At 45.0% G+C, this 57,671-nt stretch carries 32 protein-coding genes (1 of these 32 running past the window's edge); 9 read left to right on the top strand and 23 right to left on the bottom strand.

All coding sequences use genetic code 11. The annotated features are described in order from the left end of the window. The 14 genes from OQJ86_RS07975 to pstS all read right to left on the bottom strand — a co-directional run. Positions 1 to 565, bottom strand: the 5' end (the start) of a protein-coding gene (locus tag OQJ86_RS07975) for an EAL domain-containing protein (RefSeq protein ID WP_265987423.1). It extends 1,478 nt beyond the left edge of the window; the window shows 565 of its 2,043 coding nt (coding positions 1-565); the start codon lies at positions 563 to 565; the stop codon falls past the left edge of the window. A gap of 272 nt (positions 566 to 837) precedes the next feature. Next, a complete protein-coding gene (locus OQJ86_RS07970; RefSeq protein ID WP_265987422.1) occupies positions 838 to 1,686 on the bottom strand; it encodes a mechanosensitive ion channel family protein in 849 nt (282 codons plus the stop codon). 96 nt (positions 1,687 to 1,782) lie between these two features. After that, on the bottom strand, positions 1,783 to 2,688 hold the full coding sequence (locus OQJ86_RS07965; RefSeq protein WP_265987421.1) for an OmpA family protein: 906 nt from the start codon (positions 2,686 to 2,688) through the stop codon (positions 1,783 to 1,785). A gap of 9 nt (positions 2,689 to 2,697) precedes the next feature. After that, the gene (locus tag OQJ86_RS07960; RefSeq protein ID WP_265987420.1) at positions 2,698 to 6,213 is read right to left on the bottom strand and encodes a hypothetical protein; all 3,516 of its coding nucleotides are present in this window, start codon (positions 6,211 to 6,213) and stop codon (positions 2,698 to 2,700) included. 68 nt (positions 6,214 to 6,281) lie between these two features. Then, on the bottom strand, positions 6,282 to 17,600 hold the full coding sequence (locus tag OQJ86_RS07955) for a hypothetical protein (RefSeq protein WP_416236448.1): 11,319 nt from the start codon (positions 17,598 to 17,600) through the stop codon (positions 6,282 to 6,284). Between the two features lie 142 nt (positions 17,601 to 17,742). Next, the gene (locus OQJ86_RS07950) at positions 17,743 to 18,234 is read right to left on the bottom strand and encodes a DM13 domain-containing protein (RefSeq protein ID WP_038870374.1); all 492 of its coding nucleotides are present in this window, start codon (positions 18,232 to 18,234) and stop codon (positions 17,743 to 17,745) included. A 359-nt stretch (positions 18,235 to 18,593) separates the two neighbouring features. Then, positions 18,594 to 19,511: an OmpA family protein gene (locus OQJ86_RS07945; protein ID WP_248874606.1), complete on the bottom strand. Its 918-nt coding sequence runs from the start codon at positions 19,509 to 19,511 to the stop codon at positions 18,594 to 18,596. A 29-nt stretch (positions 19,512 to 19,540) separates the two neighbouring features. Then, complete coding sequence (locus tag OQJ86_RS07940; RefSeq protein ID WP_265987419.1) at positions 19,541 to 23,056, bottom strand: hypothetical protein; 3,516 nt, start codon at positions 23,054 to 23,056, stop codon at positions 19,541 to 19,543. A 30-nt stretch (positions 23,057 to 23,086) separates the two neighbouring features. Further along, positions 23,087 to 33,550, bottom strand: a complete 10,464-nt coding sequence (locus tag OQJ86_RS07935; RefSeq protein ID WP_416236449.1) for a hypothetical protein — start codon at positions 33,548 to 33,550, stop codon at positions 23,087 to 23,089. Positions 33,551 to 33,989: 439 nt separating this feature from the next. Then, positions 33,990 to 34,715 carry an SDR family NAD(P)-dependent oxidoreductase gene (locus OQJ86_RS07930; protein WP_104047251.1) on the bottom strand — a complete coding sequence of 242 codons (726 nt, stop codon included), beginning with the start codon at positions 34,713 to 34,715 and terminating at the stop codon, positions 33,990 to 33,992. A gap of 125 nt (positions 34,716 to 34,840) precedes the next feature. Next, the gene (gene pstB / locus OQJ86_RS07925) at positions 34,841 to 35,701 is read right to left on the bottom strand and encodes a phosphate ABC transporter ATP-binding protein PstB (RefSeq protein ID WP_173399958.1); all 861 of its coding nucleotides are present in this window, start codon (positions 35,699 to 35,701) and stop codon (positions 34,841 to 34,843) included. Next, the gene (gene pstA / locus OQJ86_RS07920; protein WP_265987417.1) at positions 35,698 to 36,534 is read right to left on the bottom strand and encodes a phosphate ABC transporter permease PstA; all 837 of its coding nucleotides are present in this window, start codon (positions 36,532 to 36,534) and stop codon (positions 35,698 to 35,700) included. The genes pstB and pstA overlap by 4 nt, the downstream gene beginning before the upstream one ends. Beyond that, entirely contained in the window at positions 36,531 to 37,460 is a 930-nt protein-coding gene (gene pstC / locus OQJ86_RS07915) for a phosphate ABC transporter permease subunit PstC (RefSeq protein ID WP_038881017.1), read from the bottom strand. Before pstC ends, pstA begins: the two co-directional genes overlap by 4 nt. Before the next feature lie 51 nt (positions 37,461 to 37,511). Further along, complete coding sequence (gene pstS, locus OQJ86_RS07910) at positions 37,512 to 38,546, bottom strand: phosphate ABC transporter substrate-binding protein PstS (RefSeq protein WP_265987416.1); 1,035 nt, start codon at positions 38,544 to 38,546, stop codon at positions 37,512 to 37,514. 370 nt (positions 38,547 to 38,916) lie between these two features. Between pstS and OQJ86_RS07905 the strand changes: the two genes are divergently transcribed. Together OQJ86_RS07905 and OQJ86_RS07900 are read left to right on the top strand one after the other, a co-directional pair. Beyond that, the gene (locus OQJ86_RS07905) at positions 38,917 to 40,311 is read left to right on the top strand and encodes a sensor histidine kinase (RefSeq protein ID WP_038870368.1); all 1,395 of its coding nucleotides are present in this window, start codon (positions 38,917 to 38,919) and stop codon (positions 40,309 to 40,311) included. Further along, positions 40,308 to 40,937 (top strand): response regulator, encoded by a 630-nt coding sequence (locus OQJ86_RS07900; protein ID WP_038870366.1) that lies wholly within the window; start codon positions 40,308 to 40,310, stop codon positions 40,935 to 40,937. The genes OQJ86_RS07905 and OQJ86_RS07900 overlap by 4 nt, the downstream gene beginning before the upstream one ends. Before the next feature lie 88 nt (positions 40,938 to 41,025). On the opposite strand, the gene OQJ86_RS07895 is transcribed toward OQJ86_RS07900, so the two are convergent. From OQJ86_RS07895 to OQJ86_RS07855, 9 genes are all read right to left on the bottom strand, one after another. Next, positions 41,026 to 41,586 carry a sugar O-acetyltransferase gene (locus OQJ86_RS07895; protein WP_045404794.1) on the bottom strand — a complete coding sequence of 187 codons (561 nt, stop codon included), beginning with the start codon at positions 41,584 to 41,586 and terminating at the stop codon, positions 41,026 to 41,028. A 125-nt stretch (positions 41,587 to 41,711) separates the two neighbouring features. Beyond that, a complete protein-coding gene (locus OQJ86_RS07890; RefSeq protein WP_038870363.1) occupies positions 41,712 to 43,052 on the bottom strand; it encodes an HlyD family type I secretion periplasmic adaptor subunit in 1,341 nt (446 codons plus the stop codon). Further along, entirely contained in the window at positions 43,027 to 44,745 is a 1,719-nt protein-coding gene (locus OQJ86_RS07885) for a type I secretion system permease/ATPase (RefSeq protein WP_038881108.1), read from the bottom strand. The genes OQJ86_RS07890 and OQJ86_RS07885 overlap by 26 nt, the downstream gene beginning before the upstream one ends. A gap of 64 nt (positions 44,746 to 44,809) precedes the next feature. Next, positions 44,810 to 45,394, bottom strand: a complete 585-nt coding sequence (locus OQJ86_RS07880) for a calcium-binding protein (protein WP_038870360.1) — start codon at positions 45,392 to 45,394, stop codon at positions 44,810 to 44,812. 201 nt (positions 45,395 to 45,595) lie between these two features. Next, a complete protein-coding gene (locus tag OQJ86_RS07875; RefSeq protein ID WP_038870359.1) occupies positions 45,596 to 46,252 on the bottom strand; it encodes a LuxR C-terminal-related transcriptional regulator in 657 nt (218 codons plus the stop codon). A 230-nt stretch (positions 46,253 to 46,482) separates the two neighbouring features. Continuing rightward, on the bottom strand, positions 46,483 to 47,151 hold the full coding sequence (locus tag OQJ86_RS07870) for a LuxR C-terminal-related transcriptional regulator (protein ID WP_038870357.1): 669 nt from the start codon (positions 47,149 to 47,151) through the stop codon (positions 46,483 to 46,485). A 178-nt stretch (positions 47,152 to 47,329) separates the two neighbouring features. Beyond that, entirely contained in the window at positions 47,330 to 47,530 is a 201-nt protein-coding gene (locus OQJ86_RS07865; RefSeq protein WP_038870355.1) for a restriction endonuclease subunit S, read from the bottom strand. Positions 47,531 to 47,588: 58 nt separating this feature from the next. Beyond that, a complete protein-coding gene (locus OQJ86_RS07860; protein ID WP_042605878.1) occupies positions 47,589 to 49,505 on the bottom strand; it encodes a methyl-accepting chemotaxis protein in 1,917 nt (638 codons plus the stop codon). 188 nt (positions 49,506 to 49,693) lie between these two features. Beyond that, positions 49,694 to 50,437, bottom strand: a complete 744-nt coding sequence (locus tag OQJ86_RS07855) for a Crp/Fnr family transcriptional regulator (protein ID WP_265987415.1) — start codon at positions 50,435 to 50,437, stop codon at positions 49,694 to 49,696. Positions 50,438 to 50,548: 111 nt separating this feature from the next. On the opposite strand from OQJ86_RS07855, the gene OQJ86_RS07850 reads away from it, so the two are divergent. The 7 genes from OQJ86_RS07850 to OQJ86_RS07820 all read left to right on the top strand — a co-directional run. After that, positions 50,549 to 51,925 carry a hypothetical protein gene (locus OQJ86_RS07850; protein ID WP_265987414.1) on the top strand — a complete coding sequence of 459 codons (1,377 nt, stop codon included), beginning with the start codon at positions 50,549 to 50,551 and terminating at the stop codon, positions 51,923 to 51,925. A 19-nt stretch (positions 51,926 to 51,944) separates the two neighbouring features. After that, complete coding sequence (locus OQJ86_RS07845; protein WP_265987413.1) at positions 51,945 to 52,670, top strand: hypothetical protein; 726 nt, start codon at positions 51,945 to 51,947, stop codon at positions 52,668 to 52,670. 178 nt (positions 52,671 to 52,848) lie between these two features. Then, on the top strand, positions 52,849 to 53,805 hold the full coding sequence (locus OQJ86_RS07840) for an AAA family ATPase (protein ID WP_061034454.1): 957 nt from the start codon (positions 52,849 to 52,851) through the stop codon (positions 53,803 to 53,805). Between the two features lie 14 nt (positions 53,806 to 53,819). After that, positions 53,820 to 54,746: a DUF58 domain-containing protein gene (locus OQJ86_RS07835; RefSeq protein ID WP_265987412.1), complete on the top strand. Its 927-nt coding sequence runs from the start codon at positions 53,820 to 53,822 to the stop codon at positions 54,744 to 54,746. Positions 54,747 to 54,786: 40 nt separating this feature from the next. After that, a complete protein-coding gene (locus tag OQJ86_RS07830; protein ID WP_038881008.1) occupies positions 54,787 to 55,263 on the top strand; it encodes a DUF4381 domain-containing protein in 477 nt (158 codons plus the stop codon). Next, positions 55,256 to 56,260 (top strand): vWA domain-containing protein, encoded by a 1,005-nt coding sequence (locus OQJ86_RS07825; protein WP_042605882.1) that lies wholly within the window; start codon positions 55,256 to 55,258, stop codon positions 56,258 to 56,260. Before OQJ86_RS07830 ends, OQJ86_RS07825 begins: the two co-directional genes overlap by 8 nt. Next, positions 56,253 to 57,671, top strand: a 1,419-nt coding sequence (locus OQJ86_RS07820; protein WP_265987411.1) for a vWA domain-containing protein, incomplete at its 3' end; no start/stop codon positions are given. The genes OQJ86_RS07825 and OQJ86_RS07820, both read left to right, overlap by 8 nt.

The following is a 57,671-nucleotide window of genomic DNA, read 5'->3' as shown; positions in this document are numbered from 1 at the left end:
TAATGAAAGCGGTTAGTCGTGATACTGCCAAAGCAATCAACACAAACAGAAAGAAGTGAACAACATGCTTAAGCAGACGAGATGAGAAATCCAGCGCTTGTGGCTCTAGCAAGCGTATTTTGAAAACGCAGCAATAGACATACGTCATCATCGCACTAAACAATGCCAGTAGTGGGTTGTTTGGCAGCATATAAGTCGCAGACAAACTGCCGTTTTCTATCGAGATCAAGTAGAACATGATCAACGAGTAAATGATGAAGACGGCACTCGACACATTGGTTTTATGTGACAGGTAATAACCCGCTACTACACAAAATGCGCTTGGGTACAGATTGATGAGGATATCTGACAGATGAAATAACATCTGTGATAATTCTACCCATCCTGAGAGACGGAACGCGTGACCTAAAAAAATGGCAAGTGCATTTGATAGAGTCAGGGGTAACAACAAGAGCGCAATAGAGGCCAAATCTGTTAGGTAAGATTTGGACCCTGCACGCCATTGCCCTGTAAGCGCCGATAAACGTTGAAAAGGCGCAAAAGTAAAGTTTAAGCAAGTTTGCATGGAGCATCTTATAGTAAAACGGGGGGGTAACTGTTGTGTAAACAGTCGTGAGTGCAAGCGCAGCCAAAGAAATCGACTATCTGTGTAGTCTTGGGGGGTGTTTTATTTGTAAATCCATCAACAAACGAAGTTACGTTGCGGGCGTAATTTAGCGATTATATGCCCTTCGATCCATTAAGATTATTTGTCGTTTCGATAAGCAATATACAAATATAACCCTCAGTGTTGACTAGTGAGGGTTAATATTTGCTAGATGATTATTGAGCGCGAACTTAATGCTCAGGATTCATTGGAAATCGCTGCTCATAAAGCTCCATAAAGTCTTTACGAATCAGATGCTCTAAGTGGTTTGCTTTATCTGTCGGGCAGAAAATTATGATATGCAGGATTTGCTCACCATTAATGTTACTTGAGATGTGGATGTGCGGCTCAGCGCCCGGCAGATCAACACCAGCGTGCTTCTCAATCATCGCGTTGTAACGGTGAGCGACGTCGGCGAAGTAGCTGCAATGCTCATCAATCTTATCGGTCAACAAAGGCAAAAGTGGGTAGAGATTGACGAAATCTTTCACCACAACAGAAAAGTCATGGTACACGTAACGCTTCATGAAATTGAGGTTCTTCACTGGGTAGGTGAAAAACATACTGTTAGGCAGCGTCGCAGTTTTCCCCGTGAAGTGGTATTGACCATGATGCAGATCGATTTCTTGAATCACTGTCGCCATCATGTTGTGTTCAATGACCTCACCACATAGCTTTCCGACTTCAATCCAGTCACCAATGCGAAACGACCGAGAACTTGCACGCTGGATTGACCCCGTAAAACACAAGATGATCTCTTTAGATGCCACCACAATTGCGACAGCAATCGCCGTAACACTTAGAGCGAACTCGCTGATTTCTGACTGCCATAAAATGAACAACAGAATCAAAGTGATAGCAAATGTGCCGTTTTTGGTTCTCGACATCCAACTGCGTTGTTCTTCTGTAATAAAGGCATCGTCGCCACGGATTCGAGACAGAATCAAACGACGTAAAAGAATGATGAACAACAGAATTAATACGGAAAATAAAATTTTATGAGTGAGAAGAAAATCGACGACTAACTGCACTTTCTCCATTACCCGACTCCCTGTTTGGTTTAGAAGGTTGACCTTTCATGCTAGCTATCACTAAGAAAACAGATAGATAGCTTGCGAAAGGACAACCTTACCAAATTATTCAGTCGGTTGTCCCAATTCGCTTTCTTTAAATACGATAAACGCTCGGCGGTTTAAAGTATTGGCTTCCGGAGATTCTTCATTGATCACAGGTTGAAGTTCACCAAAGGCTTTTACTTCCCAAACAAACTGTGATGGGTCAAGTTTCGTCTTCAGGTATTCCACTACAGCCTGAGCACGACGCTCTGCAAGTGCTTCATTGTATGAGCGAGCACCGACTTGGTCAGTATGACCAGCGACCATAATGCTACCCTCTAAACCTTGCAGTTTTGCGATGAAGTCATCTAATTGTGAAAGGTCTTCCGGTTTTAATTCCGACTTATCGAAATCGAAGTGCGGTGTCATCGCCATGTAAACCTTACGCTCTGGTTTTGGCGGCTCACAGAAAGGCATTTCTTCATATTTCTTCGCCTCTTCAAACATCACGTAAGCGCGACGGTTTTCTGCCCGCGCTTGATCAGATTTACCCAGCGCCAGTGGCTGCGACTCACCAAAGTGTTTCACATCCCAATCGTATTGCTCTGGGTCGAGTTGTTGCTGTAGATACGCTTCTACCGATTCAGCGCGGCGCATAGACAGCTTCTCATTGTACTCGTCAGAGCCTTTAAAATCGGTATGACCGACAATCGTAATGCGTCCGCCTAAGCTTCGAATATCACGGATGAACGCGTCTAGGCTTGCAGCATCAGCTTCACGAATGATGGATTTATCGAAATCGAAATGTTCAGCAACAGCGATATGAATTTCTCGCTGCGGTGCTAAACACTCACTGATTAAAAATTTGGAGACATTCCAATCTGCAAATTTATCTCGGTTCTCTTGGCTAACATAAGCATCTGCTGCACAGCCACCTAATAATGCTGCGGCCATAATTCCGCTAACTAAACGCATCGTCGTTTTCATGTGACCCTCTTATAACTTACCAACTAGGTTAATGAACACGCCTGATGCATCGTAATCATCATCATTCGCTAGGTTACCGTCAAAGCTTGAGAAGTTGTAACCCACCCCAACTTTAAAGTTATCGCTTAAGTGTTTGTTCACCGAAACCAATGCACCCTGCTCTAGCTCATCATATGTGCTGTCGGTCTTCCAATGGTACTCACCCGTTACATCCCAATCTTTCATGACGCGGTAAGAGGCACTCAAGCCATAGAGAGAAATTTTACTGTCGACTGGAATGTCTTCGCCTGATTGACGAGTAAAAATTTCACTCTTATTTTTGAATGCGTATTTCGCACCTAAATCCCAGTTTGCATCCAACGAGTAGATACCTTCGATTTCGATGATGTGGCTTTCTTCATCTTTGTAATCAACATCTCGATTAAGTTGGTCGAAATCCACCAAGTAGGTGTAACGCGATAACACGTTCAAGCGGTCGTTGTAGATAGGGCGATATGCCAAACCTGCTGTCGACTCAATGAAGCGCGCTAACACTTTGTCACTCGATTTACTTTCAGAAAGCGAATAGTTGAACTTACCAAATAGGGTGTACTCCTCCGTTAGGTGATGTGTGTAACGGTTGGTGGTGACCCATTGATCAACACGTTTTTTATCTGGGTCTGTCGTTTCATCGGTTTTGTCGACACGGTATTCAACTTTGTTCTTGAAGACCACGTCATCTAGATCAATCGAAGTGCTCACACTCACGGCTTGCCGCTCGGTTGTGATTTTCTGGTCGTCCTCTATTTCCCCTTTTTGATAGCCGATACCCATGTCGATGTCATCATTCATGTCGTAACCAAAACCAAACGAGTCAATACGACCTTTGCCGTTGTTCTCATCAACAAATTGGTTTTCTTGGTAGAAATCGACGGTAGAAGTCAGGTCTGCACGTTGACCGACAATCACGTTGTTTTTGCCTTCGTAAGTATCATCTACGTAGGTTAAGTACGTGCTGTAATCTTCGGTTACGTCGTAGGTCACACTCGCTTCAGCAGCATCACCGCGATCACCGGAGGTGTATTCTGCGCCAACCACGAAGTCTTCCAAAATACGGGTTTCACCACCCAGAGTAACGCTATCGTTCTCATCGTACTCATCTGTCTTACCGACGGTTTTTTGGCCTTTAACATAAACATTATTGTCGCTGTCCCAAATGTAATCGGCACGAAGACCCGCTAAGGTGCCTTGGCCTTTTTCATTTTCGTTATTCAGTTCATCAACTTGCTTACCTGCTGCGGAGATCTTAATGTTTTTGGTGACTTTAACCTGTGCTTCCAGCTCCGCTTGTTGGGTATCTGTTCTTAGATCGCCATCGGATTCGCGCTCTTCAATCGAGGTAAAGCGTGTTTTCACAGCAACACGATCGGTCGCTTGGAAGCGAATTTCAGTGCCGTAAGATTCTTGTTCTAAATCGTCATCTTGGTTTGCGTAGCTGTATCCCGCATCTTTAGATTTATACCAGCCCTTAACATCGTTACCCACCGCAGAGAAGATATTCGGCGCAATATCATAAAGGTTCATCACGCCTTTCACCTGATAGATGTCACCTTCTCTATCTTCACCGACAGTACCAATCGGCTCAAAAGTTAAACCGCCGTCTAATGAGACAAAGTTTGAATCGGTTTGACGGCCTTTACTATGGCCAAATTCCGCCTTCAAATACGTACCTTCAGAGGCGCGTAATGTCAGATCTGTTCCGTACGCTTCGTAATCTTGGTTGTCTTTTTCTTCGGTTTGATAATTGGCACCAACACCAATGTAATCATTCACCCATCCTTTAACACGACCACCAGCAGTCAATGCATCCAAAGCATCACTGCCCTGAGGTACATATTCATAGTCCACCGCTAGATAGTTGTCATAACCAGACGATGGTTGGTCGTTGATGACGGTGCCGAAGTTATCTGAAATGATGTTGTTCAGCGGTCTGGTCAGAATAATACGACCTTGATACGGGTCAATTTCATAGTCTCGTCCCGATTGCAGTGGCATTTCCTGAACCGTGATGCTGCTGTCAGGGTCAACAACTTTCACCATCACCTTGTCGCTGCCCGGAACCACTTCACCATGACGCAAGAAGTACAGCGAACCGCCAGTCCCTAGGAATTCATCGTGAGCAAAGAGTGAATCAGATTCAGCAGCAAAACCAACAATGTTCAAACGGTCTTCACCAAACTTAGTGGTTGAACGGGTACGGTAATCGCCTTTGAAACCATACAAGCTACGGTTGTAGTCGTTGTTGTCGGTGCCAGTAATACCAGTGTTGTAGTTACCCCACAAAACATTGGATTTATCGTACTCAACGTTGAGGTAAACTTTACCTTTGGTATTCACCACTTTGTAGATGTTGGAGCTGTCACCATAGTTGCCATAATACATCTCATCGTCGTCTTCCAGAATGTCGAATACGCTGGAGGAGTCAGAGGCAAACGGGTGCTTAAACATGTCTCGCACGTCGCTTTCTTTGGTATCAAAGTGGGTAGTAATTCTGAGTTTGTCACCAAACTTACCTTGGCCAAAGTACGCTAGGCGGCCTTGATTGTAGATATCATCTTGGTATTGGTCATCGACTGCCAATGCAGCGGAGTTGCCCGTCACCTTATTTTTACCGATATAGAAATCGGCAAGACCGGCTTGTACCCAGTATTCATCTGGAATACGTACATACAATTGGTAGCGACGCTCTTCTCCATTGTCGAATACTACGCGCGTCGGGAACAAGTACGCATCCGCGGGTAGATATTGCTCTGCGTACAACTCACCTTCTTCAACATCAAATTCGTCTTCGCCGATAATGACCTTATCAACGCCTTTTAGTCCCGTACCGATGAAACGTGCCAGCCCTGCTGAGGTCGGAATGTTATGGCGCATCAACTGTGCTTTACCAAGTTTACGGCTTTGTTCTTCTTCGCCGTCGTTCTTGTCGATGTCGACTTCAGAATCTGGCTCAACTAGGTTAATCACGCCGACCGTCGTCACGTCCATATTGCCGTCTTTATCGAACGCCTTTAAGCGAAACAACAACTGTTCATTCGATTCGAATTGGTAATCTTGCTCGGTTTGACCATCCCAAACTATATTGAAGTCGTTGGCGAACTGTTGCCCTTCCACGATCGCAAGTGGTGCGACTAAACCCCGGTCACCCCCGCGATAAACTTCCAACTGATAATGGTCTACGTAATAGCTGAAGTTGGTGGTAATCGCGAAACTCATTTCTTGTAATGGCTTACCGTCACGAACTTCAATGTCACTGCTGATACTTAGATCTAACACAGGGTCAAAACGCATAATGTCACGGCTTGCCCAGATCGCACCTTGTTCTAAATAAATACGCGAATTATCGATTTGCTCATGCGCTTTAACTTCAATACCCAGTGAGTCACTGTCAAGTTTCTCCAATTGACTGGTGTCTTTCGCGAACGAAAGTATCGGCAACCCAGCCGCGATACACATTGTCAGTTTTGATGGTCTCAATCTAATCATAAATAATCCTGCTTAACCGCTTAAGTGGTCGGCTGGGCGCACCCAGCCTGCATCTGTGCTGCTAACGGTTAATCATCCCCACTGCTTTTGATGCTGAAGTTAAATTTCGTCAGTTTGTTTGGTGTGATTCGGCGCACTTTTGGGTTTTCACTGATTACCTTCATGCCTGTTGGTAGCGAGTCAGTGTCGACTTTGACCAAGAACTGCTTACCTTTTTTATTCAACACCCACTGATCTGGTACATGGTATCGACCATACTGGTCTGTCTCGATGATAATGCCTTCGACAGTCAATAAGCGAACCCCAGGAATACCGTCTTCGTAGATCCCTTTGTTCTCTACGACGATCTCCCAAAGGTAATCATCACCATCTCGATAGAGGTTTCGTATCACATCAATATTTTCTGCCGACAATCCTTTCTTCTTATCTCCTTTGTGCTTAGTCGTAACGTTACCTTGCATGTCAAATTCGATGTAAGTGCCATTATCGGTCGTCACCTTGAATGGGAAGCCTTGGCGGGTCCGCGTCTTAAATTGGAAAGCCACTTTGTTGCTACCTTCAATGGTTCGGTTGCGAGATAAGCCATACAATTCATCGACTTCATATCCTTTATCCACACTCGACATCACAACGTCTTGTCCTTTCAATTTCACGTTCGCATCTCTCAACTGAGTCTCTACGCCATCTTGAGTAATGAACGTGGAATTCGGAATGTAATCCTCCTCAGCAAGGTCAACATCGATGTAGATATCATCGGCAGTGGCATCAGCTTGGAAGCCATCACCATTGTGATCTTCAAACACCTTACCGATGATGGATGCAGTATCGAACACCTTGTCTGGCATAACTTCAACCGTTGCACTGGCGAGGTTCGACTTCACAACGTAGTTGGTCGTGGTGTTTTGTGCGGAGAAGCTTTCTGCCGGTGGCGCTTCTGCCCATGCGGTGTTGGTGTAAACGCCAAAGGTAGCACCAACACTCACACGCATTAGGTAACGAATTCGAATTGCGTCTGCAGTTTGCGAGTCACCGTTGCCATAGATATTCATATCTCCGACTTCGAAGAACAACTGATTGGTCTTAGTTGGCTCTACGGTAATTTGGATGTCGTCTGCGGTATCGAACACTCCATCTGGTCCACTGTTCACCATCTCGGTAGAGTCAGGGATGTAAGCGAAGCCCCCTGGGTAGCGGTCAACCAACCGAACCCCTGTAAATGGGTTGTCGTTTTCGTTGGTGATCGTCACTTCATATTCCACAACTTCACCGACACTCGCTTCTGACTTGCTAGCAACCTTAGTTACTTTCAGCATGCCTTCGTTGTACGCTTGCTTCTTGACCTTAATGGTCACATTGGCGGAAGCGGTTTCACCTGTCGATGCGGCGGCGGTGAATACGTTTGTGAAGTTGTCATCGATACCTCGGTTGATTTCACCCTTCACCACGATTTCGTATTCATTACCTTGATACGCCTTCATGGTGTGGTTTGAATCGACATTGCTGTCTGAATCAACAGAAACCACAACACCAGACTTGAGCTCGGTGATGGTCGCTTTCCATGTGGTGAACAATGGATTGCCGTTGTTACCAATGAGCTTATCGATTTCGTCCAACAAGTTGACGCTTTCTGCATCGGCAGAACCTCGGTTGGTCGCGGTCATTGTGAAGGTAATTTCATCGTCGTCGTTGGTGTATTCCGCTTTATCCGCCACCTTGGTCACCGACAAAATGATCGGCAGTGGTTTGATGGTTGCGAAATCGTCAGCAAGGACATCACTTTCTGACTTGTCATAGGCATACGCGTGATTGGTGATTTCTCCCATCGCATCCGCGTTGACGACACCCGTGATTTCAATGTCCAACTTATCGTTTGGCGCAATAATCACGCGGCTATTCACATCCAGGTTGTCGCCCTGAATTTGTGGCAACACGATGGTGCGGTCGTCATTATATGAGCTTGTCATACTCCAGCTGGTAAACGCTGGCGCTTCGGTGTCGTGAATCGTATTCACCTTCAACTCTGAGATAAGATCCTTAAGCACTATCTCTTCGGTAAACGAGCCAGATTCATTACTTAACACCACGTGGTAAGTGACGTTTTCACCCGGACGGTAGTACTCGTCATCCACGGTTTTCTCAAGTTTTACTGACTCTGGCATCGCTAAGAGCGTCGCTGTTGCGTCTTGAGTATCCCCCCGGAACGTCGCGCTTGCCGTGTTTTCAATCTCACCAATGGCGTATTGGTTTACGAGACCAGTAATCACAAACTCCACCTCATCATTTGCCGCAATGCTCAGCGTCGAATCAATGTCGGCATTCACACTTGGAATATTGGTGATGTCTGTTTCTGGGTTACCTTTGTTGATATCAATACGCCATGAATCAAACGCTTTCACGGTCGTCCCATCAAGTCGAACAACTTCAATATTGCTGATAGCATCTTTCACACCAACATCCGTTGCTGGCACAGTGCCTTCATTCTTCACCTTAACGCGGAATGTCGCTTCCGTGCCGGGAACATAGTATTCCGTGTCTGCGGTTTTCTCGATTGAGATACCTTGAGATTGAGGTTGGATGGTCGCACTTGATTGTTGCGTGGTGCCATTCAGATCCGCAGTGGCAATATTGGTAATTTCGCTCGCTGCCAATGGATTGGTTTTCACCGTAATGGTGAACTCGACAATATCATGTGGGGCAATATCAATAACTGAGCGAATATCTTGGTTATCGACTGGCATTGGTGTGATAGTCGTACGACTGTCACTCTTAGTCGTTTCGATAGTCCAACTCTCAAAAGCACGTTCATTTACACCGTAGATGTTGATCGCTTTAATGCCTGACAGAGTGTCGTCTAGCTCAATATCATTATCAAAGCCATCGGTCCCGTTGTAGACACGAACATGGAATACCGCTTCTTCACCCGGGATATAAATTGGCGATTCGGCCGTTTTCTCAATCCAAACTTCTTCAGGTAACGTTTCAAGCGTAGCCGTTGCATCGGTAGTCGCACCACCAAACTCAGCCGTCGCGGTGTTAACGATATTGGCCACTGCACTGCTGTTGATTGTACCTGTAATAGCAAATTCCACCGTGTCACCAGGTGCAATATCAAGGTTGGTAGAAATATCACCGTTTGGTCCCGGAACCGTATCTATGTTGGTACGTGGGTCCCCTTTAGTGGTCACGATCGTCCAATCGTTAAACGCAGGTTCTATCGCTCCACCAGAGGTTTCAACTTCAAGTGAAGAAATGATGTCCTCGACTTTTACATCTCCCGCAAAGCCGGAACCATTATTGGTCACTTTGACGCGGAATGTGGAGAACTCACCCGGTTGGTAGTAACGCTCATCGGTGGTTTTCTCCAGAACGATATCACCCGGACGTGGTTTCAACGTTGCTGTTTCCGTCACGTCTTTACTGTTGTGATTCAACGTTGCGGTGTTAACAATGTCGCCCGTTGCTTCCGGGTTCACTAAGCCAATAACGTAAAGAGTGATGGTGTCGTTCGGTGCGAGGTCGATGTTGTAATCAATATCCTTGTCAACCACAAGTGAGTTCGCATCGACGGTAGTCAGTGAACTGCCCGTAACATATTGAACCGCCCATTGTAGGAAAGCTTGGTTGGCCGAACCATCAATGGTATTCACGGTGAGCGCACCAATTTCATCTTTCAGGTTGATGTCATTCGCGTAGCTGTTACCTTCGTTGACAATTTTCAGGATGTAACCTGCCGCTTGGTTAGGGCTATAAAACTCCACCATTGGCTCTTTCGTAAAGGTTAAATCTGGGATCGTCGCTGTGCTGGTTGCTTCTGCAGTTTTAGTCGAACCATTGTAGGTCACTTCAACTTGGTTGGTGACATCGCCCACTACTTCTGGGTCAAGCTCCCCTTCTGCAGTAATGGTCACGACATCATTTGGACTGATGTCCAAGCTGCCATCTAAAAACTCACCCGTGGACGATGGGAACTTAGTGTCACCCGTCTGTGAAGACGCATTGAAGAAGATGGTGCCAGACTCAAACGCTTTTACTGTCGCGCCCGTAATACTGGTCGAAGTAATGTCGTTGACTAGATCCTTAATGGAAACATCACTTGCCCAGTTGGCTGTGGTGTTTTCAATTGTGATGGTATAAGTCAGCTTGTCACCTGATTCGTATTGGCTCTTATCAACCGTTTTATCGACCGTGAGATCAGCCGTTGCCGCCACATAAGTCGCATCCGCAGTTTGAGAGCCGCTTGAATCGCTCACTTCCACTACGTTAGTGATATCGCCAACAAGGTCCGCTTTTACAACACCTTCAACATGAAGTTTCACTGTGTGGTCTGGGTGAATGTTGTAGCGAATCTGATAACCATTGTCGCCAGTCACCTCAGAGCCTGCAATGGGCTGAGTCAATGTTGGATCAGTACCGTCAACACTCACTGACGTCGCTGACCAAGAATCAAACGCACGCACAGGTAATGTTGCGCCGGCTTTCTCAGCGCGAATCGTCTTCCAAAGGTCTGAAATCAGAACATCGGTCGCATAACCTGTACCTGTGTTTTTCACCTCGATATCGTAGCCAATGGTATCGCCCGGATGGTAAATCGCGGGGGTAATTGAAGTGACTTTCGAAACGGTAAGTGTTCCCGGTTCAGGGACGATAACTTTTTCTTTCAGGTTGTAGGTGAAGTAATTGGTTCCTGAATTTAGTTTGCCTTGTAGTTGGTTAGTAAACTCACCAACGGCATCATCGCGAGCATGACCAACGACTTCGATTAAGATTTCCGTATAAGTATCATCGGCCGCTTTACCACCCATCTGAACCGTCACATCAATATCCGTATTTGGAGCTACAGAGTTAAGGTTACTAATGTCTGTGTAAGCCGGATTACCATCAGTGATAATTTGAGCACTTACCGTCCAATCCTTTAAAGCAACTTGCTCTGTACCATCAGCGACTTCAACTTTGTAATTGCTAATAATGTCACGAATGTCAATCAACTCGTTATTTGCAGTCTCGTTGCGAACACGCATTTGATACCGAACTTCTGAGCCTGGAGTATAAGTTGGTGTATCCGTTGATTTTTGAGCAATCAGGCTCGACGTACCAGGATCTAGAACGACGGCATTACTATCAACGCCGTTGACTTTGGCCACATTGGTAATGGTCCCTGTGGCGTCCGCCGCTACTGTGCCGTCAATCTCAAACACAACGGTGTCGCCTGGCATCAAGTCGAACGCTGCATTCAGTGGTACAGTTCCTTGGTAGTTACCCGTAATTGAGAATCGGTCTGCATCAGGCGCACTCACGATTGCCACACTGTAGTCTTGGAATGCTGCCTTACCATCAGATGTATCAATGGTGTTTAGTTCATCAACGATAGTCGCGCCATTGGTAATGCTGTCGCCCACGTTGGTCACGCTAACTTGATATTGAACTTGACCGTTCGGGTTGTAGTGACAGCCTGTGCCAGTCGTTGATGGGAAAGTACATGTGCCACTGTCTGCGGTTGTACTCAGAACTGACTTCTCGAAGTTCAGTACAGGCACAACTGGTGGAATGACGTCCGTGGTATCACTTTGGTTCCCAGCCTTACCCGTGTTGCCATCGATATCACCAAGAGCGTCCGGGCGAACTTTTCCTTTAACCGTAAACTCAATGACTTCTTCCGGAGCGATATCGACTAGTAGGTCAAGATCATCAGTCGCATCATAAGACTCGATGTAAGTGTCTTGGGTTCCCGTTGTACCTGTTGAAGTGAAAGCATGAGATATATCCGTATCTGAGAACGCTGATTTCGTCGTCCCACCGATCACTTCAACGCGAACGTTAGAGACAATATCTTGGATAACGGTTTGGTCACGCCACACGGGCTCGGTGTTGGTCACCGTGAATTTGTAGATGACCTCATCTTCAGGTTTGTAGGTGTCACCGGATACATAAGATTTGCCATCGATTGAGACAATTTCTTTGCTCACCGACAGATTACTGCCCTCAGGCGTAACTTTTGCGGAATTGAAGTTACTGCCGTTGTATTTCGGTGTCGCAACAATCTGGTCGAGCGCATCTTGGCGGATCTGTGACTCCATGACAAAGTCAATCCAACCACCCGGCGCGATCGAAAGTACTGAAATATCGATATCTGCATTCGCACCACCAGTGTAGCCATCAATCAGAGTAGTCGCTTCACCGGATGTGGTAGCGGTGACTGTCCAACCATATTGATCAAATGCAGGTAGCGTTTGTGAGTCAGATTCACCAGCTGCATTCTGAGCAACACGTACTTTGACATTTGAGAACAACTCTTTCAGTGATTTGTTGTACTCCAAACCTTTACCATTGTTCTCAATACGCAAGTGGTAAACGATCTTTTCGCCGTCTGTCGTATGGTTGTATGTGGTCTTGTGTGTTGCCAATGATGTATCAGTGTACGCTTTATGCAACTTAACAATGTTCACCGGCAACATGTTCACCGGTTCTGACGGTAAGTTATGGCTCTTGTCGACCACTGCAACGTTAAGAATTTGACCTATCGCTTTCTCACTGATCTTCGCTTTGATGGTGTAAGTAACAAAGGTTCCGCCTGTTGCAAACTCATTAGCTGCTAGGTTGAACTTAGTATCGATATCACTGTTGTTACTGACAGAGCCCGCATCACTGATGCCACTCGAATCAACACTGGTAACAATGGTCCATGAATCAAATGCACGTCCTTTACCACTACCATCGAAGTAATCGGTCTGGATCTTGCCGATTTCATCCTTGATTGGCATCTCATTAATGTGAACATTATTTAAGTTCTTCAGTGAGATTTCATACTCGATGTAGCCACCCGGCGTATAACCACCACTTAACTCGGTAGTGCCATCCTGATCGTAGATTTTGGTAACATGTTTAGAAAAGTCGTACTTCTCAGCAGACGCTTTGGTCTCTGCGCTCACAGTATCGCCATCGACAGTAAGCAAGTTCAAAATCTCACCGACGGCGTTATTGTTCACCTTAGCCGTCACAACATATTCAATGATTGTGCCTTTGGGGATAGAGGCATGAGTATCGATATCTGCGTTATCAGCAATCTTGCCATCCAGATCGACAATGGCTTTTGAACTACCACTGACAATCCTTGGTACAACCGTCCAACCCGAGTCAAACGCTTTACCGCTTGTGCCATCAACAAGATCGACCATGATATTGGACAGTCGGTCGATAACAGGAATGTTGTATGCGTTACCCTTGCCATCGTTTTCGATTGTTAAACGGTAAACTAGAGGTTGTCCCGGCTCGTAGCTTGATTGATCAACCGTCTTACTGAACGCCAGATGATAGCTGTTCGGGATCACCGTGATGCCACCAATAGTGATTGTACCGGTCGCGTCTTCACGCACCACACCCACGACTTCAAAGGTAACGGAATCTTTGCCAGCCACATCGATCGTTGTGTTGATGTCTTTATTATCCGCAACAGTACCATCCAATGTGCCGTCGGTTGTGCCGTCGCCACCATTTGAATCATCTTTCGAAACATCAACGGTGAAACCTTTATCAAATGGCGTCGCTAAAGAGCCATCCAACAACTGAGTCGTCACACCAGTAATGTTTTCGCTTACAGCGTGGTCATTGACATAACCTGTTTGAGAAGAAACCGTCACTTGATAAGTTAAGGTATCACCTGGTGAATAGAAGCGAGACTCAACCCCATTAACCAGTAACTTCCTCACCACATCGCCGCCATTGTAAGCTCGCTCCATCTCGTGATGAGAAAGATGTGATTCTTCAGTAACTTGGCCAAAGTCACGGTATACGTAGGCGTCATTCTCAATTTTGTCGTTTAAGTTCCCCATTGAATCCTGAGAACCAATAACATTGTCTTTAACACGAGCTTTAATTCGGAAAGTACGCAATTCGCCCGCAGCAAGTGTCATCGTGTTCGATGCATCACCAGGTGGGTAGATAAAATCTTCGGTAGTTTGAGATTGAAAACCGCCGCCGTCATCGAAATCAAACTGCCAGTATTCAAACGGAGATTGGTTTGGGTAGTTTTCATATTGGTTGTCTTTGTCATTTGCCAAAACAGAACGAATGTCTGTCAGTAAATCAACGACCTTAAGACCGCTTTCGACATTCGCGCCATTGTTCAAAACACGAATTTCATAAGTGACATCATCGCCAGGAACAAAGCGAACTTTATCCGCTGTTTTCAGAATAGAAACGTTAAGAGAGTCCCCTGATGTACCACCAATCTCGGCAGAAGAGGATTGGTTTAAGTTCGTCGATGGATCGTAAATCTCTGCGGTATTAGCAATCTCATCTTCTATGTAATCGTCTTTAACTTTGCCTCTCACATTGTAAACAACGTAACCTTCGACACCGTTAATTTTAGGATCGATATCGATACGACTATCGATATTTCCATTATTTGGATACCCCGACTTTTCACCAGCATAACTGCCCGTTTTAAATGGTGAATTATTGGAATCTGTAGACGCCGTTATTTCCCATTCAGAGAACGCATTCAAGCCCTTAATATCATCTGTAACACGAACTTCGTTTGCATAACCTGGCCCAGTATTGACGATAGTAATCTTGAAGTTAACCCATTGGCCTGGAACAAACGAATCATCAGGTGTTGTTTTCGCAACAATCACTTTTGGATCATGAGGATAAACAATAACCGTATCCGATGCAGATGATTGAACTGTCGAGTCCGATGTTTTGATTTCTGCTGTGTTGTCAAATTGCGAGTATATAATCTCACTTTCATTTGAACGGTCGATTTGTGCCACGATGGTGTAAACCACTTCAACGTTCGGTGGGATTTGTGCCGTTGTATCTAGGTCCGTATTTGGCGCAAAAGTACCGACATCGGTATACGCTGGATTGCCATCCAATTGAGGATCATCCGAAATGATTTCAGCACTGATCGTCCACGACTTGAAGACTTGTTTTGACGTCGTATCTGGTTCCAATATCTTCGCGGTGATCGAAGATAAGGTGTCTTTTACCGCCACATTTGTCGCATAACCGTTTTCTTTGTCGTTCTTTAGGCTGATTTGGTACGTAACCTCAGTATCCAGCTTAGAGTAAGCCGTCTGCTCACCATGAAAACCTGAGTCAGTATTCGTCTTCACACGTTTGTTTAGCTCAATTGCAAAGTCACGAGGGTCAGAGCCTCGATCGGCATAGACGGAGCCATCAACAGTTACTTCATTAGATATATGACCATTCGCTAAAGGGTCAGTCTGGGCGGCAATGGTGTACTCAATGTAGGAGTGAGGTTGAAGCGTAGCAATGACATTCAAATTGTCAGGGTGTTTCACTTCTCCAGTGATACCAGTATTTGAAGCGTTCGCTGGTGTGCCATCGTCTTTAAACGCTTCGGCAGTGATCGTCCAATCCGAATAAGCATTGATTTCTTTGCCATTGATATCGGTTGTTTTCACTGAGTTAAGGTCGTCTAGTACCTGAACTTGGTTTGCAAAACCATCACCGTCGTTCGTCACGGTAATGGTGTAAGTCAGAGTCTGGCCAGAAGAATAAAAACGGCTATCTACGTCTTTACTCGCACGTAAGTTATCATCTGGAGTTTGAACACCCGAGCCTTCTTCGGTTACGTTATCATTAGAGCAACTTGGGTCGTCATCAAGAATGAGGCCTGTACTGGTATCATTCGTTTTGGCAGTCAGTTTGTACTTAATGGTTTTACCCGGTGCGATGTCCGGTGTCAGCGAGAGTGGAGTTGATGTCCAAGCTCCATAACTAAAAGAGCCAGGATCAGAACCAATCGAGTCTTCACCAGAAATCACTTCAACTTTCCATTTTTCGAAAGCCTGCCCGTCACCAGCGCCACCCGCTTGCTCGGTAACAACACACGTCAAGTTATCTTGAACTAACAGGTTATTGGCAAAGTATTTTGATGAGCCATTTGTAACGGTAATTTCGTACTCAATTTCACCACCTGGTACATATTCGGATGCAGAAGTGGTTTTAGAAATAGAGATATCAGAATCTGTCACACTCAGCACTTTTTCTGCGTCAACCGTATCGGAAATACTGGAGCTCTCGACTAGCGAACCAGACTCATCTGTCACCGAAGCAGTAAAGCCTTGCAAAGTACCAATCGTAATCGGTGTTAGTGTTGCTTTAATTTGGTAAGTAATCGACTCACCCGGATAAATAGAAACGGTATCGTCAAAGTCGACATCCGTTTGTGGACCGCCTTGGTAATCAGAAAGTGAATTACTGCCAATGCTTGAAACTGTAATATCCCATGTGGTGAAGGGATTTCCATCCACATCAGTGTTATCGTATGAAGGAGATAAATTGTTCGCTAAACCATTGCGGCTTACTAAGTCTTTAATATTCTGTTTTACATGGTAATTATGAGCAATCGCACCGCCGTTATTACTCACCTTCAATTCAAAATCAACTTCACCGTTAATTAGGTATGGCGATGTCGAGTTTAACGTGTGCTCAAGTTCAATATCAGGATCAGCTGGCGGTGTCGATAGTAGGTTACTGTCGACCGTACCAGCACGAGTCGTGGAGCTTGCTTGGGTATCAATATCGGATACTAGGTCCGCAGCAACCGTCGCTTTGATGGTGTAAGTAATGTAGCCACCAACAGAGATCTCCGCATCGGTGACCGATAAATCCCCTGTTGTCGCAAAGTTACCGGCATCGCTCCCCGATGAAGCGACGGCACTAATGGTAACACTGCTAAATGCATCCCCCGTTGAACCGTCTAACTTCTGCCCCGTTAAAGATGCAAATTCTTGCTCAATATCTAATCCTTTAACCGCATAAGCACCGTTATTGGTTGCCGTCAAAGAGTAAGTCAATGTGCCGCCAACCTCATATTCCTCGGGATTAACATATTCTTCCAGAAGATAATCGTATTCAGCTGGGGGGAAAGTAATCGTGTCCGTGTTTGTAAAAGTCGTTTCTGTGCCGGAAACCGTCCCTTTTACTTCTGTGTTGCCGAGAACGATATCTTCAGCGGCATCATCAGCAACTGTTGCTTCAATTTGATAAGTAATGCGCCCTAGCGGTAATAAGTTAGCGCCGGTCACGTTCAAATTACTATTGCTGGAGGAATAACTACCTGCATTCGTTCCTAAGGTGTGAGTATCGGTAATCTTGACACTGCTGAACGCCCTACTCGATCCAGACATCACATCCCAAATGGCATTCGTCACTGACACATCACTGATCGTGCTGATCGTCGTATTTCGAACTTCAATCGAGTATGTAATGACCTGTCCATTTTCATAAGGCAGACCGAATGTTGGGCTAAAAGATATTTCAATTTCCCCTGCTGCTAATGCTTTGAAAGGAAGCAAAAACATAAGCAAAAACAAGGCTAGATAACGTTGAACAATTGGCACAATACTTTTCCGACTCATATAAAATATTAATTATTCAGATATTTATGACTAAGCTAGCAATAGCGTCAAAAACTAGGCGCCGAGATATTGTCGACAGAAGAATTTACATTGTCACGTTTCTGTCATTTTTTATTCGGCATTGGTTAAAACTACTTGGCTATCAGCTCTGGTTCAGATTTGCGACAGATTCAAGCTGCGCAGAGGTAATAAATTCACCAAATGTTTCACACCAAATAATAACGGTCGTGTAGTTGTCTAAAGGCAAATCTTGAGGAAGAGTGACCATAAAACGGTCAAATGTTTTCACGTCACCCACATTAATCATTTGCGGCTTCAATCGATTGAAGTCAGCTTCCGTTTCAACAAATTTCGGAGAGAGGTACACTTTATAATCTGGGCCCGGAGCAAGCTCACCTTCAAAAGCCAAGGTGTCTTCCGTTAGCCAGATATCTCCTTGCCCCCAATGCAAAAAGTCACTGTCGATGCGATCTCGTTCAAAGACTCCACGATAGAGCAGCCCCTCAGAAGAATGAGAGATCACTGAGACATCAGGAGAAGTGGGTTGTATAAGAATAGGCAGCGCGTAAATACCGGCGGCAAAACCAGCCAAAACACATAAAGTGTGGCTTACAAGCAACAAAATCCATTTCATAGTTATATACCTAGCTTTAGCTAATACGACGTCATCGATAAATTTAGTCTATAAAGTTCGCTAAATCAGGGTATTAACCAAAACTCAGAGATTTCCTATATATTTTTCAGGTGAAGGTCACAAATCTGATTATTATATTGCGCTTCTTGATGCTTAAATTGAATATTCATCATTTAAACAAACGCAACTAATGGAAATATAAATGAAAAAAATTGGTGTTATGGAAGAGTGGTTTTATTTCAATGAACGTAGATTTACCAGCATTTGAAAAAGCAGAGGGATAGCCAGAAATGGAGTTGAATACGGAAGAAAGGTAAAAAGCCAGCCTTAGTACTTTCATCCTCGGCTGGCTTTATTGATTATTGTTTAGGTTGGATGGTTGGTTGCTCTATCAAACCTTCTTTGAATACGATGAAGGCTCGGCGGTTAAGGGCATTGGCCTCTTTGGAGCGCTTATTAATTGCCGGTTGTAGCTCACCAAACGATTTCACTTCCCATAAGAATTGCGATGGGTCGATTTTGGTTTTCAGATACTTCACCACTTCAGATGCCCGGCGCTGTGCTAACTTCTCGTTGTATGACAGCGAACCAATTTGGTCAGTATGACCCGCAACAAGAATACTGCCCTGCAAGCCTTGCAACTTATCTGTGAAGCTGTCTAATTTGGCTAAATCTTCCGGCTTCAGCTGTGACTTGTCGAAATCAAAGTGCGGTGTCATCGCCATGTAGATTTTGCGTTCCGGTTTTGGTGGCTCACAAAATGGCATTTCTTCATATTTTTGCGCTTCCTCGAACACCACAAAAGCACGGCGGTTTTCAGCACGATCCTGATCGGTTTTACCCAGCGCTAATGGTTGCGTTTCACCAAAATACTTCACTTCCCAATCATAATGGTCTGGATTAAGTTTTTCTTTAAGGAAGCTCTCCACTGATTGAGCGCGGCGCAGTGACAAGGCTTCGTTGTATTCCAGTGAGCCTTTGTAATCGGTATGACCAACAATGGTAATTCGACCGCTTAAGCCTTCGATTTCATGCACGAAGGCATTCAAACTCGTCGCATCTACGTCTCGAATGTTGTACTTATCAAAAGCAAAGTGCTCTGCCACAGCAATGTGAATTTCTCGCTCTGGCGCTAAACATTCGCTGATTAAGAATTTCGATACGTCCAAGTCGGTAAACTTGTCTCGGTTCTCTTGGCTTACGTAAGTATCGGTGGCGCAACCAGCGATAAGCAGCGTGCCCACTACCCCACCAAGAAGACGAAGGGTTGTTTTCATAAATTCCTCTCACTCATTCACGGATGGGGTTATAACTTACCAACCAAGTTGATGAATACGCCTTGTGCGTCGTAGTCATCATCGTTGGTTAAGTCGCTATCAAAGGCAGAGAAGTTGTAACCAATACCGACTTTGAAGTTGTTACCAATGTGCTTATTCACTGACACCAAGGCACCATGTTCCAACTCATCATTTAAGGTATCCGTTTTCCAGTGGTATTCACCGGTGACGTCCCACTCTTTCATCACTCGATAAGAAGCACTTAAGCCATACAGGTCAATGTCGCTTTTGACGATTTCGTTCTTACCGGATTCACGCGCAAAGACTTCTTCTTTGTCTTTATGTGCGTATTTCGCGCCGACATCCCAGTTTTCATCGATGCTGTAAATCGCTTCGACTTCGATGATTTGGCTGGTTTCATCTTGGTAATCCACATCACGGTCTAGTTGGTCATAATCCGCAATGTAGGTATAACGGCTCAATAAGTTCAGACGGTCATTGTAGATTGGACGGTATGCTAAGCCACCTGTTGCCTCGACAAAGCGCGCCATGGTCTCACCTGTGGTTTGACTCTCAGTAATCGAGTAGTTGTACTTACCAAACAAGGTGTGCTCTTCCGTTAAACGATGCGTGTAACTGTTGGTCGTCACGATCTGCTCCAGCTCTCGCTGTACGACATCAGGATCGTCTTCGTTCTTGTCGACACGGTATTCCAGTTTGTGACTTAAGTTGATGTCATCCAAATCGATTGACGCATTCAAGCTGACAGATTGTCGTTCAGTGATTTGGTTTTCATCGTCTTCGATTTCACCTTGTTGATAACCAATGCCCATTTCGACATCGTCCGTCACGTCGTAACCAAATCCGTAGGAGTCGATACGGCCGTGGCCATCGTTTTCATCGACAAATTGGTTCTCTTGGTAGAAATCCACACTTGAAGTCAGATCAGCACGTTGGCCGACAATCACGTTGTTTTCACCTTCGTAGTTATCATCTACGTAAGTGACATAAGTAGAGTGGTCGTCAGAGACATCATAGGTCACGGTCGCTTCGGCAATTTCACCACGGTCACCAGTGGTGTACTCACCGCCCAGTGATAAGTCTTCCAACACGCGGAACTCAGCCCCCACAGAAACGCTGTCATTATCGTCGTAGTCATCCGATTGGTTCATGGTGGTTTGGCCTTTGACGTACACGCTGTTATCGCTATCCCACATGTAATCCAAACGTAAACCAGCCAAGGTCGCGTTACTTTGCTCATCGGCTTGGTTGAGCTCATCTACCTGTTGGCCTGCTGCCGATAGCTTGATGTGCTGAGTCAGTTTGAATTGGGTTTCTAGCTCAATGGTCTCGGAATCTGTTTTCAGATTGCCATCCATGTCACGCTCTTCGTTAGCAGAAAAACGCGATAACACCGCAATACGGTCAGTGGCTTGCAGACGCAATTCCGCTCCATACGCTTCTTGCTCAAGATCGTCGCTGCTGCTTGCATAACTGTAACCCGCGTCTTTGTCTTTATACCAAAGTTTGACGTCGTTACCGACCGCACCGAAGATGCTTGGTGCCAAGTCATACAAGTTCGCAACTGCTGTCACTTGAATGCTGTCACCTTCGCGGTCTTCTAGACTGTCACCAATCGGCGTAAAGGTTAAACCACCATCGTACGAGACAAAGTTCGACTCGGTTTGTCGACCTTCACTGTGAGCGAATTCCGCTTTGATGAACGTTCCTTCCGTTGCACGAAGCGTTAAATCAGAGCTGTAAACTTGGTAGTTTTGATTGTCTTTCTCTTCCGTCGCGTAGGTGACGCCAAGACCGATGTAGTCATTCACCCAGCCTTTCACACGGCCGCCGTAAGACATCGCATCCAGTGAGTCAGAGCCTTGTGGTACGTATTCGTAGTCCACAACCAGATAGTTTTCGTAATCGTCGTTGCCTTCAATCACGCTGCCAAAGCTGTCAGACATGATGTTGTCTAGTGGCTTCGTCAGGATAATTCGACCTTGGTATGGGTCGAATTCATAGTCACGCCCCGGCTCTAGTGGCACTTCGTTTTGCGTGAGGTTATTTTCATCGACAACCTTAACGTAAACCTTGTCACTGCCTGGTACGGCTTCTCCATGACGCAAGAAGTAAAGCGAGCCACCTGTGCCCAAAAATTCATCGTGTGCGTACAGGGAATCTGCTTCTGCTGCAAAACCAACGATGTTCAATCGGTCTTCACCGTACTGAGTAGTATCGCGAGTGCGGTAGTCCGCTTTGAAGCCATATAAGCTACGGTTGTAATCGCTGGTTTCTGTGCCTGTGACACCCGTGTTGTAGTTACCCCACAAGTACTGCGACTTGTCGTATTCTACATTTAGGTAGACTTTGCCTTTGGTATTGACCACTTTCTCGATGTTTGAGCTGTCGCCATAGTTGCCGTAGTACAACTCGTCATCGTCTTCTAGAATGTCAAACACGTCTGAATCTTCCGATGCAAACGGATGCTTAAACATGTCTTTCAGTTCACTTTCTTTGGTGTCAAAGTGGGTAGTAATACGCAGCTTGTCACCAAACTTACCTTGGCCAAAGTACGCCAAACGACCTTGGTTATAGATGTCATTTTGGTATTGATCATCAACGCCAAGCGCTGCACTGTTGCCTGATACGTTGTTCTTACCGATGTACAAATCCGCCAAGCCGGTTTGTGCATAGTAAGTGTCTGGGATGCGCACGTAGAGTTGATAGCGGCGCTCATCGCCATTATCAAACACGACTTTGGTTGGGAATACATACGCGTCGGTAGGTAGGTACTGCTCTGCGTACAAGTTGCCATCTTCAACGTCGAATTCGTCTTCGCCAATGATGACTTTATCAACGCCTTTAAGGCCAGTACCAATAAACTTCGCCAGACCTGCGTCGGTCGGAATGTTGTGACGCATCAACTTAGCTTGGCCATAGCTGCGGCCTTTGCCTTCTTCGTCTTCGTTGTCGTTTCGGTCGATGTCCACTTCTGCATCCGGACGAACGAGATCCGTCACACCTACCGTAGTGACATCCATATTGCCGTCTTTGTCCCATGCTTTTAGTCGGAACAACAGCTGGCCGCCAACATCAAACTGGTAGTCTACATCTGTAGCACCGTCCCAGTTGATATCAAAATCGTTGGCCAACTTATCGCCTTCTAGCACGGCAATCGGCTCGGACAAACCAAAGTCGCCCACGCGATAAACTTCAAGTTGGTATTTTTTGATGTAGTAGCTGTAGTTAGTGGTAATGGTGAAACCAACGCTATCGCGCAACGTACCCTCTTCCACCTCCAGCTCATCACTGACGCTCACATCCAGCACTGGATCAAATCGCGTGATATCACGACTCGCCCAAATTGCGCCTTGGTCTAAATAAATACGCGATGCGTCGTCTTCTTGTTTTGGTGTTTCGACCGTGATGTCAGTGGTCTCTGACTCGAGTTTTTCTAGCTTGCTGGTATCGGCTGCCATGCCCATCATCGGCATGGTAGAAATAATACAGGTAGCTAAACGAGACTTGCTAAATACTTTCATACAAATTCCAGATACTGCTCCAATAACTCACTACTCTTGCTCGGTGTCTTTCGCTTTGCGATGAACACTGAAGTTAAACTTCGTGAGCTTATTCGGGGTAATTCGCAACACTTTCGGGTTTTCGCTCACCACTTCCATCGAAGTCGGTAACGAGTCAGTGTCTAACTTCACTAGGAAGTTTTTCCCTTTCTTATTCAGCACCCATTGGTCGGGCACGTGGTAGCGTCCGTACTGGTCTGTATGAATGACGATGCCTTCCACCGTCATCAGCTTGACACCTGGTATCCCGTCTTCATAAACCCCTTTGTTCTCAATCACGATTTCCCACAAGTAGGCATCGCCATGTCGATAGAGGTTTCTTGTGACGTTAAGATTCTCTGCACTTAGGCCGTTCTTTTTGTCTGATTCATGAGCAAACTTGATTTGGCCTTGCGCATCAAATTCGATGCGTGAGCCACCGTCCGATGTGACGGTAAAATCAAAGAACTCACGAGTACGTGTTTTGAATTGAATCGCGACAGATTTTGTTTCAGAGATGGTGCGGTTTATCGAGTGGCCCCAAAGATCACCCAACTCAACACCTTCTTGCACGGCTGAAATCACTTGACTATTGTCTTGCTCATCCTCAACCGACAGCTCTTTCCCATCGCGGACGACGATTGTAGAGCCAGCGATGTAGTCCTGTGTAGGCAAGTTGGCAATCAATTCCACATCAAATGCCGTCGCGTCTGCTTGGAAACCGTCTTTGTTGTGGTCTTCAAACACCTTACCGATGATGGATGAGGTATCAAATACCTTGTCCGGCTCTACGGTCACTTTGGCACTGTCTTCGTTCGATACCGCAAGGCCATCGACTTTCGATACCGCGGTGTTGATGTAGTCACCAAACGTCGCGCCAACAGAAACTCGCAGTAGATAACGAATACGCAGCTTCTCGCCCGGGTCGAAGTTCAATGAGGTAAACAGCAGCTTGCCTGTGTCTGATGGCTCAATCGTCAACACTCGGTCGTCTTCATTACCAAACTCACCATCTGGGCCACTCAACACCACTTCCGATGTATCAAGTATGTACTTGAAGCCGCCAGGGTAACGGTCTTCCACGGTAACGTTTTTGAAGTACGATTCGTTGTTATTTTCCACGATCACTTCGTATTCCACGGCATCGCCCACTTGCGCGGTGTCTTGCAACGCCGCTTTCGTTAGCAAAAGCTCACCACTGTTATCTGGGATCTTCTTGATGTGCGTGGTCACGCTGTCACTGGTTTGTGTACCGTCTGTTTCTGTCGCGGTAAAGGTGTTGGTGATGTCGTCATCCAAGCCTTTACCTAGCGTGCCCACCACTTCAAAGGCAAACGCATTACGTTTTTTCGACTTAAGGTTGACCGTTAAATCCAAATCTTCACTTGCCGGGAAGGTATGGCGATCAATCACGCTGCCGCTGTCGTCTACTTCGACACCTTCAATGGTCCAGTCGGTGAAGACCTTGTTGCCCGCTTCATTTTGCAACTCACTGATTTCATCGGTCAGACGAACATTGGCTGCGTTACCATCACCTTGGTTTGTCACGGCTAAGTAGTAAGTCACGGAATCATCATCCGGTGTGTATTCCGGCTTATCAGAACGCTTCTCGACCACAAGTTCAGCAGGAACAGGCGGTAAATCCAACGCTGCGACTTGGTCTGCAGAGCCCTGCACTGAGGTTGGCGACGGCATCATGCCTTTTGAGCGCGCCATTGCAGCCGGATTCCACGTCAGATCTAAGTAGTAACCGAGCACATCAATGTTAGTCAGCATGTCTTCATTGACGGTCAACGTGAAGGTGTAATCAATCTTACCGCCCGGTGCGATATCAACGATGGTGAACAGGTCTTTATCGTCTTCATAATCGCCCGGCTGAGTTTCAGCACCCTGCCAATCCGCCGTTAGCGTCCAATCATCAAAGGCTTTGTCACGAGAACCATCGATGTAATCACCCATGGATTCACTGAACTGGGTATAGATAGCAACGTTCTTCGCAATACCACGTCCAATGTTTTCAATCACTAGGTGATATTCCACTTTTTCACCCGGCACGTAATGTGGTGCGTCGGTGTAAAGCTCAGCTTGCACAACCGCACTCACGCTCTGAACAGGAGGGCTTATCACATCACCACCATCGACTTGCGCGGTGTTCACAATGGCCCCAGTCGCTGAATCCACAACCGTGCCTTTCGCGCGGAATACCACCTTACCTTTTGGTGCAATATCCACGCTGTATTCTGTTGGACTGACCGATTCAACATTGCTGCCTATGGTTTGTGATTCAACCTCAAGCGATGTTGAGCCATCGACAAACGCAGGGCCTGTCGTACCATCGTAATAACCAACTTGGATAGACGACATGTCATCCACCACGCTCAAATCGGTGATGTAGTTATTCGAGGTGTTCTCGATGGTGATCAAGAACTCCAATTCCTCACCAGGTTCGTATTCGGTTTGAACGTTTGTTTTGGTGGCAACAAAATCAGAATCCATCGGCAGCATAATCGCTGTTGAATCTTGAGAAACACCGTTGTAAGTGACGGTTGCAGTGTTGCTGATCTCACCAATCGCTGTGGTACGGATCAGCGCTTTCACACGGAAGGTCACGGTACTCTCAGGCGCAATATCCATGGTTGCATTAATATCATCGCTGAGCTCAAACGTTTTTGGTGTCACAACCGTGCGTTCATCCGATGCTTCGTACGTCACTTCCCACAACATAAACGCCGATTCTTTATTACCACTGGTGGTGTCAACATCAATGTCGCTGATGATGTCTTTCAGTTCAACACCAGAAGCAAACGCCAATGACGTGTTACTCACCGTAATGTCGTAGTTGACCAGCTTCGTCACTTCATAGGTTGGCGTGTCTACCGATTTGTCGATGGATACCGTCGCGAGGATCGGTGTACTGATCGCACTTTTTTCTGTTGTATTCCCTTCAAACGTTGTACTCGCGGTATTGGTGATGTTACCCGTCGCATTGGCTACTGTTGTCGCTTGAATGGTATAAACGATCGTATCTTCAGGAGCGATATCCAACGTCTCTTTCAGATCTTCACCTGTTGTTGGTGCTGGAACTGGTGTTTCACCCGTTGTTGAGACCGCTGAAATCTGAATGGAACTTGGGTCAAACGCTTTTCCTGTGGTACCGCCAGCAAGTGTCGTTTCAATCGACTTCAGTGTATCTTCAATCTCGACGGCTTCCGCCCAACCTAAGCCGTTGTTCTTAACGGTCACGGTATAAGTCAGCGTATCACCCGGAAGGTATTCAAGCTTGTCAACTTCTTTCGCCAATGTGACTTGTGCGTCTTCAGGCAAATACGTCGCTTCCGCTGTGTAGTCTGTGCCATCACTGTCCACTTTAACTAGGTTAGTGATGTTGCCTTTGGCCTTGTCGTTGACGGTATTCGTCACAACGAAAGAGTAACTATCGCCAGGATGGATACTGTAAGTCGCGCTATAACCCTGCTCGGTATCGATCACGTTTTTACGAGCGTTCAGCAAAGGATCGCCACTACCACCGAGTACTTCATCACTGATCACCCATTTACCCGTAAAGGCTTGTGCTTTGTCGGTACTGTTCGCCACATCGGTCATAATGGTATCGATGCGATCCACCAGCACTTGGTCTACCAAGTAACCTTCACCGACGTTAGTTAACGTGATTTTGTACGCAACAGGCTGACCCGGTTGGTATTTCGCATCTGGCTCCGCAATCGGTGTCGTCTCTTTTGTCAGTTCCAATTGGCCCGGTTTTGGTGTGATGTAGCCTTGTGTTAGCTTCGCTCGTTTACTACCCAGACCATAAAGAAGGAAAGCGGTATTGGTAAAACGACCTACGGCATCATCACGAACTTTACCTTGGATGTGGATACGAATGACGGTGTATTTATCACCACCACCAGTACCTGCATCATCACGTCCTGCCATTTTTATTGAGCCCGCTGGAATATTGATATCCGGGTTGGTTACACCAACGAGCTTATCTAGCTCGGAGAAATCATTTGCCGCAGGATCTGAAGGTGCAGAATCAAACAACACTTCATAATCCAGAGTCCATTCTTCTAGAGCAGGCTTCATAGAGCCATCAACTGTTTCAACTTCAAAACTGTTAATGTCATCCAGCAGACCAAAAAAGCCGGTACTTACATCGTCATTGGTAATATCGATGTAGTAGTTAACTGTGCCCCCCGGTACATATTGAGGAGTATCGGTCCATTTATCGATTAAGTACTGAGATCGGCCAGCTTCCAGAACAATATCGTTCGTGTTGTCGCCATTGACTTGTGCAGTATTGGTTATTGAACCTGTCGCAGAAGCAGCCACCGTCCCTTTCACATCAAAAACAATGTGTTCTCCAGGTCGAAGGTCTACTGTGGCATTCAATGGTACGTTACCGTTGTAGTTACCCTGGACGTCGTAGGTTCCCGCCGGCTCAACTGCGATCGACGTTGACCATTGCGTAAATGCTGCTGTGCCATCTGAAGTATTAATATTGTTGATGGCATCGATAACACGAACGTCATTAGCGATGCTATCGCCCGTGTTTTCAAGGGTGACTTGATACTCAACATCACCGCGAGGAGCATAAGTACAGCCACTGCCATCACTAGAAGGAACCGAACAACTCGCGGAATCGCCATCGGTGTACTCTAGCGTCTTGAAGTAGTTGATTTCTGAAGGCTTAGGTGGAATAGGTTCCGACGAATCCGACTTACTATCAGCGGTCACTCGGTTCGCTTCAATCTCACCCAGCGCGTCGTCTCTCACTGTACCTGTCAGGTTAAAGGTCAACGCTTCGCCAGCTGCAATATCCACTTCGATATCGAGATTGCCGGCTACGCTGTAACCCGGAACATAGGTATCAATGTTCGCGTCGATTCCATTACTCACCGTATGGCTGATATCACCAGAGGCATACGCCGGTTTGGTTGTACCGCCAATAACTTCAACACCAATATCGGTCACCGTATCTTGAATACGCACATCGTTCGCCCACCCGTTTTCTGGGTTAGTAACGACGAACTCGTACTCCACTTCGTCACCCGGAATGTAAGTATCTCCTGAGGTGAAAGGCGTACCATTAATAGACACGACGCGTTTTTCCACATTGATGTTGTTCGCCAAAGGCAGCAACAGCGCCGTACGATTTTTGCCATCGTAGTTCGCGGTGTTTTGAATATCTCCCAACGCATCTTCACGGATGGTGCCATGGATGGTGAACGTCAATGATTCCTGAGGAGCGATAACAATGTCATTGTCGATATCAATACGAGAACCATCGACATAACCAACTGCCTCGGTAATCGAGTCTGGTGCTGCATCTTTCGCCAAACTCACTTCCCAACCCGCATTAAATGGTTGGCCGACAGGATCGCCACCCGTCGTCGAATTATCTTCCGCAATACGGGTTTGAATCGCTGAGATGGTGTCTTTTAGATGAGAGCCATACTCGGTGCCATAGCCGTTGTTTTTCAGCTGAATACGGTAGTAAACCTCACTCTCACCCGATGCTTGCGAGTAAGTCGTTTTCTCTGTACTGAATCCAGCATCAGAGAAGGCTTTCTTATTGAAACTGATTTCCGGATCAGCCATAGAAGACGGAGGAGAAACCGCAATGAGCTGGTTGCCATCGTCTTCATCAATAAACGCGCGGTTACTAAAAGAGCCAACGGCTTTCGGGCTAATCTTTGCCGTAATCACATAACGAACGTAAGGTGTGGTCAAGAAGCCACCAAAGTTCTGCGCTGCAATATCAAAGTGGGTATTGATTGGCTGGTTGTCTTGAATTGAGCTGTCTACGTCTGGATCGGTGATTCCTGAGCCATCAGAAGTGACTTCAATTGTCCAACTGTCAAACGCAGGGCCACGAGTACCATCATAGTAATCCGTTGTAATTTCATCGATTTCATCACGAAGACTGATGTCATCAACGTGTGCTTCTGCAACGTTTTCGATCAGAATTTCATACTCAACGTAACCACCTGGCATATAGTGAGTTGCGCCAGTAAGTTTATTTCCATCCACATCGTAGTAAGCAAGGATGTTTTTCTCGTAATCGATCTGACGAACGGTTTGTCTGATCTCATGTGAGATATTATCGCCATCAACGGTGAGTAGGTTTACAATGTCGCCATTGGCTTTGTCATTAACTGTCGCAACCACTTCATACTCTAACGTAGCTCCCATAGGGATATCGGCTAGAACATCAAGGTTGCTATCTGTAGATGTGTAGACATTGCCAGCACCTGCGCCTGCATCGACGTACTCTTTATTATCACTGGTCGCCTTTGAAGTAATATCCCAAGTAATGTATGCATCACCTGTACCGCCATCAACGAGATCTACCGAGATATCCTCAAGATTATCGACAATTGGAATGTTATCAGCATTGGCTTTACCATCATTCTCGATGATCAAACGATACGTGACTGTTTTACCCGGCTCGTAAACCGTTTCATCAGTGATTTTGTCAAAATTCAAGTGATAATCATTCGGAATAACAATGGTGTCACGATAGTTGATATCACCAACCGCATCGGGACGAATCATCCCTTTCACGGTGTACGTGACATCTTCTCCTTCATCGATATCAATCGTAGTTACAATGTCATTGTTGTCAGCGACCGTACCGTCTTTTGTACCATCTGTAGTGCCCGCATTAGCAAGATCACTTTTCTCTACACTTACGCTGAACTGATTAGTCTTTGTCGTAGGATCATAGAACGGGTTGCCCGTTGAGCCATCTTGCAATTGAACTGAAATACCATTAATCAATTCATTTACATCAACGTTATTGCGGTAGCCTTTACCATCTTGTGAGGTGTACTTGAAGGTGTAGATCAGCTCATCACCAGGAGAGTAACGGTTGATGTTAGTGGTACGGAAAACATCACCATTGTTGTAAACCTGATGGTTTTCAGCAACGGCACGCTTTAAGTACTCACATGAAGTTGTACAACCTGCATCATCTTTGTGAATCAACAATGCCTCGTTGCGGATCAAATATTGTTCACCCGCTTCTACTCCGTTAGAAACCGCATTGTCTTTGACCAACGCTTTGATCTTAAAGGTAATAAAATCGTTCGCAGGAATGTTAAGCGGGATCTCAACATCGTCGGTATTAGGCGTACTGTAGGCACCACCATCAACTGAATACGACCAATGTTCAAACGGATTTTGCTCAAGTAAATCCTCTGATTCACCATCTTTGTCATTCGCCAGCGTAGTTGTAATTTCACTCAGACGGTCAATCAAGATCAGATCCGTTTCTGGAATATCACCATTGTTGCCGATCACGATGGTGTACTCGAGATCTTCACCTGGGGTGTAACGCACAACATTGGTTGTTTTAGTCAACGCAACGTTGATGTCATAAGCGCTGTCTTTGTTGTCGATTTGAGCGGAAGAACTGTGGTCGCGGTCCGTTAATGGATCATAAACATCAACACGGTTTGAAACTTGGTCGTGTGGGTAATCACTTTTGACGATACCGGACACTTCATAATGCACCCACCCTCCCGGAGTGATATCGACGTCGGTATCGATGTTTTCGTTGTCTGAAACATCCCCGTAGCGTGAACCTGGCTCATCGGTATTGGTAGAACCAATAACTTCCCAGCTTGAGAAGAAGTTCAGCGCTTCGATGTCATCCTTAACGGTTGCATCATTGGCGTAACCCACTCCACGGTTGTAGATGTAGATATCAAACGTTGCACGCTCACCAACAATAAAATCGGTGTTTTGAGCGGTTTTCGCCACAACAAGATTTGGTTCGTTTGGATGCGTCGTGACTGAATCCGCTAGATTAATGTTGTCTTCTGTGTCAGTCGACTTGACGGTTGCTGTGTTAGAGAAAGAGCCCCACAGGATCTCAGTATCAACACTGCGATCAAGAGTACCAACAATGGTATATGTGATGGTTACACCCGGTGGGATTTGAGCGATAACATCAAGATCGTTGTTATCAGAAAAGTCTCCTGCGTCAGCGGCTACTTTTAACCAAGGCGAATCTGCCTCAATGTCTGCTGAAATAGCCCACGAGGTGAAGACTTTCTTCATCGCACCAGCAGGCTCCAGCAGTTCTGCCTCAATGGTGCTGATGTCGTCTTTAATTTCGATATTAGAAGCAAAACCATTGCCTTCAGGGTTAGTCACACTGATGGTGTAAGTCACTTCATTGGTCGTATTGGTGTACCAGCTTTCTTCATCATTCCCATCTACGCGCTTATCCAGCACTAGGTAGTAATCACGAGGGTAAGAGCCTCGATCCGAATAAAGCTTGCCATCCACTTCAACTTCGTTTCGGATTTCATCATCCGCAATTGGGTTAACTACTGCAGCAATCGAATAAATAATGGTTTCTTTAGGGGCAACTGTCGCATTTACATCTAAGATGTTCTTATTGCTCTGATTACCAGCAATTTCGCCCGTAAAGCCCGGCTTACTGTTTGTGGAAACATTGCCATCCTCATCATAAGAGGTCGCCGTTACCACCCAACTTACGTAAGCTTTGGTTGATGTACCGTTGATAGAAGTAGTGGTTACAGAAGCCAGATCATCATAAACAGGAACGTCGATCGCGTATCCTTCACCGCTGTTTTCTACCGTGATGGTGTAGTTTAGAGTACTACCTGACGAGTAGTAGCGAGAGTCTACTTCTTTTTGAACTTTTAAGTTGGAGTTCGGCATTTGAACACCAGAACCAATTTCGCCTAGGTTATCCCCCAAACAAAGTCCCGCATCTGTGCCATCATCAACAATCTGACCAACACTGTCGTCCGCAACTCTTGCCGTCAACTTGTAACGAACATAACCTTCGGGAGCCAAATCGACTTTTAGGTCAATGTCGTCGGTGGTCCAAGCGCCATAGTTAAAAGAGCCGTAGTTAGAGCCTTCGCCACGGCTATCCGCGACTTCAAGTTTCCATTCAGAAAAAGCAGATCCAGACGAACCATCAACTTGCTCAGTGACGTTACACGCAAACTTATCTAGCACGATGACATCATTGGCAAAGTATTTCGAATCCGCGTTCGAAATTTCGATGTCGTAAACCACTTCATTCTCACCAGAAACACCTGGCACATACGTCGTGTCTTTAGTTCGCTTGTTTCGTTTAATTTGGCTCGATGATGAATCTAGAACATCTTCCGTGTTTAGCGTATTTGCAAGCACGCCAGCTGAATCAGCGCCGCCTTCGTCGTTAAGAACTTTCGCCTCCAACTGAGGGATCTTACCGATAGAAACGGGACTTGCATGCACCACAATGGAATAAACGATCTCTTCACCAGGGTAGATAGACACTTTATCGTCGAGTGATTTGTCGGTTTGCTTGCCCGATGCTTGTAGCTCAGAAAGGCTGTTCGAGCCAATCGATACTACTTCATTGGTCCAAGTCGAGTACGGGTTACCCGTTGTGTCGTCGGCATTTTTGTCGTTACTGATATCGTTGCCTAGATCCGACTTCAACGAGTCCATCAACTGCTGAACAGTGTAGTTGTGAGCGATACCTGCACCAGAAGCGTTACGCACTGTGATGGTGTATGAGAAATCTTCGCTAACGAGATAATCGTCCGTTTTGTTGAGCGAGTGCGAGAGTGTGACATCAGCGTCTTTTGGCGGCGTTGTGATGCCACCAGCTGATTGGTTGTCGTCACGTGTTTTTGCTTCAGCGCTGTCATTGATGATGTCGCCGACCAACGTTGAATCGATTTGACCTCGAATGGTATAGGTGACTGAACCACCAACTGCGATAGATACATCCTTCGCATCCAAGTTACCGCTTGTTGAGAACGTCCCCGCATTACTCCCTGAACCCGAAGTAGAAGAACTGTTTGAGACAGACGTAAAGGCTGAAATCATTGCACCATTGATGTCTTCGGCCTCAATATCGGCCACAAGGTCGGTAACAGTCATACCTTGGATTTTTGCTGAGCCTGTGTTCGATACTTTTAGGGTGTAAACCAGAGCCTGCCCTGCGCCATATTTATCAACCGATGCAGAAAGATCGATGCTGTGCTCATACACCACTCTCTGGTGGGTAGTAGTGTTTGAGTCTTTTCGTGAAAGCGCACCAGAGCGAACATTGGCAACGTTGTTAATATCACCCGCCGCCTGCTCAGAAACGGTTGCTTTGATGGTGTAGGACACCGTACCGTTGTTTCGAATGTTTACGTTGGTCGCGGCGAGATTTCCATTTCTGTCGTAGTCACCAGCAGAAGATAGAAAAGAAGCGGACGCGGAGATCTCTGCGCTTTCAAATGCATTCACTGAACCGCCGGAATCACCGGAAGTCATGATGTTCATGATCTCATCATTGACCTCTAACCCGGAAAGTGTGGAACCAGAGGTGTTGGTTAAGGTCAATGTATATTCAATCTGGCTGCCGTTATCGTATTGGCCACTTACCGGTGACAATTGGACATCAAGCCCAGCTATATCCGCTTTCGCAGGCATAGCAATCAATACCATTATGAACGACAAAAACGCACAACCTAAGGAGCGAATCAAACGACTAAAATCTTTCGACATACTTACTTCTACTTTCCAAATCAGCTAGTTAAGAAAAACCAGGATTAATCAAGGCGAATTAATCAGCAGAAAAGTTTAGCGAAGCGAATGTGATTACAGTCGGCATCTTTCGAGCGAAGAGTTTTTTAAATGCCTATTACGACCATGAAGAAAAACAATATGTAAGGCAGGATTTAAGGGGGTAGCATTCAAAGCATTGATATATCGCTACAACTCGCCAAATCAGAACCAATGATTTTATAACTCTTTAGTTGATAAAAACTTATAAAATCGGTCAATAAGGAATCAATTTAAATCAGAAAGGGAAATTTTTGTTGACATGAAAGACTAGGAACGCGCTATTGCAGAACATTCCTAGTCGATAGAGATGGGGCTTTTCTTAATCTAGAAAACTGTCTTGGTAAATCATTTTTTTACTCATTCCACCATCAACGACCAAGTTATGGCCGTTAACGAAGTCATTCTCTGGGTGCGTTAAAAAAAGACACGCATTAACAATATCTTTGGCTTTCCCTACTCGACCTGATGGATGCTGCTGATGGTCAAAGCTATCAAGCTCACCATACCCTTCAACCTGAATCCAACCGGGGCTAACCGCGTTGACGGTAATTGGTGTATCTGACAACGAAATGGCCATCGATTGTGTCATAGAGACCACACCACCTTTAGATGCGCCGTAAGCATCCCAACCAGATTCATTTTGATTCCAGCGCGTAGAGGCAATATTGATGATTCGTCCATAAGGCTGAGCATGATTCAATGCGATAAATCGTCGGGAACAAGCAAACGCGCCTTTGAGGTTGACATCAATCACACGTGAAAACTCTTCAAAAGTCAGCTGCTGAATGGGTTTGTTAAAGTTGGCGATCGCACCATTGTTAATGAGAACATCGACTTTGCCGTACTTTCTTTGGATCTCATCAAAAGCCTGTTCAATCTGCTCTGGTCGCCCTAAATCAACGAGGTGAAAATCCATACCTGGATTCTTATTGGGCGCAATGTCTAGCACGATAACTTTTGCTTGTTGCTCAAGGTAGGCAAGAGCAAGGTGTTGACCGATACCTTGACTACCGCCAGTAATCACGACCACTTTATCTTTATACATACAGAGTTCTTAATTGTTTTTAATAACCCCAATTTTAGAGCCCCAACGCATAAAAAAATAGGCACGATTCTCGCAAAATCATGCCTAAAGAGTGCTGAGTCAACAGCCGCTATTGTTGTTATTCGTTATCCAAAATCACCAGAGATGTATCGCTTAGTACGATCATTATCTGGGCGGTGGAAAATTTTATCGGTCGTGCCATATTCTTCTAACTTACCGAGGTACATAAAACCGGTGTAATCAGAGATACGCATCGCTTGCTGCATGTTATGCGTAACGATAACAATGGTGTATTTCTCACGCAGTTCAGTAATCAAGGTTTCAATCGCTGCAGTCGCAATTGGGTCAAGCGCAGAAGTGGGTTCATCCATCAAGATTACTTCCGGCTCTAGAGCGATCGTACGAGCGATACATAAACGCTGCTGCTGACCACCCGACAAGCCATTTGCGTCTGCATCCAGCTTGTCTTTCACCTCTTCCCACAAATGCGCACGTTTTAATGCAGACTCAACACGATCTTTGATTTCTGCTTTGCTAAACGTACCTTGGATTTTGAGACCAAACGCCATGTTATCGTAAATCGACATTGGGAATGGTGTCGGTTTTTGGAAAACCATACCGACTTTAGAGCGCAACTCGTTAACATCGGTGTTGTTAAAGATGCTTTCGCCATCCAACAGGATTTCACCTTCTGCATACTGATGACCATACAAATCGTAAATTCGGTTCAAGGTACGAAGAAGCGTGGATTTACCACAACCAGATGGGCCAATAAGTGCCGTCACTCGGTTTTTGTAAATCGGCATGGATACCGATTTCAGAGCTGCATCTGCGCCTTTGTTGTAGTAAAAATTTAAATTTTGAATATCCATACGATGAGTCAGATTTGCTGTCACATCGTTGGTATTAATGCTGTCTACCAAAGTGCTCATAGTAGGTCCGTTCATGTTGTTTGTGGTGACTGGGTTTAAAGTTGCCGTGTTCATGCTCTTCTCGCTTTAAATAGCTGCGGCAACGAAGTCGCCAGTACGTTAACAATCAAAATAAAGGTCGTGATAATCAGTGCACCAGCCCATGCTAGCTCCTGCCACGATGTGTATGGACTCATCGCAAACTGGTAAATCGTTACTGGCAAGTTTGCCATCGGTTGGCTCATGTCCGTGGTCATAAAACTGCTGTTTAGCGCGGTAAACAACAAGGGTGCTGTTTCACCCGAGATACGTGCGATAGACAATAGAATCGCGGTAATAATACCCGGTGCCGCAGCTCGGTAGCTCAGTTGAGTTATCACGCGCCATTTAGGGGCACCTACGCCACTGCCCGCTTCTTTGAGTGTTGGTGGAACAAGACGAAGCATCTCTTCTGTTGCAGCAACAATCACTGGCAATGCAAGTACCGCGAGTGCAATTGCCCCCGCCCAACCCGAGTAACCACCAGTTGGAACCACAATCAAAGCGTAAACAAACAGACCGACGAGAATCGATGGTGCGCTCATTAGCATGCCGTTAAGGAAGCGCAAAGACTCAGCAATCTTGTTGTCTTTACCTGCCTCAGCAAGCCAAGTACCAGCCAGAACACCAATCGGTGCTGCGATTAAAATGCCCAAACCAGTCAGCATCAAGCTACCAATTAGTGCGTTTTTCAAACCACCTTGGCTGCCAGGACCTGGCGTCAGTTCAGTGAAGGTAGCCAAACTCAAGCCCTTCACACCTTCACCGACAAGCGTGTACAAAATACTGGCAAGAACGAAGACACCGAATGCGGCTGACAAAGAACAAAACGCTAAGAAACTAAAGTTCTTTAATTTTCTAGTATTCATGATGACTTCCTTAGTAAACGTCGAGCAAAGCCCATCACGAAGAAAGTGATAATAAAGAGCACGACGCCAAGTCCAATCAGTGAAGCGATATGAATTGGGTCAGTCGCTTCATTAAATTGCTGAGCAATCGTCGATGAAATTGAGCTCGCTGGCATAAAGAATGAAAACTCTATACGACTCGCACCACCGATAACAAAAGCCACCGCCATTGTTTCGCCAAGTGCTCGCCCTAGGCCAAGGATGCCAGCACTCACTGTTGCATTTTTCACTTTTGGGATAAGAACTTTGGTGATCACCTCAAATGGTGTCGCACCTGTTCCATACGCCGCTTCACGAAGAACATCAGGAACCGATTTAAGTGCGTCACGCGTCAATGACGTCATGATTGGCAGAATCATAAATGAAAGGATAATGCCCGCCGCTAACAAACCGATGCCAATCGGTGGCCCATTAAACCAGCGACCGATCAAAGGAATATCAACTAAATGCATGCCTGCCCACATTTGGAACCCTTCTGAGAACCAAGGAACAAAGACAAACAATCCCCACATACCATAGATAATGCTTGGTACGGCAGCGAGTAGCTCAATGGCCTTACTCACTGGCTGACTTAGCCATTTAGGTGCTAGTTCAGCGAGGAACACTGCCGTACCTAATGCGATAGGTGCAGCAATAACAATAGCGATGAAAGAAGTAACAAGTGTGCCGTAAATTGCAGAGGCAGCACCAAATTGACCATTAATAGGATCCCAAATATCTCTAAATACAAAGCCAGGGCCAAATTCTTTAAAAGCAGGCCACCCACCTTCAATGAGTGATAATAAAATACCAATTAGAGTCACAAAGATTAATAAAGCACTCGCGAAACTCAATTTATTAAAAACCGAATCACCATTTACTTTATTTTTAATAGCTAATGTAGTCATAATATTTTATTCAGTTGTCTGGAGAATATATTCCCCAGACAACTTAATGAATTATTGAATAATCGCTTGGCCGTTTGATTTCAAACCATTTTTCCAAGTTTCGTTAACCATGTTAACTACCTTGCTTGGCATTGGGATGTAATCTAGCTCTTCCGCAAGCTCACCTTGCTCATAGCTCCACTCGAAGAACTTCACGATTTCTTTTGCTTTGTTCGCATCCGATTGGTCTGTGTGCATTAGGATGAACGTAGCAGCCGTCATTGGCCAAGAATCAGCACCTGGCTGGTCGTTCAGTAGCAGGTGGTAACCTGGTGCATTTTCCCAATCAGCGTTAGCTGCAGCAGATTGGAAAGTGTCCATGCTTGGATTTAGGAACTTGCCTTCTTTAGATTGCATTTGTGTGTAAGCAAGGTCGTTTTGCTTAGCAAATGCGTATTCCACATAACCAATCGCTCCGCGAGTTCGGTTTACGAAGTTTGCGACACCTGCGTTACCGTTCCCGCCAATTGTTGTTGCTTTCTTTGGCCATGTGATGTCTTTACCAACACCAATAGATTCATGCCATTCAGGGCTTACGCGGTCTAGGTAATCAGTAAAGTTGTAAGTCGTACCAGAACCGTCCGAACGGTGCACTACGTAGATAGGTTGATTTGGTAACTCCACGCCTTCGTTTAGCGCTGCAATCGCCGGGTCATTCCAATTCTTGATGTTGCCTAGGTAGATGTCAGCAAGCACTTTACCTGTTAGCTTGACTTCACCAGCATCGATGCCAGGGATGTTTACTACAGGAACAATTGCACCCATCACCATTGGGAACTGAATCATGCCCTCTTTGTTCAACTCTTCAATGGTCAACGGCGCATCTGTCGCACCAAAGTCTACTGTGTTTGCTGTGATCTGACGGATACCACCGCCAGAACCAATCGCTTGGTAGTTAATCTGAACGCCCGTTTCCTTTTGGTATTGCTCAGCCCACTTCGCATAAATTGGATGAGGGAATGTCGCACCAGCACCATTGATCGTTGTTTTGGCAGCAACGCCAAATGATGCTGCAACCAGAACTGAAGACACTAGAGCTGATTTCATGAATTTCACAATATATCTCCGATATAATTTAGCGATGAAGTTGGGCTAATAAAAAAGCAACATTTAATTAGCCCAGATTAGTTTTAGTGTTCAAGTAAAACTAGGTATTGAAATAAATCCAACAATCAATCGGTGCTCACCAATCGACGGGTGCAGATTAGAAATTCAATATGACAGTTTTATTAAACACCGAGACTAAACCACACAATGTGAATAACAATTATCTCGGCAGAATTAATTATGATAAGAAAACTTCACAAGACTTTTATAAAGTAAGTGAAGATGTAAAAGGATATGTATGCAATGCGCCATAATAAGATTGCAAATATTAAATATTGATGAAGGATAAGGACTCATTTAGACTCAGATGATGGACATGTTACTCATCTTCAAGATCTACCTCTTCTATGGCTTAGCTTTCTTCGCCATCTTTTTTGCCATTCTTTTTCGAGATTTACGCAAAAGCCGTATCGCTATCGCTTCTGCATTACCTATTCTTGCCATGTTCGGTTTCATCCATGGCTTTCACGAATGGTCTGAACTTTATCTAGTTATGTATGAGCATGAGTTCGCGCTTACCAAGGGGATAGAGACTTTTAAGGTATTCAAACTCTGGTTCTCATTTATTGCGCTTGGCGCTTTCGCATGGAAAATGCTGGATCTGACGGGTTGGAAGTACGTAAAAGCCATCAAATATGGCGCACTCACCGTCCTTACCTTATTTGTTATCAGCTTAATTGTTCGGTTCGGAAGTAATGAATACGCGATTTACATTCACAACACAGCAAACCAAGTTCGTTGGATATTCGGCTTAGGATCTGGTGCGATATCAGGTGTAGCCATGATGAGTTATGCCAACATCCTCGAGAAAGAAGGACACGGTGCATCTTTACCATTCCAGTTAACAGGCCTCTCGTTATTTGCATATGGAATCTGTGCAGGCGTACTTACCTCAGATTTGGGACTGTGGGTTTTAGTGGTTCGCACGATCTGTGCGATCTGCATCCTTTGTACATTGTGGATTGCTCTCAGAGTTTTTGACGATGAAAAGAACAAGCAACTAGAAAGTAATATTCAGCAGTCACAACAAGACGCAAAATTAAAAGAACTCGGTGAGCTAACATCTGCGGTCGCTCACGAGATCAAAACCCCGCTCTCAAGTGCAACGATGAGTTGCGATTTGTTGGAAAAACACTTACCAGACAACGAGGCAAGTCATCGCCACCTAACACGAATTCGCCAAGGTCTTGAACGAGCCGCAGAGATCAGCCATGAAGTCCTAAATTACGCTCATCATAAACCCATAAAGCGTAAAGCAGTTTGTCTCAATACTGTACTGAAGAATGCACTGTCACTGAATCAGTACCGCTTAGAAGGCTTCCTAGTGAGTCAGTCACTAGACGAATCTTTACAGGTATTGGGCGATGAGGGGCAATTAGAAGAAGTGGTGACCAACATTATCGGCAACGCTATCGATGCCAGCCAAGAACATAAACAACTGTATATTGAAACCTATCAAGATAAGCTAGTCGCGATACTCTCGATCTCAGATTGGGGGACAGGTATGCCACAAGATAAGATCGCTAAAGCAAAAACCCCTTTCTACACAACCAAGCCACGTGGCGAAGGCACTGGCATGGGATTGGCTATCAGTAATCAAATTATCTTACAACACGGCGGCGAGCTACACTTGAGGAACTCGAAAAAGAGTGATCATATTACAGGCTTAACGGTAGAAATCCGCTTACCAAGGAATATTGAATGACATTAAAACTCTTACTTGCAGAAGATGATGTAGAATTGCGAGAAGTCCTCGTAGAGGCACTAACCTTGGAGTCTTTTGACGTCATCGCATGCGACAATGCGGAAGATGCACTGGATATCGCATCCGAGCAGTATTTTGATTTAGCATTGTTTGATGTTGTCATGACTGGGATGACAGGTATTGAGGCCTTATCGACCTTAAGACGTTTACACCCTAATATAGGAATCATCATCACGACAGCATTTGCAACCGTTGATGTTGCTGTCGATGCCATGAAGAAAGGCGCGGATGAATTTCTTACTAAACCATTCAACCTTGCTGCATTGTCCGTCACGCTAAAACGAGTACATGCAGAACGCTCTCCGAAATCCCCACTTGATGAACGTAAACATGATCAAATCTTCAGCGCTCTCTCAAACCCAATTCGACGCTCGGTGATTAAACAACTCAAAATCCACCGAAAGATGAAGTTTATGGATCTATGCCGAGTCGTGGGCATAGAAGATCATACCAAGTTCAACTTCCACCTCAAACAACTCGTTATTAGTGGGTTGGTGATCAAAGAAGATGGTCGAATTTACTCGCTCACGGAACAGGGGCAGCAAGTCCATTCCAGTATGCTTTAATGCGCCAATTCAAAACGATAAAGCCGACAATATGTCGGCTTTCTAATTTCACATGTATTACTTGTCGGGGCTGTATATTTTACTTCGCTTATTTTTGTTCAATTGAACGAATGACTTTACACGGATTGCCAGCAGCAACCACATTTGGTGGCACATCTTTTGTCACCACACTTCCCGCACCAATTACAGAATTTTCACCGATCGTTACGCCAGGGCACACGATAACACCACCGCCCAGCCATACGTTGTCACCAATCGTAATTGGCGTACCAAACTCAACACCTTCTTCGACACGACCTTTCACATCCAAAGGGTGGCCTGCTGTGTATATTTGTACATTGGGTGCAAATAACACATTGTCACCAATATGTACTTCTGCGACGTCTAAAACAACACAGTTGAAGTTCGCGTAAAAGTTTCTTCCTAACTTGATGTTAGAACCATAATCACATCGGAATGGCGGCTCTAAAAATGCACCTTCAGCGTCTGGAATAAGCGTATCAATTGCGCTTCGCCATTCGTCCGTATCTGGGATGCTGTTGTTGAGTTTTTGTAGCATTTTTCTGCACTCAATACGTGCCTGGTAAAGCTCCTTATCCCAAGCATCATATGGCTCACCAGCCAGCATCTTTTGTTTTTCTGTCTTCACCGAACACACCATCTCACAAAAATAAAAACGAATCACAACACCGCAAAATGTGACCCGTCTAATGAATTATTTATTTACGCAATTTACGTTGGCACAATGACGTTAATTCAAACAAAAACCATCCATTAATCTTCTCGAAATGCACGATTCATACTTTCAGTTAATGGTTTAACAAGATAACTCAATGGCGTCCTAGGTTCTGAGAGAATCAACACTTCAGCATTCATACCTGACGTTAACCTATGCTTGGTCACATCCTCTTGAGAAAGTGCAATACGAGCAAGATAGAAGTCGTCTTCATTTTGTTCAGACAACTTATCCGCAGAAATCGTCAAGACGGTTCCATCTAAAGGTGCAAGTGTTCTAGCATTCAATGCTGTCAAACGGATCTGAGCATGCTGCCCTGGCGTAATTAAATCGATATCTTGCGGACTGACTCTCGCTTCCACCAGCAACTTATCGTCCTGAGGTACAAGCTCTAATAAGGTCTCTCCAGATCCAATGACGCCCTTTTCGGTAAAGACTTGCATATTAACCACTCTCCCTGAAATAGGGGCAACAATAGCAGTGCGCGCAACCACATCTTTTGCTGAGCGATATTCTTCTCGAATCGTTACCATCTCAGTTTTGGTGTTTCTTAGCTCCTCAACAATCTCATTAAGTCGCTCTAGCCTAAGTTCTTCTATCTTGGCTTGATTCTCATCCAATCGCTTACTGACCGTCAGTGATTGCCTATCTAATTGGCTTAGTGTGCTTCTCACCTCTGCTGCCAAGCGCTTTAACTGCAACAAAGCCGATTTTCCAGAAAAGCCTTTTTGCACCAAAGCTTGGTTACTTGTGATTTCTTCCTCGATAAACTTGAGTCTTTCTCTTTCAATAACTTTTGTCTGCTTTAAGTTTTCAAGCTCTAGGTTCGCCCCCGAGATACTTTGATTAATGATACTTAATTTACTGTCGAAAAATCGCTTTCTGGCTTCAAAAATTTTGTTTTGAACTGACTTTGCCTCAGTCACGACATCGGTGCTTTGTATCGTTTCAAGATCTTGAGACCAATTGATATCAGGCAGTTCATCTAACTCTGCATTCAAACGATTTTCCTTTGCTAAGGTGTGAATGTATTGACCACCGAGCGCATCCAATTTGGCGGTTGCTTGACGTTCAGACAACTGTATTAGTAACTGGCCTTTTTCCACAAGATCACCTTCTTGTACATACAGCTTATCGATAATTCCGCCTTCTAAATGCTGAATTTCTTGCCGTTTGCTCAAGACAGAAAGGTCGCCATAAGCTATGGCTGCGCTCTCCAATTTTGCTGTCGCCGCCCAATAACCCAACCCGCCCAAAAATAAAGTCAGCGTTAAAATAGCAAGAAAGATTGGCCCTTTTAAATGAAGCTCTGCATCTGGTTTGAAGCGAAAGACTTTTTCGGAAGCCATTTCATTAACGGTTGGCAGTTGATTGCTCATTTCGCACCCTCGGTATGTCTGTTTTTTCTTCTCCCATCAAACGCTTCAGCACTTCGTCTTTTGCTCCATAAAGCTTAATTCGGCCTTCCGCTAAATAGAGTAGACGATCCATTTGTCTCAACGTGCTCGGGTTGTGAGCAATAACAATGACGGTTGAACCTTGTGATTTCAAATGCGCAATCAAGCGTTGGTAAGCGGCTTCACCTTCGCCATCCAAGTTTGCATTCGCTTCATCAAATACCACAACGGATGGCTCTCCATATGCAGCCCTAGCTAATGCGATACGTTGTCGTTCACCGCCTGAAAGCCCACGCCCGTTCTCACCAATCACAAAATCATATCCCTTGTTCTTTTTCAGAATCAATTCGTGGCAACCTGCAAGCTGAGCAGCTTGAATAACTTTTGCAGGATCTTCATCTTTAAAACGTGCAATATTATCTCGAATCGTACCAGGGAAGAGTTCAACCTCTTGTGCTAAATAACCAAAGTGGGCACCGCGATCTTCTGAGGCCCAAGTCGAGACCTCCATCCCATCTAACGTTACCTTGCCGGCTAACGGCTTGATGTTACCCAGTAAAAGCCTAGCAAAAGTCGATTTCCCTGTACCTGAAGGGCCAATAACACCAACAGATACACCAGGAGGAATAGATAAACTAATACCTGATAAAACAGGTTCACTCGCTCCGGGGTGGCGATAAGCCATTCCTGTCAACTCAAAGTGCCCTTTTGGCCTTGGTAAAGGCATATCAGATTCTTCTTGCGTAACCACTCGATCAATCTCAAATAAACGCTGATAAGCATTTCTTGCTGACATGGCGCTTCGCCAAGTACCGATAGCTTGCTCCATCGGAGACAGCGCCCTGCTCATTAATATTGAACTGGCTATCATGGCACCCGCGGTGATTTCGTGTTGGATAACCAATAATGCTCCACCACCCAGCAAGCAAATTTGTAACGCACCGCGAACGAATTTGGAAAAGTTGGCCAAGTAAATCGACTTACCTGTAACTCGCTGTTCCAATCGATTCGATTCATTAACGTTTGAATACCACTTTTCTAAAAACGCATTCATCATCCCCATCGCCATAATTGAGTTCGCATTTTGGGTAGCGATCTCGGCATGATTTATATGCGATATAGCCCGAACTTCACTCTCTTGCATCGTCTTTCTGGTCACTAATTCATTGACCACTCCTAAGCTAAAGAGCACAACAGAACCGCCCAGAGCAATATGTCCCAACATAGGATGGAGCAAATACACGAAGAGAATAAAGACTGGAGTCCAAGGGGCGTCAAGCAAAGGATAAGGGGCCTGGCTACTTAGAAAGCTTTTGATGTTTTGGATATCTCTTAATACTTGTGACGTGTAGCTTTTCCCTGAATGAGCTTGATATTGAATACTTCGTTTCAGCATAAATACCGAAAGTTTCGCATCCATCCAATACCCAAATGTCTTGCTCATTTGAGCTCGAGCAATGTCAATCAGAGACATCGTCAATAAAGCCGCAATGACAATAACCGTCAGAAGGAGCAGTGTATCAATGGAATAAGAAGAGATGACTCGGTTGTACACTTGTAACATGTACAACGGAATAGATAGGACTAATAAGTTTATAAATAGACTAAAACCAATCAGCAAGCCTGTGAGCGTGCATAGTTTTTGTCTGACTTCTTTGAAAACCGTTTTTTGCACGATTACTACCACATATTTGCAAGCGTAGGCGCTAGAAATACTAGCGCCTAAAATAGACTCAATTCTAAATAATGAACAAGTCGCTACCGTATGAGTTGATGTCTTCTTGTGTAACACCAATAAGTTTAACGGTGAGATCGACGCCGTCTGTAAAGACAGCATTACCTTTCGCATCATAGGTAAAAGTAAGATCAGAATATGACGTTACAGAATCACTGATGATGTGAAGGGAGTCCTCACCAATGGTAAAATCAACCACTTTTGCCTCGCCGTGACCACCAAACTTATCCGTAAAGACGAACTTGTCTGCACCGCTACCACCAATAACAACGTTGTCACCAGAACCAGCAACCAAAACATCATCACCGACGCCACCGTTTAGCTTGTTATCTCCCAATAAACCGAGCAATAAATCACTACCTGTACCGCCACCAAGGTAGTCGTTGCCTGTACCAGCCATTAGAATATCGTCACCAGCACCACCGGTTAGACGGTCATTACCAGCGCCGCCTACAACGAAATCGTCACCACCGCCACCAACGAATGAATCGTTGCCACCAAAGCCGACGAAGATGTCATTGCCGCCATCAAAATCAGCGACTTGGTTATTTTCACCCGAATCACCGAAATATGTGTCATTTGTGCTCATTTTATGTCCCTCTTGGCTTTATATTTGAATAGACCTTCACGTCTGGATTAACTTCCTTCAGACATGAGAAGTCTAATAAACATAAACATAGGAACAAGTTTGAATATGGATTGATATTTCAAACTATCAATATTTTTAACACTACAAAAAGTGGTACTTTTAGATATAAACAACATCTAAAACAAAAAGTTAAAAGTAGTACTAAAGGTTTCTCTTCGCCCAACTTGTCGCTTGGGTGCGGTTTTTAACCTCAATTTTTCTGAATATGTTGTAAAGGTGAGATTTAATCGTATGCTCACTAATAAACAGTGAATCTGCTATTTCCATATTAGAACCACCGTCTTTCAACATCTGAAGAACTTGTACCTCTCTTCGAGTAAGTTCAACTTCTATCGCTGGCTCAATAACATAGTTTGACTCCTTACCTTTGTAATAAGTCAAAAGTTGTTCAAGTAGTCGTCTTGATAGCCAATTATCACCATCAATAATCGCTTTAAGTCCTTGACAAAGTTTCGCCATCGAATCGCTTGGACCGAATATACCTTTAACATGTGGCCATGACGCTAATTCTTCTGTATCAAGCTCATGCCCTAGGTTTAACATAATTGTTCCTAGCACTTTTTCATTATCTTTCAGATAAACCAAAGTATCAGATGGTGTTTCTACAGAGAAATCAACTAACAGGAAATACTCTTCAGGAATCAATTCGTGGTAGCTTGGATTTTTACTATCGATGATGGTTATTTTGGTTTCTGTATTTTTAGAAAGCATCTCCTTAAAATTTTCACTCTGCAGACTTTGTTGAGTGATCATTAGGATCTCGGGCCTTTCCTTATACTGTTCCATAATGTTTCTCATACTTTCACTAACTTAATATTCTGAATTTAATAGTTATTGCTGAGCACCTAAACTCATATCTAAGTGCTAGACGATAGAGTAGAGTTATTTGATACTTTTTTAAATTGCAATTTGGTTAAAATCATAAACAAAAAAAGTGTTTCTCATAAAAGAAACACTCCTTACATATTAAAAATGAATGATAGATCTACATCGCAATTTAGAAGAAATAAACGCTAACTTAGCTGAATTTATACTGCTATTGATAAACCAGACATATTTTCTTTAGCCCAAATTAATGCTTGAACTCTATTTTTCACGTCAATCTTCTTAAAAATATTGTGGAGATGGGTTTTCACAGTATTTTCACTCACAAATAGTTGCTCAGCAATCTGTTGATTCGAAGCCCCCATTGATAAGAAGGTAATAATTTGCTGTTCTCTTTTCGTCAAAATTGCGGACATGCTCTTATTAACTGGTCTGCTGTGTCGACGTAAGTGCGTAATATACTGTTGTGAAAACTTACGGCTAAACCACATATCGCCCTGTAAAACTTTGCCAATTCCAACTTGAAGATTATTAATATCATCCGATGTATAGAAAATTCCGGCAAGATTCTGCCAAACGAACAGCTCTTCTGTTGAAATGGTTTTATCGCAATTGATCAGCACTTCAATCGTGTCTTTTAGCTCAGTTTTCTTGAATTCTACATAACGAGCAAAGATTTCATCTGAAACCACACTGTAATCGATTAAGGTTGCCGAAGCTGAGCCGTGGCAATTTAAGGGCTCACTGAGCTTCTCTGGGGTAATCAAAACAACGTTAATACTGAGTTTGGTTTCGAGAACATCTTTAAGCAAAGACGACTGCAAACTGTCCTCAGTAATTAATATGACGTTCCTTGTACTTTTACACTCCATCTCTTTTGCAGCCCTTTAGTTATTTTGATTTAAATAAGCAATAGATTTAGATAGAGCAGCAGTATTGTCAAGTATGAAAAAAAGTAGTAACAAAGAATAACTTATTGATTAAAAGCTAGTTAAAGAAGGTGAGTTAATGGGTAGGTATGAAAAAGGGAGTTCGTAAACTCCCCCTTTATTAGTGCACTGGTGTTGAATTTTTCTGATTGAACTTACCAAAGTATTGCTCAAGAACCTCTGGCGTCAGCTTTCCTTCAGCTTCTAGCTTCTTCAGTTCAGCAGCGATTTGCTTTTGCTCTTCTAAAGAAGGAAGCTTTACTTCCGGCTCTTGAGCAGCTTCTTGTGAAATCTGTTCTAGTTCTTTTTCGAAGTCATTCATAGTACTTACCTAAATATATAGTCGTTAAACTTGTAAATTAGGCCTATTCTATCCAACTCTAGAGTTTGAAGCTACCAACCATCTTATCCAAACGAGAGGATAGCTCTTGTAGGTCTTGGCTTGCACTTGCCAACTCTTCAGCTGTAGCCGTGGTCATTTCATTAATCGCATTGATTTCTTCAATATTCTGATTGATGGTATGTACAACCGTTGACTGTTCTTCGGTTGCCGTCGCTACTTGTGTGTTTCGGTCAGAGATATCGGCAATACGCTCAGAGATGTTCATTAACACTTCAACCGCTTCATCAGTTGAGGCAACGCCTTCGAATGTTACCGCTTTACCCGCTTCCATTGCAGTCACTGCATCTTGAGCGTCACTTTGAAGCTGGTTGATCATCTTCTGAATCTCTTCGGTAGAGACAGCAGTGCGTGAAGCAAGGTTTCGAACCTCGTCAGCGACGACAGCAAAACCACGACCTTGCTCCCCTGCTCGTGCAGCTTCAATTGCCGCATTCAGCGCAAGTAAATTGGTTTGCTCAGAGATATCACGAATCACATCCAAAATAGATCCAATATCCTTGGTAGTGGTTGCTAATTGCGTCACTACCATGCTGGTCGTTTCAACGTCATCGGCAAGGCGACTGATCACTTCTTTCGCTTGAGTAACCACTTGGCGACCTGTCTGTGTGTTATCAGATGCTTGGTTTGCTGTATCCGCAGCGGTTGCAGCGTTAGAGGCAATCTCACTGATGGTCGCACCCATCTGGTTAATCGCCGTTACCACTTGAATTGTTTGGTCGCGCTGCTCTTGGCTATTATCGTGCGTTGATGTGGCTTTGCTGGATACACTGTCTGCAGCTTGGCTTAATGCGCCGCTGGTTAACGACACTTCTTTCATAGTCGCGTGAATCTTTTCAATAAAGCCATTAAAGCCTTTTGATAGCTGAGCAATCTCGTCGTTACCTTTGATTTCGATACGCTGAGCCAAATCGCCTTCCCCTTCACCAAGGTCAGTGAATCGGTCTGCAATTTGGCGAATTGGGTTAGTAATGCTGTTTGCTAGCAAAATACCCATTGCGATGAAGACTAGCGCCACGATTGCTGTCGTAAACAACATTTTCTCTGCTGTTGCATCAAGGTCAGCAAATACCTCATTCACTGGCACGACACCAACCACAAACCAATCCATTGATGGCACATACAGGCTAGATACAAACATATCTTGGCCTTCAAATTCGGTAGTAACGAGATTGAAATGACCTTTGTTAAGCAGCTGAGAAGCGTCTCTTCCAAACAGTTGGCCAATTGAGGTTTTATTTTTGCCTTGCTGGCGATGGATTTGGATGTCACCTTTACTATTCGTTAGGAAAACATAGCCTGATTTCTCAATCTTGAAGCCATTCAGGAGCGACACCATATCATCCATCGATTTTGACAAACCAGACATCGAGATGCCATTCACATCTTGATAATTAGCAAACATTTTCACGTCACCATTGGACTCTTGGAACACGCTCACTGACGTGTCTTGGCCCGAAGAGGTGAACCCAAAAAACCACCCATCCTGTGAGCGATTGAGTTGACGTAGAAAGCCGTTCTGGTTCCAGTAGTATGCGGTTTGGCGGTTTGCTACAGACGCATCGTTTAACTCATATTGAGATTTCACATTATTGAGTTGCTGAACGAGTTGCGCTTCAACTATGGGGTTACGGTCGGTCGTAGATAGGGCTTCAACCACAAATTCGTTGGTTGCTAACTGTTTTGCCGCTTGCTGCATTTGGACAACTTCACGGTCAATTTCGGTATTGATTTGCTGCAACATCGCAGGCAATTCAATGTCAATCAAACGGTGACTAAGCACCTCTCGGGCGTGGCGCTGCGCCATGACACCGACAATAATAGTCGAGGCTAAAACAGCAAAAGTAATACCGAGTACCACCTTTTGTTTGATACTCAGAGAAGTAAGTTTCAACATATTTGGACCTTTAAAAGAATCACTCGTTATCTGCATTCTGAACAGAGTAAACTTGGTGCATAAGTATTTGCTATGCACGGCTCGGAATCTATATCGGCCCAATCCTACAAAACTAGAGAAAAATCTCACAAAAATCTGCAAAAATAATGTAACAGAAACGCTTTCTTCTTTAACGAATCTTTTCTGGCTTAATCTGCCAATCCCTGTGCAATAAACGCGTTTAACCTATCTTGATTGATGATGTCTATTCGTCGATAGCCAATTTGAATAATGCCCTCTTTAGACAAACATTGCAGAGAACGGCTTAGTGTCTGACGAGTACATCGAGATAAATGGGCGAGTTTGTTTTGGGTATATAAGATAGGACTTGACTCTCCATGGGGTGCGTTTAATCGACTCACCAAATACAATAACTTTGCCACCCGGTATTCATTCTTTAAAAGGACAGATTCGGTTGTCCACTCCATAAGTAATCGGAAACGGAAACTGATTTCGTGAATCGCAATCTGATATAAAATAGGATAACGCGAGGCGATCTCTCTCATTTTCTTGACTGGTATAGCAATGATCACAGCATCAGAAGATGAATAGAAATCATGGTTGGTAGGTTCATTCTCAAAACAACCTACCCATGTCAACCAACTGCTCGGCCCCAGCATCGCAATGCAAGCTTCGTCACCACCTTCACTGCAGCTCGCTAACTCAATATGACCGCATATAACAAGCCGCATTGTGTCAACGGATTTATGAGCTGAATGTAGCAACGTTGGCATCTTATAAGTCTCAATTTTTGCCGACAAAATCATTTCTTCAATCGCACTTTTCTCTAAGCGTTGAAGCGTTGGGTCTTCATTTAAGATCTGACAAAGCAAAGCATCTTGTTCCAACTGACCAAGTGGAAACTCAACATGAGAATGTAAGTTTTTAGACATTGTTCTCATCCTATCTTCGATATGTTGTTAATCAATTGTTACGAAAGACTAACAATTATCCGATAAGAAAAGCCAGTAAAAGCAACAAGGCTGTGAGAAGAGGATTCAATAATGCTAATGCCATGCTTAAAAACACACCGAAGATTACTCAGTCACGTCTCGATATTAGGCGTTCTATTAACCTGCGCGACATGGAGTACTGCATCTGTCGCCGATGATCATTTTGAGGGAATTCCAGGAGAAAGAACGTGCTTTTTTCGCTACGGCCCGGTCTCAGCCGATCCATACATCAACGTTGCCTACCCTGATGCTGCCGTAAAATATTGGGGGTCCGCTTTCACCGTGCCAGAAGGCGCAACACTGAGATTAGAAGGCCAATTTCCCCACTCCCGCTATATGTCATTAATCAGCTACGACGATCGAGGAAGACCAGTTCAATCCTTACCTGACTATATGATTAAACCGAGCCAAAGCAGCGTAAATCCCTTTAGAAACGGGAGTCAACGAGACAGTGTATTTAGAAGCTATCAAGTTAGAATTCTCGATTCGGAGCCAACAAAAGACTACACCGCAGGCCAAACTCGTGAAGGTGTTGAATCTGATGAACTGCACACACCAAAGTCATCCGCCAATCAGCAAGTACTGATTTATCGTATCTATGCAAAAGATGAAAACAGTGATGGCACCGCAAACGCTGCTCTGCCAGAGCCCGTCGTAACACTTGCGTCAGGTAAAGAGCTAAGAGGCCCAGAAGCGTGCGACGCCCTGAACAGCTCTCAACCATTAGCAGCGAAGTTGAACGCTTTAGGGATACCAGTAGAAAAGTACCGAAAACTGGTGACTCAGCCCAACAAACCTGCCGGTTTCCCTGCTACGAATCCAGCGACTTGGCACATCCAGTTAGATCGCCAAAGTTTGCTAGGAATCTATACAGGAAACATAAACCCAGAGGCAAGACGTACTTCTGGTGGCTTTTATCCAAATCTAGATAACAACTACATTCGAACTGTCGTTAACCGCAAGCATGGTCCAGTATTTGTGCTACGTGCCAAAGCCCCTATCACACCTAAGACTTTCCAAGGTAGCAAAACCATGGGCAACGGTGAACTTCGCTATTGGTCCGTTTGTTCCAACAAAGGATTTGCCGTTACCAAAGTCAATGACTGCCTTTATGATGAACGAATTCCTGTCGACAAAGACGGTTACTATACCATTGCCGTAAGTCGCAAATCAGACAGACCTCGCAATGCTTTTACTCAATGTGGTATTGGTTGGCTGCCAATGGCCGATGATGGCGATGGCATTATCGATAAAGACGCGTCAATCGTTCAAATTCGCCACATGCTTGCCTCTCCGACATTTTCTCACGCCATACAAAATATTCAGCAGGACAAAGATATAGCCCCTGTGATGAGAGAGTTTTACCCGAGAACCTTCTATACCACCACAAACAACTTCGAACTCATGTTCCCATGTAACGAAGACTAACCCCAAGCTCTCATTAAGAATGGCAGGTTCTATCCTGCCATTGATTCACATTTATTCTAATCCAGAGGTCGCTATGTTATTAAAGCTCGTGCTGTTTCTGTTGTTAATACTCTTAATTACTAGTGTTTACGCATCACCTACACCCCCTAAAACGATCGAAGATCTCGACGATCCTACCGCTCTTAGTTCATTTATAGGCTTACGAACTGGCACCAATGGATATGGAGCAATTGGACAAATCGGGTTTAATAGCCCCGACAGTGTGTTGGGACACAACAGTTTTCTTCAATTCAAGGACGATTTTGAAACCGTGCATTTACGTCATTTCTCTATCTACAAACCTAGTGGTACTGGGTTATTTCTTGACGCCCAACGCAATAATACGGGCTCTATTGCGGTCAATCGCGCTTCACTCGGGGCCATACAGATTATTCCCGTTTTAGAGAATTTGAGAGTGAATCCAGCATTTCTGTACGGTGAAACTTGGACAGAAAATGAAGCAGCAAATAACTCTGTGTTCCCAAACACATCAATCTTGACCTTATATACGTTTATACGCTGGCAAGTCACTAGCGATTGGTTCGTTAACTTAGTGCCTCAATATACCTATAGTATAAAAGGGCGAAAGATCCGTTTGTTTGAACTTGTCACACAGGTCGGGCACAACATCACCAAAGATTCGAGTGTGGCGATGAATACGGATGAAGATGACAACTTTTGGCTCACGCTAAAACATGCCTTTTGAGAACATAGATAACAAAATATGCGTTGCTGATTGATAGTTTCTCGCCAACAGCTTGTAAACCATAGCAAGATCCCAATATTGGAAAGATAAATTACACGGGCGTACTGGAACTTTTCCCTACGAATGAGTGACCAATACACAAAATAAGAATCAAATGGATACCCAGAGAGTCCACAAAATGCACAAAACGAACTTCGAAACGCTTCAAAGCTATTTAGAGTCCCAGATCATTGGTCAACATGATCTGGTAAAACAGTTACTGATCGCTCTACTTGCCGATGGGCACATCTTGGTTGAAGGTCCTCCAGGTCTTGCAAAAACACGAGCTGTAAAATCCCTGTCTGATTGTGTCGAGGGCGATTTCCACCGCATTCAATTTACGCCCGACCTACTGCCTGCCGACTTAACGGGTACAGATATATTCCGTCCTGAAACGGGCGAATTTACCTTTCAGTCTGGTCCGATTTTCAATTCTTTGATCCTTGCCGATGAAATCAACCGTGCGCCGGCCAAAGTTCAAGCAGCAATGCTCGAAGCCATGGCAGAAAAGCAAGTAACGGCTGGCCGCAACACGTATGCGCTACCCGAACTTTTCTTGGTAATGGCGACGCAAAACCCGATAGAACAAGAAGGAACTTATCCGCTGCCAGAAGCGCAGCTCGACCGTTTCTTGTTGCACCTTGATGTGAATTATCCAGATGCGGAACACGAGTTGGCTATCTTGCGCATCAACCGTGGTGAGGCAAAAGGCGAAGCGACGATTGAACGTCCAAGCTTGAGCCAAGAAGACATCTTCACCGCACGCAAAGAAGTACTCAACATCCACATGGCAGATGCGATTGAGCAATACATCGTTCGTCTTGTGATGGCGACTCGACAGCCAAGCGATTACGACTCAGAGCTTGCGAAATGGCTATCTATGGGTGTAAGCCCGCGTGCAACGATCGCCCTTGACCGTTGTGCTCGAGCTCATGCTTGGCTAGCCGGTCGTGACTTCGTTTCACCAGAAGACGTTCAAGCCATGGCTTACCCTGTGCTACGTCACCGTCTACTGCTTAGCTACCACGCTCAGGCAGAAGGCATTACAGCAAATCAGGTTATCGACAAGCTTCTTAATCTTGTAGGTAGCGCATAACGTAGGTAGGTGACATGTCTGCATCATATGCATTGCCACCTCATGCGAATGGGGTGACATTAACCCTTGAAGAGCTGCTTCAATACCGGACGCAATCCGTTCGTTGGCTACCACCAGCACAGAGTATTTGGTCGCAAATGAGTGGTAACCATACCAGCCGTCAAAAAGGGCGCGGTATGGACTTTATGGAAGTGCGTCAATATCAAGCGGGCGATGATATTCGCAGTATCGATTGGCGAGTCACGGCTCGAACGGGAAAAGCTCATACCAAGTTGTTTGCTGAAGACAAAGAGCAAGCGGTGATCTTGTACATCGACTTGAGCCCTAGCATGTACTTTGGTTCGCAATATGTATTGAAGTCGGTTCAAATGGCGCACTTCGCTAGCGTCTTGATTTGGCTGACGTTAGCCAAGAAAGACCGCATCGGCGCGGTGATAGATGATGGTTCCCAATGTATTGAGTTCCGCCCTTCTTCTCTTCAAAAGCAAGGGCTAAGAATTCTTGACGCGATAGTGAATACTCACAATCAATTGCTTACGAATCAACACGCTGACAGCACACGTACGCTGCCATACATGAGCGCCATTGAAACGCTACACAACCTTACGCCGAAAGGCAGTGAGCTCATTCTATTGAGCGACTTTGCTCAAGTGGAAGAGAAAGAGCTGCTTCAACTGCGTCGACTAAAGCAACACAACAGCGTTCGTGCAGTCCAATTCTATGACCCTTTAGAGCGAGGTGAAACCAAATTTCGAGGTCAAGCGAAAGCGTCTGACGGTCATCGAAGTCAATGGTTCAACTTTGGTTCAAAAGGACAACGAAAGGCATTGGAATCATACTTCGATAAGCATCAGCAAGCCATCAAACAACAATGGCACTCGATGGCGATTCCATTTAATAGTCTGTCTAGTGGGTTTCCCCTGATTCAGCAATTAAGCTAACCACAGTAACAACATATATAACATTCAAGCAGTAGTAATAATGACAACGAATAACCAAAGCCTAAACCTTGAACCTTTAATCCTACCGAATGCACCAGATTGGTTCCCACTTGCTTGGGGATGGTGGGCTGTTCTGGGCGGGATAATTCTTTCCATCGTAATTGTCGTGTTGTACTTAAGATGGCGTTCAAAACGTCTTGTCGCTAAAAAGACCGCTTTGAAATTGTTGACCAACCCGCTCACACCACATACTCCGTCTTCTGCATTAGAGGTTCTCCGCCAAGCGGCTTTGAGTTACTTCCCTCGGGAAGAGATCGCACCATTAACAGGCTCTGCTTGGTATGAGTTTCTTGATAGCTACACCAAAGAAACTCGATTCGTAGACAAACAACAACAGTGGCAAGCCGCGCTTTACCAAAAATCTGGTCAAGAACAGCATCAAGATTTGATTGATGATTGTGCTTTCTGGATTGACAGCGCTTTGCCTCCGAAGAAAAAGGCAAAAACTCGTGACTGAGGCAAATCTCGTATCGAGCCTCTCTCAATGGTTTAACATTGAGTTGGTCTGGTGGTGGGCTCTTCTTTTGCTGCCCCTACCTTGGCTGATTTATAAGTTCTTCCCTGAAGAGACTCAGCAAGCTGAAATCAAACTGGCCTACTTGCCTGACAACAAACACAGCACCAAGCCAAAACAGTTAGCCCAGAAGGCACTGTCTATTGCTATCTGGGCTTTATTAGTTATCGCTTGTGCTCGTCCGGTTTGGTATGGCGACCCGGTTGAGTTCCAACCGAAGTACCGTGACATGATGCTAGTCGTCGATTTGTCAGGCTCAATGCAAAAAGAAGACATGAACGACAATGGCGAGTACATTGACCGTCTCACAGCCGTGAAGAAAGTCCTGTCTGAATTTGTTCAAAAGCGCGACGGGGACCGTTTGGGCGTCGTTCTGTTTGGCGATCATGCTTACCTACAAACACCGCTAACGGCGGACCGTAAAACCGTGATGCAACAAATCAATCAAACTGTGATTGGCTTGGTTGGACAACGCACAGCGATTGGTGACGGAATCGGCTTAGGTACCAAAACCTTTGTTGATAGCGACGCACCACAACGTGTGATGATTTTACTTAGTGATGGCAGCAATACAGCAGGCGTATTAGATCCACTTGAAGCCGCAGACATTGCAAAAAAATACAACGCCACTATTTACACTGTTGGGGTGGGCGCGGGCGAGATGATGGTGAAAGACTTCTTCATGTCTCGTAAAGTGAACACCGCTTCTGACCTCGATGAGCAAACACTTACTAAGATTGCCGAAATGACAGGTGGCCAGTATTTCCGTGCCCGTGATGCGCAAGAACTTGAAAAAATCTACGACACAATTAACCAGTTAGAACCCGTCTCTAGCGACACTCAGACTTGGCGACCTCAATCTGAATGGTTCCCTTACCCACTGAGCGCAGCACTCGTTCTTTCCGTGTTTCTGTTTGTTCTAAGGAGAAAACATGGCTGAGTTTATATTCTTATATCCATATTGGCTGTTGGGTTTGCTCGTCATTCCTATCGTCTTAGCCCTAAATAGCCAGTACAAAACCAAGAAGTCGTCCTTGATAGCGCCGCACTTGGCAAAAATGCTCGGTCATTCCATCAAGACCAAACATTACTTTGCTATCTGGGGACTCGCTTGGGCGACCGCCTGCATCGCTTTGGCAGGGCCGAGCTGGCAATCGAATACTCGCCCAAGTTTCGAACTGAGCCAGAACCGAGTATTAGTCTTGGATATGTCACGCTCTATGTACGCAACGGACGTGAAGCCAAATCGACTATCGCAAACACGCTATAAAGCGTTAGATTTATTACCGAAGTGGAGAGAAGGTTCGACAGGTTTAGTCGCTTACGCAGGTGACGCCTATACCTTAAGCCCACTCACAACCGATTCGAGTACACTTGCTGGCATTATTGAGAATCTATCGCCAGAACTGATGCCTTACCAAGGTTCGAATTTACCATCCGCGATAGAAACCGCTCTTGGTCAATTTACACAAGCCGGTGTCAATCAAGGTGACATCGTTGTGTTGGCAGATGATTTGGATGACTCCGAGCTATCACGTTCACTAGCGTTGTTAAATGGTAAAGATGTCAGAGTGTCAGTGCTTGCTATCGGAACATCAAATGGTGCACCAATTGCTCTTCCGGATGGTTCTTTGATGAAGAACCGACAAGGCAATACGGTTGTGGCGAAAACGAATTTGAAAAATTTACAGACGCTGGCGAAGCAAACTGGCGGATTATTCGTTCCGATTCAACATAATAACCGTGATGTAGAGAACATTGCCGCGTTTACCAATAATGCTGGTAACAACCTTGCCGCGAAACAAAGCGAGGATGTAAAAACAGATTCGCGCTCAAATAGCGGTTTCTGGTTGCTTCCACTGCTATTGATTCCTGCTGTCCTTCTCTTTCGTAGAGGTATGGTTTGGGTGCTGGTTGCGACCGTACTACCAATGACTTGGACACCAAAAGCAGAAGCGAGCGCGTTCCTAAATCAAAACCAGCAAGGCGAGCAGCTTTATCAACAAGGTGAGTACGAAAAGGCACAAAACACCTTTACCGACCCAAACTGGAAAGGTGCTGCCAGCTATCAAGCCGGTGATTATGAAAGTGCCATTGAGGCTTTCTCAAACAACTCGACTTTGGATGGACGTTATAACCTCGCCAATGCACTTGCTCAAAACGGTCAACTTGATGATGCAGCAAACCTCTACAAACAATTGGTAGAGGAGAAGCCCGATTTTGAGTCGGCGAAAAAGAACCTTTCGGTTGTAGAGGAGAAACTGAAGCAACAGCAGCAACAGCAGCAACAGCAGCAACAGCAGCAACAGCAGCAACAGCAGCAACAGCAGCAACAGCAGCAACAGCAGCAA

It is taken from the genome of Vibrio sp. Sgm 5, from assembly GCF_026241575.1.
GTDB lineage: Bacteria > Pseudomonadota > Gammaproteobacteria > Enterobacterales > Vibrionaceae > Vibrio > Vibrio jasicida.
This window is presented reverse-complemented; position numbering and strand designations above follow the sequence as displayed.

Coding starts and splice junctions, on each gene's coding strand:
- OQJ86_RS07830 (WP_038881008.1), top strand. CDS start 54,787: ATGACAACGAATAACCAAAGCCTAAACCTTGAACCTTTAATCCTACCG.
- OQJ86_RS07890 (WP_038870363.1), bottom strand. CDS start 43,052: ATGAGCAATCAACTGCCAACCGTTAATGAAATGGCTTCCGAAAAAGTC.
- OQJ86_RS07940 (WP_265987419.1), bottom strand. CDS start 23,056: ATGAAAGTATTTAGCAAGTCTCGTTTAGCTACCTGTATTATTTCTACC.
- OQJ86_RS07970 (WP_265987422.1), bottom strand. CDS start 1,686: ATGGAGAAAGTGCAGTTAGTCGTCGATTTTCTTCTCACTCATAAAATT.
- OQJ86_RS07905 (WP_038870368.1), top strand. CDS start 38,917: ATGGACATGTTACTCATCTTCAAGATCTACCTCTTCTATGGCTTAGCT.
- OQJ86_RS07865 (WP_038870355.1), bottom strand. CDS start 47,530: ATGAATGACTTCGAAAAAGAACTAGAACAGATTTCACAAGAAGCTGCT.
- OQJ86_RS07960 (WP_265987420.1), bottom strand. CDS start 6,213: ATGATTAGATTGAGACCATCAAAACTGACAATGTGTATCGCGGCTGGG.
- pstS (WP_265987416.1), bottom strand. CDS start 38,546: ATGAAATCAGCTCTAGTGTCTTCAGTTCTGGTTGCAGCATCATTTGGC.
- OQJ86_RS07955 (WP_416236448.1), bottom strand. CDS start 17,600: ATGAGTCGGAAAAGTATTGTGCCAATTGTTCAACGTTATCTAGCCTTG.
- OQJ86_RS07850 (WP_265987414.1), top strand. CDS start 50,549: ATGCTAATGCCATGCTTAAAAACACACCGAAGATTACTCAGTCACGTC.
- OQJ86_RS07845 (WP_265987413.1), top strand. CDS start 51,945: ATGGCAGGTTCTATCCTGCCATTGATTCACATTTATTCTAATCCAGAG.
- pstB (WP_173399958.1), bottom strand. CDS start 35,701: ATGAACACGGCAACTTTAAACCCAGTCACCACAAACAACATGAACGGA.
- OQJ86_RS07870 (WP_038870357.1), bottom strand. CDS start 47,151: ATGGAGTGTAAAAGTACAAGGAACGTCATATTAATTACTGAGGACAGT.
- OQJ86_RS07855 (WP_265987415.1), bottom strand. CDS start 50,437: ATGTCTAAAAACTTACATTCTCATGTTGAGTTTCCACTTGGTCAGTTG.
- OQJ86_RS07900 (WP_038870366.1), top strand. CDS start 40,308: ATGACATTAAAACTCTTACTTGCAGAAGATGATGTAGAATTGCGAGAA.
- OQJ86_RS07875 (WP_038870359.1), bottom strand. CDS start 46,252: ATGAGAAACATTATGGAACAGTATAAGGAAAGGCCCGAGATCCTAATG.
- OQJ86_RS07840 (WP_061034454.1), top strand. CDS start 52,849: ATGCACAAAACGAACTTCGAAACGCTTCAAAGCTATTTAGAGTCCCAG.
- OQJ86_RS07965 (WP_265987421.1), bottom strand. CDS start 2,688: ATGAAAACGACGATGCGTTTAGTTAGCGGAATTATGGCCGCAGCATTA.
- OQJ86_RS07835 (WP_265987412.1), top strand. CDS start 53,820: ATGTCTGCATCATATGCATTGCCACCTCATGCGAATGGGGTGACATTA.
- OQJ86_RS07880 (WP_038870360.1), bottom strand. CDS start 45,394: ATGAGCACAAATGACACATATTTCGGTGATTCGGGTGAAAATAACCAA.
- OQJ86_RS07860 (WP_042605878.1), bottom strand. CDS start 49,505: ATGTTGAAACTTACTTCTCTGAGTATCAAACAAAAGGTGGTACTCGGT.
- OQJ86_RS07950 (WP_038870374.1), bottom strand. CDS start 18,234: ATGAAATGGATTTTGTTGCTTGTAAGCCACACTTTATGTGTTTTGGCT.
- pstC (WP_038881017.1), bottom strand. CDS start 37,460: ATGACTACATTAGCTATTAAAAATAAAGTAAATGGTGATTCGGTTTTT.
- OQJ86_RS07935 (WP_416236449.1), bottom strand. CDS start 33,550: ATGGTATTGATTGCTATGCCTGCGAAAGCGGATATAGCTGGGCTTGAT.
- OQJ86_RS07930 (WP_104047251.1), bottom strand. CDS start 34,715: ATGTATAAAGATAAAGTGGTCGTGATTACTGGCGGTAGTCAAGGTATC.
- pstA (WP_265987417.1), bottom strand. CDS start 36,534: ATGAATACTAGAAAATTAAAGAACTTTAGTTTCTTAGCGTTTTGTTCT.
- OQJ86_RS07945 (WP_248874606.1), bottom strand. CDS start 19,511: ATGAAAACAACCCTTCGTCTTCTTGGTGGGGTAGTGGGCACGCTGCTT.